The organism is Bdellovibrio sp. HAGR004, from assembly GCF_055397015.1.
Genome location: NZ_AP029176.1, coordinates 2779122 through 2835306, shown reverse-complemented (window position 1 = coordinate 2835306; position 56185 = coordinate 2779122). Strand labels below are relative to the sequence as shown.

The window sequence follows — 56185 nt, the reverse complement described above, 5'->3', positions numbered from 1 at the left end:
TCTTTCTGTAGGGTGGCCATTTAAGTGAACTCCTGGAATGGCTTCTTGAAGCTGCTGCCATAGGAAGTTGCGAAGTTCGGTCATGTGTTGAGTTTCAGCAGTCAGATTCTGCTGACAGATTTCACAAGCCACTCCGAAACCGACGACGGCGGGCACGTTGACGGTGCCAGAGCGCAAACCACGTTCCTGGCCGCCACCATAGATCAGCGGATTGAGTTGAACCTTCGGGTCTTTGCCGCGAATGTAAAGGGCACCGACCCCCTTAGGGCCGTAAATTTTGTGACCAGAGAAAGACATCAAATCAATGCCCATGTCAGTCACATTCACGGGGATTTTCCCCGCGGCTTGAGTTGCATCGGTGTGCAGATAAATCTGATGTTCCCGTGCGATGTGTGCAATTTCCGGAATCGGATTGATAGAGCCGATCTCGTTGTTGACCCAAATAAAGCTCATCAACTTCGTGTGTGGTTTGATGGCCTTTTTGATTGTTTCAAGTTCGACCTGTCCGTATTTGTTCACGGGAAGAAAATCTACCTCGACCCCTTGCTTTTGCACAGCCGCCATGGCCTTCATGATCGAGCTGTGCTCAATCTGGCTGGTGATAAAATGAATCGGAGCCGTGGGGTTTTCTTCGCGAAGTTTGGAAAGCAGACCGAAAATCACCCAGTTATTGGATTCTGTCGCGCCGCCCGTGAAGGTGATTTCCAGCGGACGGGCTCCGATCAGGCTGGCCACTTGTGTGCGCGCCTTACCGATGGCATTTTCCGCCACCCAACCCCAGTGATGACCTGCGCTGGCCGGATTACCGAAGAGATCTTTAAAATAGGGCTCCATGGCAGCAAAGACCCTTGGGTCCACCGGAGTCGTGGCGTTGTAATCCAGATAAATAGCGCTGTCTTGTTGCAAAGTAGTTCCCATCGGACGTTCGGAGCTCATTTCCATATGTCCTAAGAGCTAAACCTTGCGCGGGCGCGGGGTCAATAAAAAATCAGGAAAGTGCGCCTTGGCGTGCTTTAGGCGGGAACTTTTTCTTTCAGTTTTTCCTCAAAAAGCTGGATTTTTTCGTTCAGGAAGTTTTGGGCTCGGTATTTGTCCAAATCCTGAATTTCAGCTTTGAGAATATGCAAATTGGACACGCCCTGGCTTTGCAGTCGCTCTTTTTGGACGGCGAAGAACTTGCTGCCTCGGGGCGTGTAAAGGACGTATTTGTTATTCTTAGGCAGATAAATGTAAACGTTGAACTCGACGGCCACATCACCGGCAAGTTCATTCAGATGAATACTGGCCATTTCCTCATCAGCAGAGGCTCCGGTGCAGATTTTCACATCCGGGCAGGGGAAGAAGGCCATGGCCACTTCCTGTCCTTCATGCACTGATTTGCGCAGGAATTCTGCTTGAGCCAGGGCCCAATCCTCAAACGGGACCTCTTTGATTTTCAACTGCATCGGATCACTGTCTTCGATGTGTTCACCGTTTTCTTTCAGAAAGCGGAAAAGTCTTTCACGTATTTTGTTGATAAAACTGTCATCGATCTTGCGATCTTTCCCCATGGCGGTGATCAGGTAACCTGAAAAACGCGGGGATTCGACCACGATGCACGAAGTGTTGGTGGAGTCCTCAATGGCCTCCGCTTCAGCAAAAGAAGTTTTGATGCACGACTTGTCCAGGGCGTTTTTCGCTCCACGAAGAATGATCGAGTCCTGTTTGGAGGCCGCCGGATTTTCTTCAATCTGTTCCGGGGTGGTGCGATCCTTTTTCTTTTTGCGTCCCTCCATCGGGGCCCAGGAGGGGCCGTTATTTCGCAACGGGCCGCTGCCAGTAGGCGAGCCCAAAGAGGGGTCGTCCACCGGGGATTGTTGGCGGGCCCATTCCGGCCCCAGCCCGTTGTTTGTGGCAGATGGATGCGACGCCATCGTCGAAGCCGGACCCGTCATCATTCCATTCAAGGAGTTTTGGTCGGCACCATGGATCATGCCGCTCACAGAAGAACCGCTTGGGCCGTTGGCCATGGCGCTCATTTCGTCGCCACTGAGAAGTTGTTGCAGAATGCTGTGGGCACTGGTCATATCCCCAGCAGCGCCTTGGCCTTTGATGGAGATGACTCCGTCGGTGCCTTCTGTTGGACCAGCGCCACGATTAAAGCCGGCGGAGCTTTCGCGGATCTGTTGATCTTTATAGTATTTGTTGACCGTCCTCTCGACGGCGGGCCCGGTGACGGGAGGATAAAGAACGTATTCGGTGTTGCAGCTATTGAGCAAAGTGAAGGACGCTGCAGAGTTACTTTCTGCAAATGCGATCACACAAACTGGAAATGCTTGAGTCAAAATTTTGGGTAAATTACGAACTTTGCGGTTGGGATGGTCGATGCTGACCAGAACAAACTGTGGTTGTTCCTGAACAAGGAAGATCAGGGCTTCCTTAAGATTGGTTGTGGATTTCATGGTCCAATCGCGATTGCGAAGAAAACCCTCAACGGCCCCCAGGCTTGCCGGGTTTGATTTAATAATGAGGAGCTTCTTTTTTACCGGGTCTTGACTCATTCCCCACCCCTGTGTTGATTCTTTCTTAACGGTTTGCTGACAGCCCTGGACAAGCTTCAAGGATTAAAGGCAAGACATGTTGCAAAGGCTTAACCTAGCTCCGGCCTTTGGGCGGTGGGGATTTCGAACATGTGTGAGGGGCTTCTTGCTTGGCTGTCCCGAAAAGTCCCACTAGACTGTAATCATGAAAAATAAAACACTGCACTGTCCGTCTTACTTTGTCCCTGTTGGCAAGAATCCCGAAAACCTGTTTTCCTGGAAAAGAGTCCATTGTGAAATTCGCAATCGTAAAGGGGAAACGTTCTTTGAGATGAAGAATGTGGAGGCTCCGGAAGGCTGGTCGCAACTGGCAATTGATATTGCCGCCAGCAAGTACTTTAGGAAGGTGGGTGTGCCACGAACGAAGCATGAAACTTCGGTTCGTCAGATGGTGGATCGGGTGGTGAAAGCGATTGTAGCCTCGGCGTTAAAGCAAGGTGGCTATTTTAGCTCACGCAAAGAAGCGGACATCTTTGGGAAGGAATTGAAATACATCCTGCTGTCCCAGCGGGGCGCTTTCAACAGTCCGGTGTGGTTTAATGCCGGCCTGTGGGAGGCCTACAAGGCCGATTCCCCCAGCGAGCATTTTGCCTGGGATGAAAAGAAAAAGTCCATTCAACCGACGGCGAATGCTTACGAGCGTCCCCAGTGTTCTGCCTGCTTTATTCAAAGTGTGGACGACAGTATCGAAGGGATCTTTGATCTGGCCAAGACCGAAGCAAAGCTCTTTAAGTACGGCTCGGGGACGGGCACTAACTTTTCCAAAATTCGCAGCAAATATGAAACCACAGGGTCGGGTGGCAAAAGTTCTGGTCTGATTTCCTTTCTTGAGGTTTTGGATCGTGGCGCGGGGGCTATTAAGTCCGGTGGCACCACTCGGCGTGCGGCAAAGATGGTGGTGGTCGACATTGATCACCCCGAGGTTCTGGAATTTATTGACTGGAAAATGCGGGAAGAGCAAAAGGCGCATCTATTGATTGCCGCGGGCTTGAGTGCGGATTTTGAAGGCGAGGCCTATAGAACTGTTTCCGGTCAGAATGCCAACAACTCTGTGCGTGTCACGGATGCCTTTATGAAGGCGGTGAAGGAGGATCGTCCGTGGAAACTGAAAGCCCGAATGACGGGAAAATCTTTGCGTGAAATCCCGGCCACAGAAGTCTGGGGGCGTATCACCAAGGCGGCGTGGGTGTGTGCGGATCCGGGAATTCAGTTTCATAACACGATCAACAAGTGGCACACCTGTTCTGAAACAGATGTGATCAACTCCAGCAATCCTTGTTCTGAATATATGTTCCTGGATGATTCCGCGTGCAATCTGGCTTCAATCAATCTGGCAAAGTTCCTTGGTGACTCTGGAGACTTTGATTTCGAAGCTTTCATTCACACTGCACGCACGTTGTTTGTCGCTCAGGAAATACTGGTGGACTATTCCAGTTATCCGACGCTGAAGATTGCGCAGAATTCTCACAACTATCGACCTTTAGGGCTGGGGTTTGCCAACCTGGGAAGTTTGTTGATGAGAAAAGGCATTCCTTACGACAGCGAGGAAGGCCGAGCCTGGGCTGGAGCCTTGACCTCTTTGATGACGGGTGTCGCCTATTTGACCAGTTCGGAGATGGCGCGGGCCAAAGGGCCTTTTGACGGCTTCCGTCGCAACCGTTCCAGTATGCTGAAGGTGATGAAGATGCATGAGCGGGCCGTGGGGAAAGTTCCTTGGCGTTTGTTGCCGGCCGGAGTGGACAAGGCTGTTAAAAATCTTTGGAAGGGTGTCTTGTACAATGGCACAAAGCATGGCTATCGCAATGCTCAGGCGACGGTGATTGCACCGACGGGAACCATCGGCCTTTTGATGGATTGTGACACCACGGGGATCGAGCCGGATTTTTCGCTGATCAAATTTAAAAAACTTGTCGGCGGCGGTGAGATTCAAATCGTCAATCAATCTGTTGATACGGCCTTGCAAGCACTGGAATATCCACAGCCAGAGCGCCAGGCAATTTTGAAGTATATCGAGGAAAACAACTCAGTTGTGGGCGCACCTCACATACGCCCTGAGGATGTGGCGGTTTTCGATTGTGCAACAGCTCCGCCGGGTCATCGCGTCCTTTCTCCAGAAAGCCATGTCCTGATGATGGCGGCGGTGCAACCTTTTGTGAGTGGAGCTATTTCAAAAACGGTCAATATGCCCAGCACGGCCACCGAAGACGATATCAGTCGCATTTACTTCCTGGCCTGGGAGCTGGGCGTGAAGGCTGTGGCGGTCTATCGGGACGGCAGCAAGCAAAGCCAGCCATTGAATCTGAAGGAAAAACCGAAGGTGGTTGAAGAGGTGTCGGTGCCGAATTTCACCATGAAATGCCCAGAGTGTGGGAGTGACACGGTGCTAACTAGCGGATGTTATCGCTGCCCCAACTGCGGCAGCACTGTCGGTTGCTCTTAAAGCGGGGGTAAAGCCCAGGGGAAGGGGCTATGGCTTTGTGCGGCGGTGCTGGTCAAAGGGGTGGGCTGCCTTTATTCTCTATCCTCTCTTTAAACTTAAGGACTGCTTTATGTCTAAAAAAGATATTTTTGGTGATGATGTTCCTGAAACAAAGGACTTCGCTTCTTTTGAAGAACTTTTTGCTCAATCTGAAAAGGGTTTGAAAACTCGTTTGAATGTGGGGGACCAAGTTCATGGCGAGATTCTTTCTATCGGGAAAGAAGAAGCCTTTGTTTCCACCGGAACACCGACCGATGGTATGATCCTGACGAAGGATCTTTTGGATGAAAACAAGGAAGTAAAATACAAAGTCGGTGATTATATCGACTGTGTTGTGACGGCGATCAAGGGTGGTGAAGTCCGTCTGGCAAAAAAAGGTTCTTTGAATGCCTCCACAGATTCCTTGGAGGATGCATTCGATATGGAGCTTCCGGTGGAAGGCCGTGTGACTGAAACTTGCAACGGCGGTTTCCGTGTCAGCATCCAGGGTAAAACAGCTTTCTGCCCGATCAGTCAGATTGACAGTCGCTTTGTTCAGGATGCCAACGAATACGTGGGTAAGAAATTTGACTTCATGATCACGCAGTTGGATCCGAAAGGCCGCAACATCGTTGTGTCCCGTCGTAAGGTTCTGGATCTGCAAAAAGCCGAAAACGAAGGCACCTTCATGTTGAAGCACCAGCCGGGAGCTTTGTTGGAGGGTAAGATCGTGCGTCTTGAAAAATTCGGCGCGTTCGTGGAGCTGGAATCCGGTATCGAAGGGTTGATCCACGTTTCTGAGCTGTCCTGGTCTCGCGTTCATGATCCGAAAGAAGTTGTGATGCCTGGCCAACCGGTCACGGTGAAACTTTTGAAGATGGAAGAAATCGACGGAAAACTGAAGATTTCGCTTTCTTTGAAACAGGCTGACGGGGCGGGCAATCCTTGGATGACGGTTCCTCAGAAGTTCCCAGTGGGCACCGTGGTGCAGGGGAAAGTGGAAAAGAAAGAAACCTATGGTCTTTTTGTGAACATCGCTCCGGGTGTAACGGGTCTATTGCCACGTTCAAAATGGCGTGACTCTGTGGATGCCGCTCAATATGAAAACAAAAAGCGTGGTGATGATGTGACTGTTCAGGTGGATCAAATTCTTTTCGAAGAAAAGAAAATCTCCTTGGGGCTTCCTGGCGAAGTGGAAGACACCAGCTGGAAGTCTCATTCCACTGCAGCCTCTGGTTTGGGGGCTATGGCGGAAGCTCTGAAAGGGCTGAATCTAAAAAAGTAAAACGCTTAAAAAAACTTAAGATTTTCCCGCGAAAAAACCCCTGTATAGGAATATACAGGGGTTTTTCTCATATTTGGGCCCACCCCCTCAATAAAACTGCTCGGTGAGCCGATAAGTGTATCAGTCGGAGACCTCGCTTGAACGTACCACTGAGGGATTGATTATGAGCAACAAGATCACAGCCTATATCGAGGGCAAGCTGCTTGAGGCAGCCAAAGAAAAATGGGTTTTTCAACATTTTAAGTTTGAAGGTCATAAGCTGCGTCCGCTGGAGCGCAAGATGTACTTCGATTTTGGTGTGATCGAGGTCTTTCTGAATCCCAACGGCAGTATCGACATCGTCGGGGACTTTTATAAAAACAGCATCAAGGCCTCGGAATATGCCTCGGCTCAAGATGCCTGTGCCATGATCTATGATCATCTTCGTTATGCAGATCAGAACTATCTTCGTCTGATCGAGGCACCAGAAAACTGGACCAAGCAGGGATTTATCGAAAAGCTTTTCAGTGGCTTCCGCAGGGCGGGCTGATCCTCATAGGTTTTTCAGCCAGAAGATCACCGCCATTTCGGCAAAGTACTGGTGTCTTCGTTCTTTCATGTTCATGGTTTTATAGGGACTTGTGATGAAGTCTTTCACCTTTCGTCCGCGGTAATCCAGACTGACCTCGCAACTGTGTTCGTCCTTGGGAAGCAGGTGCAGATGCAGGTCCGCAGGGCTTTTGACTTCCCGGGATTTTGAAAAGCTCCACAGTTGATCTGTCATAAATCCGCGTAAGACCGGCATCAGACGGTTCATCAGAAACTGACCCGTGACCTCATCGATCACGCAAATGGATTTGATCTCTCGAAGTTTTTCGGCGAAAAGTTCGGCCACGTCGTCACCATCACGGGCGATCGTACAAAACTGCAGGGCTTCCGTCAGATGCTCCAGCGGTGCTTGCAGCTCCTGCTCTCGAGTGCGGTGAAACGAGGCCTTGATTTCGACATACGGCAGGTGAACGCGATAGCCCTTGTCCACCTTGATCCCGCGCAAAACTTCTTCCACGATCATAGCCACATCGGATTCGCCAATGCCGATCGTATCCCATTTGCGTGTGATGTAAGGATCCAGACCTTGGGTGTTCTGCTGCAGCCACTGGGTGATGCTCGCATTCCAGACAGCTTCGATTTCTCGGGGAGGTCCCGGCAGGACAAAGACTTTTTTGCTATGAGCCTCCAGGAAGAAACCATTGGCCGTGCCTTCTTTGTTGGGAAGCACCTGGGCCCCTTCGGGGAAGAAGCATTGCTGTTTCTGGATTTCTTTAACAACATACCCACGCGATGTCAGGCGGTCTTTCACATGCTGCCAGGAGCTTTCATCGAAGACGAGTTTCTTGTTAGCCCAGTCCGCCACCACATCCCGGGTGAAGTCATCTGAAGTTGGGCCCAGTCCCCCGGTGATAAAGATCAAATCTGCTTTTTGTGCGCAAAACTCAATCCCCTCTAGCATCAGATCGCGTTCGTCGGGCACCACTAAATGAGCTTGGGTCGTCAGCCCCAGGTCTTTGAGTTTTTTGGAGATCCAAGAAGCATTTTTGTTTACAATCTGCCCATCGGTCAGCTCTGTTCCAATACCCAAAACGACGGCTTTCATTTGTGATTCTCCTTAAGGCGCACCTAAAAAACTATTCCAAGGCATAATCAGCGTCTAGTACCTCTTGCTAAATGCTTGAAATGCGGCGCATTATTGTGGTCTAACCCTTGCCCCGAAGGCGGTCTCTTCATAGATTCGCCTGACAGTATGCATCTCGATTCAAGGAGTCGCTTTATGTCTTTCAATTGGAAAGAATTTGATCTTTACAATCCAACACCTGAACACGCTATGTTGCGTGAAACTTTGAAGGCTTTCACTGAAGCGGAAATTGAACCGCAGGCGCATGAATATGATCGCAGCGAAAAATTCAATCTGGCTTTGTTCAAAAAAGTGGGCGAGCTAGGACTTTTGGGCATCACAGTTCCCGAACAATTTGGTGGTGCGGGAATGGATGCCACTGCAGCAACCATCGTGCATGAGGAATTCTCTGCTGCTGACCCAGGTTTCTGTCTGGCTTATCTGGCGCACTCCATGCTGTGTGTGAACAACATCGCGGTGAACGGCAGTGATGAACAACGCTTGCGTATTTTGCCAAAGCTTTGCTCTGGTGAATGGGTGGGCGCTATGGCGATGTCTGAGCCCGCAGTCGGAACTGACGTTCTGGGCATGCAAACGACAGCCGTGAAAAAAGGCAACGAGTACGTGATCAACGGCCGCAAGATGTGGATCACCAACGGGACCATTGATGAAAACAACACTCCATGTGACCTGGTTCTGGTTTATGCGCGCACAGGTGAAAAACACGGTCGTGCTTTGATTTCCACTTTCTTGGTTGAAAAAGATCACAAGGGCTTCTCCGTGGGCCAGAAGATCAAAGACAAATTGGGTATGCGTGGTTCCAACACCGCAGAACTGGTTTTCCAGGATTGCCATGTGCCAGCCAGTGCGTTGATTGGTCACGAAGGTGATTCCATGCTGCACATGATGCGCAACCTGGAAATCGAGCGCCTGACTTTGGCGGCGATGAGCTTGGGTATTGCAAGACGTTCAATCGAGATTATGAACCGCTACGCACAAGAGCGTGAAGCATTCGGAAAATCCCTGAACCACTTCGGTCAAATGCAACGCTACATCGCTGATTCCTATGCGGAATACAAAGCGGCGCGTGCTTATGTTTACGAAACAGCACGTCGCATGGATTTGAACAAAGAAGGCAACCGTCTGGATTCTGATGGCGTTAAGCTGGTGGCGACAACCATGGCGAAAAACGTGGCTGACCGTGCAATCCAGGTTCTGGGTGGATACGGTTATGTGGGTGAGTACGTGGTGGAAAGACTTTGGAGAGACGCGAAGCTGCTTGAAATCGGTGGCGGTACTTTGGAAGCACACCAAAAGAACATCACTCGCGACTTGGCAAAAAATCCGGAAGCACTTTACAAATAGTCCTGCATCGACGAGGTCAGCATGTTCCCTTACGGGCCCGAACTTGAAATCAAATCCGATCTGCTTGTGAACTACAAAATCGTTCTTGATAAGATCGGGCCCCTGTTGACGGACGAGCGTCGCGAAAAAATCGAAAAAGTTGTGTCCTTGCGCAACTTCGACACCGCAGTCGTGCTTGAGGGGATTTATGACCGTGGGAATATTTCCGCGGTGATGAGAAGTGCGGAAGGCCTGGGTTTTGGTAACTTCCATGTGATTGAAACCCAGGAAAAATTCAAAGAAGCCAATCGTGTCACCCAAGGGGCTGATAAGTGGGTCGAGGTCAAAAAATGGAAGAAGACCGCCGACTGTGTGAAGGCTCTTAAAGACCAGGGCTGCAAGATCTATGTGACCCATCTGGATGCCAAATCCAAACCTCTGCATGAAATTGATTTCAGTGGCAAAACCGCTCTGGTGCTTGGCAATGAGCGCGACGGTGTGACTCCAGAAATGGTTGCGGCCGCTGATGAAACTGTGATTATTCCCATGACCGGTTTTGTACAGAGCTTTAATATCTCTGTCGCCGGTGCTTTGGCTTTATACCATATCTCTCAGGATCGTCTGAAGCGTCTGGGGGCCAATGCCTCTTTGACGGAAGAAGAGCAGGGAATCCTGCGTGCTCACTACTATATGCGCACACAAGACAGTGCGGCGAAGTATCTGGAAGAAATGTTCAGCCGGGGCATTTTGGCATAGCCTTTTAAAAGTCAGATAGTGGGTGGACATGAGCTGCCCCTTCCCCTAGAATTTTGGGTGAAGGGGGTCCTTATGAAGAAAGCAGCGTTGCTTCCCATTTTTTTGATGTTGGGTGCTTGTGCAGAAAAAGCGGTCACAACAGATTCCCAACCTTCTGCGAATACAAAAGTTCCATTTTTTATGACTCGTCCTCAGCCCACCACTCCGGTGCAGCTGGTGTTTGATCACAATCGCGAGGGCGCTCAGCCTGTGAACTACCGAAAAAGTGATGCGCTTCGAATGTCTGGCAGTGCGACGTTTTCGCCCAAGGCGATGAAGACGGTTGCGAAGCCGGTTAAAAAGAATAAGGCGGCATTATACGTTTTTGATCTTCGCCAGGAGTCCCACGGTCTGATCAACGATATTCCTGTCACATGGTACGCGGAACGCGACTGGGCCAATGCCGACTTGAATCACGATGAAGCCGTTCGTCGTGAACGTCGTTTGTTGGGGGATCTGCATGTGGGGGACAAGATCGGCGGCACCGTTATCAAAAGTCTGGAGACGGAAGAAAGCATGGTGCGCACCTCGGGGCATCAGTATGTGCGTCTGACGGTGACGGATCATGTGCGCCCGGTGGATTCGGAAGTGGATCGCTTTATTGAAAAAGTACGTGCGTTGCCACCTGATGCCTGGGTGCACTTTCATTGCCGCGCAGGGAAGGGGCGAACGACCACCTTTATGATCCTATTTGATATGCTTAAAAATGCCAAAGACACCTCGTTTGATGAAATCATCAAACGAAATACCGAACTGAGTAATGACTATGATGTTCTGGCGGTGGCTGAACCTGGGGACTGGAAGCATGTTTATCAAAAAGAACGTGCGGCCTTTGTTCAGGAGTTCTACAATTATGCTAAAGCCCATCCAAACGGAGAGGGCGCTCTTTGGGGTGAGTGGGTGTTGAAATGAAAAAGATCCTGGTGCTGTTTTCGTTGATGCTGATGATGGCCTCTTGCGCGCATAAGAGGACTCAGGATTTGGATTTTGATGATGCGCCGGCAACGAAAAAAACTTCTGCGGCGAAAAAGACAGATAAATCCGGAGCAAAGTCCGAGGCCTCCCCGGCGGAGCTGGCGCGCCATTCGGGAATCGTTGTGGACCCGCAGGATCTGGCGGCTTTGGAGCGCATGACAAAAGCGGTTGAGTTGTATGTCCATAAGGGTGACAAGAAAGAGTTCACAGCTCTATGCAAGGACAAGCGCTTTGACTGCTATGTGGCTGATAAGTTCTTCCCGGCAAAGAAAAAGAAAACCACTCGTGCGGTTCCCCCTTATGCCAGCGGATCCAAGATGGGTTTGCAAGGGGAAGAGCGAGTTCAGGTTCGTTACGAGTTTTATCCTTAGTTTTTACGCAGGATAATGGACTTCATCAAGGGCTCCTGATCCGGGAGCTCAAAGTCCAACCCTTGAGCTGGTGCCGGCAGAATCTTGAAGGAAAATTCGCGCTTCAGTTTGTTCAGGCGCAAATGCAGATCTCCAGTGTTCCATTTTTCATAGTTGGTACAGAACAGCAGCAAACCGTCTTTTTGCAGGCAGTAAAGGCAGTTGATCATCAGTTCATCAAACGTCTTGCTAATAGAAAAGACGCCGCTTTTGGAGCGCCCAAAGGAGGGGGGATCACAGATGATCAAACCAAATTTGCGCTTGCGGCGAATGGTGCCCTTAAGGAACAAAAGACAATCCTGAACCCAGAACTCGTGATTTTCAGCCTCAGGATCAAGGCCATTGAGTTTGAAATTGTTTTTGCTCCACTCAATAAAGTTCGCTGACACATCCACCGTACAGACTTCGCGGGCGCCACCCAGGGCGGCCACGGCACTGAATCCACTGGTATAAGAGAATAAATTCAAAACACTGCGGTCCTTGGCATGTTCTTTCACCCACAGGCGATTTTCACGTTGATCCAGGAACAAGCCTGGTGACAGGCCAGTGTCACTGCGAAGATCATAAATCACGCCATTTTCTTTGGCTTGCCAGCGGGGTGCGGTGTTTCCGATGCTCCACAAAAGCTGGGCATTGGGGTCCTCACCACGATTGAGCATTTTTCGAATCAAAATCTTTTTGTGATATTGCTTTGAGACCTTTTCAAAGCGCAAAAGATCCTGAACGGTTGGATCGGATTCTTTATACCAATAAACCCATAGATAGTCCCCGTACTGATCAATTCGATAGGTGTCCAGTTCACGATGGCTTAAGCGCAGGCACTCATCCTGAAGTTGAGTGAAGTTGAACATTCTTTCGCGACGCTGAAAGGCCTCGGCCAGAATCCGTTCTTCAGGATCGGTAGGGGCATTGTCCTGTGCCCAAATGGGAAGTTCTGTTTCGAAACGGATCTTCTGATCTTTAAGCTCAAAAGCCAAAAGCAGGGAATGCAGACACAGTCTGAAGTGACTGGAACCACCGTGTTCGCTGTCTCCCAGGATGGCGATGCCATTGGCTTCGGCATGCAGGCGGATCTGATGGGGTTTGCCGGTGTGGGGAACGGCCTCCCACAATTCATAGCCTCCCAAGGACTTCACCCACTTGAAGCTGGTCTTAGAGTTGGGCTCTGTCGTTTCGCGGCTGACAAAGATATTCTTTTCTTTATTGATATAAGATTCGTAAGTGAACTCGGTGCGCGTGATTTTTTTATCTGTCAGGAAGAGATACTTTTTTTCAACCTTGTGCTGCTCAAAAAGCTGAGTCAGCTCTGCCGCGATTTCGGAAGAGGTCGCGAAGACCAGGGCACCGGATGTAGCCTTGTCCAGGCGGTGCACGGTGTAGAGCTTGCGATCCAGCTCGTCTTCGTAAATTTCCACACAGCCCCGCTGCCCGTATTCGGGCGTATGGGTGTTAAGGCCGGCAATCTTGTCAACGAAAATGCAGCCGGCTATCTCGGTGTGGTGAAGCTTAATAATCCGTGTCATCCAACTACTATAATCCGGTTTTCATTGTGGGTCACCGGGAGATTCGTTAGAACTTATAGCTGGACCCCGCCGCTTTGGACAGTCCTCGCTCGTGTTTTTTGCGGGTGGCTCCGCTGGCTGGCTGTGGCTCACTGCGGAACTAGCGTCGGTGTCCAGCTATAAGTTCTAACGAATCTAACGGAGGCTTTTTGTGAAAAACCGTATTTTAGTTTTTGTGTTGATGCTGATGCCTTTTATGGTGGGCTGTGGAATTCAATCCTTGCCACAGGCTAAGAATGCGACTGAAGCGGCTTTGGCCGAAGTGAACAACCAATACAAACGTCGAGCTGACTTGATCCCGAATTTGGTAAATGTGGTTAAAGGTTATGCCAAACACGAAGAGGCGACTTTGACGGCTGTGACCGAGGCCCGCGCGAAAGCAACCGCGATGCAGATTGATCCGTCCAAGGTGACTCCAGAGCAGTTGGCGAAGTTCCAACAAGCTCAATCCGGTTTGTCCCAGGCTTTGGGGCGTTTGATGGTGGTGTCTGAACAGTATCCACAGTTGAAAGCGGACCAAAACTTCCGTGATCTTCAGGCCCAGTTGGAAGGCACAGAAAATCGCATTACGATTGCCCGTCAAAGATACATTGAATCCATCAATGGCTTTAATAATCTTGTCAGCGTTCCGCCTACAAGCTGGACGAACGCGATCATGTACCACTTTGAAAAAATGCCTCAGTGGGATATGGCTCCGGAAGAAAAAGCGGCAGCGGAAAAAGCTCCGGACGTGAAGTTCTAATTCGCTCATGCGTTTTTTGACTCTTTCCCTTTTTGCTGTCTTCTTCAGTCTGAGTCTTACCGCTCAGGCTGAATTCAAAGTTCCGACTTTGACCGGTCCGGTCATGGACGAGGCTGGATATCTGACCCGCGATGATCGCCAGGAGCTGATGCAGCTTCTGTATGATTTCAACAAGCGCGGTGTGGCGCAGGTGCAGGTTTTGATTGTTCAGTCTTTGGACGGCACTCCCATTGAAATGGCGTCCATCGCAGTCACCGACAAGTGGAAGCTGGGCGATGCCAAAAAAGACAATGGTGTTTTGTTCTTAATCTCTGCGAACGATCGAAAACTGCGCATTGAAGTGGGGCAGGGCCTTGAAGGCGCTATTCCCGATGTTATTGCCAGTCGGATCATTCGAGATCAAGTGGTGCCTCTTTTCAGATCCCGTCAATTTTCTGCCGGTGTGGTCCTAGGCACCCATGAAATTCTGCGTCTGGCCGATAAAGAATTCGCGGAACAACACGGGCTTCAGGAAAATGCCCCGGCCAAAGACGACAACGGCGGCGGGGAAATTCCGATCGGGGTTATCGTTCTTCTGTTCATTATCATTTCAATCCTGGGACGCTTTGGTGGCGGTCGCGGACGTTACTACCGTGGTGGTGGCGGCTGGGGCGGCGGTCTTGGTGGCGGCGGCGGAGGATGGTCTTCCGGCGGTGGTGGCGGCGGCTGGTCCGGAGGCGGTGGCGGCTTCTCGGGCGGTGGATCGTCTGGTAGCTGGTAACGGGAATTTGAGGGATTATGGCTTGGATTAATAAATATCTTTCTGAAAATGATCTTGCTCAAATTGAAGCGGCGATTTCCCGTGTGGAAGAGTCTACGTCCGGAGAAATTGTTCCCGTAATTGTTCGTCGATCTTCAGCGGTGGGACACGTGCCTTTGTCGCTGACCCTTGTTCTGACCTTGCTTTTGGTGATTGTCGAGTTTCCGTTCAGTGACTGGTTGTGGGTGACGCCTTGGGTGTGGCTGTGGCCGGTGCTGCTGGTGGTGATCTACGGGATTTCCCACGTTTTAGCCAAGAGCAAATGGATTCAGAAGGTCTTCGTGCCTGAACGTGACGAGGTGGATTCGGTTCATCAGCGTGCGCATCTGGAGTTTTACCTTAACCGCATTCATCGTACAGAGAACGCGACAGGTGTTTTGATCTTTGTTTCTGTGATGGAGAAAAAGGCTGTCATTTTAGCCGATGAAGGTATTTCCAAAAAACTTCCCAAAGAACATTGGGACGAAATTTTGGCAGTCTTGGGTGAAAAGCTGCATCAGGGACAATGGGCTCAAGGTTTTATCGCAGCGATTGAGGCTTGCGGACAGGATTTAAAAACTCACTTTCCGGCAAGCGCCCCTGGGCAGAACCAGCTTAAAAATCATCTTATCGTGAAGGGTTAAAGTTTTCACAAGGGTGCGCCACGGCGCACCAGCTCATTTCTTGCGTTTTAAAGGTCTTCATTGGTAGTCTGAGAACCTCTGTGCAGTCGTAGTTCAATGGATAGAGCACTTGGCTTCGAACCAAGGGGTTGCAGGTTCGAGTCCTGCCGACTGCACCATCCTTTTTTCTTTTTCCTTTTAATTCTGCTTCGATCTTGGTTGCTTGCTCCGGCGGGACGCGGAGAAGAACATAACTGCCGACGGCTCGATCCTTTTTATTTTATGGGTTCAAGAACTATGGCAGTTCGTCGGACAAACCTCATTTGGGCGTTGGTGGGAATTCTGGACATTACCCGAGGGAAGGACTAGGCTTTCTCTGAAATGATCTGGCTATTAATTCTGATCGTATTGCGCATATTTTTTCCTTGGATGTCGTCGCATGAGGGTGCATCGGTCATTCTGGATTTGGGTGTTCTGGGCTCCTTGTTGTATCTGATTAGAACAAACAAGGTTTCAGAAGCCTGGCAAGCCTGGCAATTTCTTCGTTACCGTCGTCATAAAAGAATCAAAATTCAGTTAAGCCTAGCGCTGGCCTCCGATCTTTTGCGTTTGCTGGCTCTGCCATTCATTGGTCTCTGGTTTTTTCGTTGGGTAGGGGCGTGGCCCGATATTCTGGGGCATTTGCCGTCGGCCCAGGAAATGACTTATCTGGATGCCTGCATCGGAGCTCTGGGAATATCGTCAGCTCTCGATGCGAGGTGGTTGGGGAAGCTGCTGGCTAGGGTTCATATGACATCGGGGCGCCAGGTGTTGCTTCACTACGGGGCTGCCATCGTTCTGGGCACTGTCTTTATGCTGATGCCCTTTTCTTTGAATGAGGGGCAGAACTTGAAGGTCATAGATGCTGTTTTCGTCGTCATATCTGCTTTGTCTGTGACGGGTTTGTCGCCCATTGATGTCGGGGCGGTACTGTCTTTTCCCGGGCAGGTCATTCTCTTAATTTTGATTCAGTTGGGAGGACTGGGTATCGTTTTGATCACGGCCGGATTTTCAATTGCCACTTTTGAACGTCTCTCGCTGAACTCAGTTTTGCTGGGACGTGAGATGTACAGTTCCTGCCGTGTTGGTGATGTGCCGCAGTTTCTGGCCAGAGTCGTGGGATTGACCGTGGCATTAGAGGCATTCGGTGCCCTATTGATTTACTTTTCTCTTCCTCCGGATATGAGCGGGCGCTGGTTCTATGCTGTGTTTCATGCGATCTCTGCATTTTGTAATGCGGGCTTTGCTCTTGATGCCGCAAGCCTGAGTGGATCTGCCTTCGGATTTTTCAGCATCTCGGTCCTCTGTTGTCTTATTGTGCTTGGAGGCTTCGGCTTTCCGCTTCTTCTTGATCTGGGAAGCGCATTTCAGGAGAAGCGTTCCCGCGGTGTCGTCACACCTCACATGCGACTGACGTTGACGGTCATGGTAGTGCTGCTTGTTGTCGGGACTTTGTTTTTCTTTCTGCTGGAGTCCCTGCGTCCCTCGGCGGATCTGGGGCACTGGGAGCGCCTTGGGCAGTCTGTTTTTTATTCCATTTCAAGTCGTACGGCAGGCTTTGGCATGGTGCCGGTAGAGACCTTCCATTTTTCCGCTCTATTTGGGCTAATTCTTTTGATGGCTGTTGGTGCCAATCCTTCATCGACGGGCGGAGGGATGAAGACCACCACCATCGGTGTTTTGTTGATGTCGGTCTGGCACACTTTACGTGGCAGTCATCAGACGGTTTTTAGCAAACGTGCCATTCCTAGCGAAACTGTGGCTCGGGCACTGACCATTGTTGTTCTTTATCTTGCGACCTCGGGTTTGGCGCTGACGCTTCTTGTGATTTCTGAAGAGGCTTCACCCTTCGCACTGGGCTTTGAGGTGATCTCGGCACTTTCCACTGTTGGCTTATCCATGGGTATCACTGCGGGTCTGTCGTCTTTTGGCAAAATCATCATCATGTTTTTAATGTTGTTCGGAAGAATTGGAATCCTCTCCATTGTTCTGGCAGGACTGGGACATGTATCGCCTTCGCGGGTGCGCTATCCCGAGGATGATTTCTTCGTCGGATAAAAAAAGGAAAATGAAATGAAACAATTGCGAATTCTTGTGATCGGTATTGGCAGACTAGGTGATTCTTTGGTTCGGCACCTGCATGAAGATGAGACCGAAGTCATCGCTTTGGACAACAATCCCGAAAATATCGATCGGGTGAAGGATTTTTCCAGTTTGGCGCTGGTGGGTGATGCAACGGATATGGAGGTCTTGAAAGAGATTGGCGCGGCCAGCGTGGATCAGGCGATCATCAGCATAGGTGATTCCTTCGAGTCGAGTGTCATGACCTTGACCAATCTCCTGGATCTGAAAGTTCGTAATATAGCAGTCCGGGCTTCCACTTCCCGTCAGGCTAAGATTTTTGAAAGTATCGGTGCGCATAAAGTGTTCTATGTGGAAGAGGACATGGGCAGAATTCTGGCACATCGATTCAGCAGACCCTCAATCCTGCACACCATGGAGCTGGGATACGGCATTAAGATCGCTGAGTGGAGTCCGGCAAAATGGGCCGAAGGAAAGTCTTTGCTGGAGCTGCAGCTTCCACAAAAACATAGAGTTCAGGTCATGGCTCTGAGGGACCCCAGCCGTCCCAAGGACATCATATTCCCGGCCCCGCAGACTGTATTAGAGCAGGGGATTTCGGTCCTGCTTTTAGGGAGTGATCAGGATTTGCAGCGGTTATTAGAGAAGGAGTGAGTTCTTTCGGACCTCATTCCCAGCCCGTCATCTTCCCGTTGAAAGGGGGCAGGCTGTTTTGCTGTTCCATCTTTTATGATCAGTCGGAAGGTCGATTTACCCTGCAGATAGTGGCTGGCGTGGCCATTGGACTCTAAGATCGTGGCGCACGCCTTTCAAAGAGGCCCTCTTAAGGGCGAGGAGCCGGTGGGCGAGGTTCCGGAGTGTTGATGCGATTGCAGACTCCGGACAGATGCACTTCATAGTCTTTATCGGACGTGAAGATAGCCAGAGTCCCGGACTGGTATCCTTCGCGATAGCATGAGAAGGTGATACGATAGCGGCAGGACAACCCAGAGCGAAGTTGTTCAGGGCAATCGCTTTGAACCGAGAAGCTGTCACCGGAAATTGTATGTGAAATGCCACGAAGTACGGTGGAGTTGTAATTAGTCAAAAGCATGTCACGGGTGCGTGTTGCAGACACGGGAAGCATCCCAAAATCCATGCGCGATTCGACCTGGGCGGCCGCGCCCAGTGGAGCAAGTAAAGTTAAGAACACGAGAGTTTTCAAGCATTTCACGGAAGACCTCCTTGGTGGTAAATCAATTGGGCCTTTGGCAGGAGGGCCAGTCAAACCTTAGGCCGGAACTGCGCTTTTTATCTGTTCGACGTATTTCTCAGAAACATCTTAAGGTCTTGGCTCGTTGACCGCTTGGGTGACACTTGTAATCTGAAAGTCACCGATTGCAGGAGGTCTTGATGAAAGTGGTACTTTTCGCGACAGCACTGTTCCTTAAAGCGATGGCCCAAGCCGCCCCGGCCCCAGAAAGTTGTCAGCCCATGGCAGAAACCAAAGGGGGCACCTTGCTTCAACGAGCCTGGTTGGATCAGGCTGAAATCTGCATGCTGTCAGTGTCACCGACCGATGCTTACAAGGATATGGTTTACCGTGATTATGTTTTAACTGCCGACGGTATGTTCATGGTGTTTAACGCTTACGGCACGGACGGGCAGTTCGGGGCGCGTGATTTCTACATGTTCCCGCGCAAGCAAACTAAAATGAACTATCAATGGAACGAGGAAACCCAAGAGCTGATCATTGAGCACGTCACCGGCGATCGCTTTGTCTTTGATATGAACAAAGCAGTGTTGAAGTCGATTTCAGGTGCGAGCAAGGTGACGGTGGATAAGGTCTCAAAGAAAAATGGCGGAGGCGTTACCATCACCGGCTACAGAGGGCAGATTCTGGATGTGGGGTTTGCGCTGAATCAGGATCCGTCGCAGAACAGTGCTGGAAGCTCTGTCCTGCGTGATGGGCAAAGATCCTGTTCCTTGCGTAACAAGGATCTTTTCCGTTATATGAGTGACGGGGATGTGATCTTCCGCTTTAAGACAGACGCGGAATTTCAGAAGCTGGTTTCCGCCAGCTGCCGATAATTAAAAGGAATTGATCAAATCTGTGAAAGCTCGGCGATCACGGAACTGGAAGTCCAGCGAGTGAATTCGCGTGTTGATATGACGAACCCAGCTTGAATTGGAGTCTGGGTTTTCTTCCAGAATGTCACGATAGATGAACTCGTGCATGACCAAAGCCGCTTTTTGATCTTCGTCTAAAGACTGCCACAGCAGAGAATCAATCGCATACTCCTGGAAACCAAAACGACTTTCGTTGGTCTGAACAATCGCAATACGCATACGACAGCCGGGCTTTAATTGGATGGCCCCCTGATCGTTCGGGCCTGTCATCTCAATGCGAGCATGCCAGCGAACTTGTTTTGGCCACTGTTGCAGCCAGCGGGTGTACTTCGCAGCTTTTTCCTGATTCACAGGGCGCATGCGACCAATCAGATCACTGACTTTTGCCTGGAAAGAGCGAGCGGGAGAGTAGTCCATGGTCAGACCCTGCGCCTGAGCCTCAGCGACTTCCAAGGCCAAAGGGACCTGGTTGCGGCAGCTGACGACGTAACCGCCGTTACGAACCACGTATTGTGCAAAGGCAGTGGGTGCTGCCAAAAGGAAAGCAAAAACGATCAGATATCTCATGCCATCTCCTTGGAGGTTGCGGGAAGCAGCTGCATTCCCAGAGTATAAACTTCGGTGCACTCACCTTGGGAAAGTTTGCTGTAAACCTTCTTCCAGCACTTCTCAAGTTCTTTCTTGGCAGCAGGCAGGTTCTTTGGATTTACCGCCATGGTCACATAAACCATATCACGCTGGTCGGTAGGAACCTTATGGAAGATGTCAGAACTTCTTCGCATGGCTTCCATATGGAATTTTTGCACATCGAAGTTCGGGATGTCGCTTTCAGAGGACAGGCTGCGCACGGCTTTGGAGAAAGTTTCATCGCTGTGGCGCTCAATCAATCCCAGTTGTTCCAGCTTGTCCATGATCAGAACTGTTTTTTCTATGCTGACGCCGGTTTCGTTTGAAATACTTTCAATGTCACACAGGTCTGCATGCAGATCCATTGCCGCAAGCACCAAAAAGAAATCCACGCCAGACACTTCCGAAAACTCGGTCTTTGTCAGAACGCGCTCAATCGAATAGGTGGCTTTCTTACGGTTCTTCTCAGCCTCAAACAGCTGCAGGGCCGCATCGTGATCTTCCTGACTTAAGCGCAATCCTGTGATCAGCTTCTCAAAGTTCGCAGAAGATACGGGACGCTTGTTATTGAAGATTTCAGAGAGATGTCCGGGGGATATGTCCACCCGTTGGGCGAGGGCGCGTAGGGAAAAACGTGGGTTGGCAGCTCGACGTTCTTCAAACTTTTTGTGAAAAAATTTATTCAAAGTCTTCATGGGCATCTGACCTCTTATCAACTCGTGATTCACAAGTACACGGTAAATGTGAGGGATTGCAAAGATGTCAGCACACATGTTCGGATATTTGTTCGTACTTTAAAATCGAACACCAGAGCCGCTCTGGGAGCGGTCGTGACGACATGCGCTATGTCTTAGAGAACCAGATCAATCACCGCGCGAAAGCCATGAGTGCCTGCGACGGCAGCCAGAAGCACACGAAGAGCGTTGATGGTTTTTCCGTTAGCGCCAATCAGACGACCACGCAGATCCTCGGGGACTTCGATGCGATAGACAGTGGTTTTGTCACCCTCGACGTAGCTGACCTGAATGTTGTTTTGGTTGTTACATAGATTCTGTGCGATGGTCTGAAGCAGGCTGCGGATCTCTTCTCGGGCTAAAGGGGAGGTCGTGATCGGTAACGGACGCATCTTAAATACGGGAATAGCAGAATCATTCATTGGTCAAATACTCCTTAAGTTCATTTTCTGGATCAAGAAAATGAAACTCAAGGAGCTTGTGAAAACCAGTACCGTATTCTGTTTGAAGCGAAAGTTCAAACAGGGCTCAGAAGTTTAGATGTCGTAGATGCCAAAGCCAGTGTCTGGCACATCCATGACATCAAGAGCTTGGAAGATTTCTTCATTGTCTTCAAACTCGCTGCGCTTCTTGGCGTTCAAGCGTTTCTCATCGTGGCAAGGAGTGTAAGCTGAAATTGATTTAGCGATCTTCTTGGATTTTCCACTTTTGGCTTGAGGGCGCAGGACATCCCAATAGGATTTGCGGCTAAACAGGGCATCGTCGCGACGAAGCTGGCCATCCAACATACTGAAGGTGCAAGAGAACGTATCCGAAGGATATTTGCTGTCGCCGTTGCTACAGTCCTTGGCGTAAGCACCCTCCTTGCCAACGTGAAGCTGCATCAGACCATACAGACTGCCATTGGGACCCTTGGCGGGTGCGTTTTTGTTGCAGGTACTTTCATAGTTGGCCATGGCATTAAAGACCAACACCCAGAAGTTGGCTTTGTCAGTCGGTTTCATTTTGGAATAAGTCGGGCAGACGCGGTGAATGTCCGGTGAACCCTTTTCAAGGTTCGGGTAAGAACCCTTTAGATAGTCCTCGCGGATATAGTGCCCCCACTGACCCAACTCAGTTCCACTGGCGAAGTTGTTGCACTTCGGGCCCCATTTTAGGTTCTTATTGATGTCGGTGATAACTGTCGCGACAAACTGCATGTTGTCTTTCATGCGAGGGCCTGCTGGTGTGTTCACAAAACAATCCGTGCAGATGCCAGCCTCGGTATTGCCACGCGTGGCCGGGGCGGTCGGTGAATAAAGCACAGTGATTGCAACCAGTGCGGCGATTCTAGATGAAAACTTCATGTCCAGTCTCCGAGTTAAGTTGTCCTCTAAAGGTGTGGTTGATGAGTCTCTCTTCGGCTCATGCTTGGACTTTCTGTACCAAAAGAGAGTTTTTTTGTTCCCTCCAAGGTTGGAGGGACGTTCGAACAACAGGGTGTTCTATTTTGAGTCAAACACGGTACTGAAAACCAATTAAGACTCACGATTCCTTTTTATTGACCAAAGTTCAGGGATGGGGGAACAGTGGACCTTTTCCACCGGAGTGGTGCTAAAGTCTCTATCCAGAGGTCGAAATTTATGAGCACAAATATCATTGAAGTCCGCAACCTGGCCGTCGAATTTAAGACCGAAGAAGGTCTGGTTAAAGCCGTGAAAGACATCTCTTTTGCCATTCCCAAAGGTAAAACAGTGGGACTGGTAGGGGAATCCGGCTCGGGTAAAAGTATCACTTCGCTGGCCATCATGCAGCTGATTGGAAATCCCGGCAAAATCACACAAGGCGAGATCCTGTTTGAAGGTCAGGATCTGTTGAAGTGTTCGGAAAAGAAAATGCGCAGCATCCGTGGCGCGCGTATTTCCATGATCTTCCAGGAGCCAATGACCAGTTTGAATCCGGTCCTGACCGTGGCTGACCAGATCACAGAAACCCTGATGTTGCATCAAGGGCTGAGCAAGCCTCAGGCTCTGGAAAAAGCACTGGACCTGCTTAAGCAGGTGGGCATTCCACGTCCTGACGAAAGACTTTATTTCTATCCTCACAAGTTCAGCGGCGGGCAGCGCCAAAGAATCATGATCGCCATGGCCATTGCCTGCAATCCGGATGTTTTAATCTGTGATGAACCGACGACGGCGTTGGATGTGACGATTCAAAAACAGATCCTGGATCTTTTAGCAGAGATTCAGCAAAGAACCGGCATGAGTTTATTGTTTATCACCCACGATCTGGGGGTGGTGGCGGACATCGCCGACGAAGTGATCGTCATGAATAAGGGTGAAATCGTGGAGCGCGGGCGTTCGAAGGACATCTTCGAAAAGCCCCAACATCCCTACACCAAGGGTCTTTTAGCTTGCCGTCCGTCCCTGGAAAAGAACCCGGAACGTCTGCCGACATTAAGTGATTTTATGACGGCCGAGGGTGAGGAGATCAAAGCTCCGGTTCAGGCGCAAGTGAGGGCTCCGGCAGTGGCTCGAGAAGACAAGGTTCTTTTGGAGGTCAAGGATCTGCAAACTCATTTCCCACACACTGGTGGTTTGCTGGGGCGTGTGCAGTCTTGGACCAGAGCCGTGGACGGTGTCAGTTTCCAGGTAAAAAAAGGCCGAACGCTGGGACTGGTGGGTGAATCTGGTTGCGGCAAGACGACACTGGGTCGCACAATCCTGCGGCTGATTGAACCCACGGGGGGACAGATTATCTATGATGGCCAGGACATCTCGGCGATGGATGCTCGTCAATTGATGCCTGTCCGTAAGAAAATGCAGATCATCTTTCAGGATCCATATGCTTCGTTGAATCCACGCATGACAATTGGGGCCATTCTGATGGAACCGATGCAGATTCATAACATTGGGGACAACAATAATCAGCGCCGTGAAATCGCCGCTGAGATGTTGAAAAAAGTCGGCATGAACCCTTCGATGATGAATCGTTATCCTCATGAGTTTTCCGGCGGACAAAGACAGCGCATCAGTATTGCGCGTGCCTTGATGGTGCGCCCGGATTTCATCGTCTGTGACGAGTCGGTTTCGGCTTTGGATGTCTCCATTCAGGCGCAGATTCTGAATCTTCTGCTGGATTTGCAGGATGAGATGAATCTGACTTATATCTTTATTTCGCACGATCTGTCGGTGGTGAAATTTATTTCCGATGAGGTGGCGGTGATGTTCGGAGGCAGGATTGTAGAGCACAACACGGCTCAAAGCATCTATGAAAATCCGCAGCATGAATACACCAAGAAGTTATTGGGAGCGATACCCAAGGGCATTCCCAAAGAGCTGGTGTTATAAGAAAAAGGCCGGTTGAGAAACCGGCCTTTTTTAGTGGCGTCGCTGGTACCAGCTCCACAGATCCTGACTGAATTGAGCGGGACTGGAAGAGCCCTCATACAGGGAGCGGATCTGGCGAAGAGCCGAGGCCTGTTGGGCCCCTGTAATTTTCAGAATCCTGAAGAGCTCATTCAAATATTTTCCCTGACCCGCCTTTAGTTCTTTTCCCAGTTTGGCAAAATGAATGGTGGCAAATTGCTGGGTTTCCAAAGCTTGTTCGCTGACCTGGTTCTGGGGGCTGCTGAGCGAAGAATCTGAAGTGGGCTCCGGCCCTTTGCCAGACATCACTTCAGCGTCGCGCGCATGAGTTTCCCAGTTGGGCACAAAGGTCTCTTCATTTGGTGCAGAGGAGTCCTTGGGGGTTGAGGAACAGCCTGCCAAAGCCAGAAGGGTGATGGAAATAAAAACGTATTTAAGCAAGTGGCTCTCCTTCATCTTAAGAGCCGGCAGGCTCGGGAGGAAGTGGTATAATGTCAGCTTCCCCGGGAACCTGGGGGAAGGTCAACTCTCGCCATTGCTTTTTGGCTTCTTCGATTTTTTCACGCGAGGATGAAACATAGTTCCAATAGATATAACGCGGTTCCGGGAAGGGTTTTCCTCCCAGAACGATGAATTGTGTGTCCTCGGTGGCTGTGACCTTCAAGGACGAGCCCTGCTCCAGGACGACAAAGTCATCAGGTGGGATCTCTTTGCCGTCGATGTCCAGTCGGCCTTTGATGATATAGAACGCCAGTTCCTGATCGCCCGGATCAAAGGTGAAGGTGTCAGACTGCCCAAGCTTTACATCCATGAAGAACAGCGGGGAATAGACATCGACGGGGGATTTTTTGCCGAAGGCCTCGCCCGCAATCAGGGTGACGTTGGCACCATCGACCTGGAAGTTGGGAATAAGGGACTTTTCATGATGGGTGAAGCTGGGCTGGCGATCTTCTTCCGACAGTGGCAAGGCCACCCAGAACTGCAGCAGGTGCAGACGGTGGGCTTTACCCTGGACGGACTCAGGAAGGCGCTCGGAATGGGAAATGCCGCGTCCTGCAGTCATCCAGTTGACATCGCCAGGCAGTAAAACTTGTTTGTTGCCCAGGCTGTCATGGTGAAGCACCTGACCTTCCAGCAGATAGCTCAGGGTGGAAAGGCCGATATGGGGATGAGGGCGGACATTGAGTCCGTCACCTGCGGCAAAGTCCGTGGCCGGGAAATAATCAAAAAAGATGAAAGGGCCTACCATTCTTTTCTTGGCATAGGGAATCAGTCGGTGAACCTGCGGGCCGCCCACGGACACCAGGCGGGGAGGAATCTCCATCAGAATGTGATTTTGCGAAGAACTCATAATCGGACCCCTTTTCTTCTGTGGATTATCATGTTAGCTTAAACCAATTTACCAATTGAAGAAAAATAATGGGAGTAGCATGAAAACAAAAAAAGAAATCGTTGATAACTGGTTGCCTCGCTACACAGGCGTGCCACTGAATGAATTTGGCCAGTATATTTTGCTTACGAACTTCGGCAACTACGTCAAAATGTTCGCTGAACAGTTTAATGTCCCTGTGCGTGGTTTGGACAAACCAATGCAGAGTGCTACGGCTGAAAACATCACTATTCTGAATTTCGGCATGGGCAGCGCCCTGGCCGCGACTTGCATGGACTTGTTGTCTGCAATCAATCCCAAGGCCGTTTTGTTCCTGGGTAAATGCGGTGGTATCAAGAAAAAGAACCAACTGGGTGATTTTATTCTTCCGATCGCGGCAATCCGTGGCGAAGGAACCAGTAATGAATACCTACCGGCAGAAATCCCGGCATTGCCGTCCTTCCGTCTGCAAAAGGCCGTTTCCACCATGATTGCAAAACACAGCTGTGATTATTGGACGGGTACGGTTTATACAACCAATCGTCGTGTGTGGGAACATGACGAAAACTTCAAGGACTATTTGACCAAGACACGTGCTATGGCCGTGGACATGGAAACTGCCACGATCTTTGTGACAGGCTTTGTGAATGAGATCCCACGCGGGGCTTTGTTGCTAGTGTCTGACAACCCGATGATTCCAGACGGAGTTAAGACCGAAGAAAGTGACAGGAAAGTGACCGCCAACTTTGTAGAGAAGCATTTGGCTATCGGCATTGATTCTTTGCGTGAGCTGCGTGATTCCGGCGAATCCGTGAAACACATGCGCTGGGATTGATTTCAGACAGTTTCACCCATCTTCCATTCCAAACCCCGTTGCGCTCGACTAGGTTCAAAGGCTTAAGGAGGCCGCGATGGGGAAACGGATTCTGGTTTTGTTTACAGTCATAAGTCTTTTTGCCACTCTGGGGGCGCAGGCGCAGCAGGATCTGCCTCTGCCGTTGCCGGATGAACCCTATCCTGGGGAGCCCAGTCCGAATCCCAATCCTCCACCGAAACCTCCACCTCGACAGGAGATTCCTTATTCATTAGGTGGTGGGGACACGGGGCGGTTTCGGACTCGCACCTTCGACTTTTTTCCTCGCGTTGATTTGAATCGTATTGTTCGTATCCGTTTGGTGGGAACGCGAAATAATATCGATATCAAAGACGTTGTCATTCAGTATGCGGATGGAACCGGAGAGTGGCCGGAGCAGCGACTGCCCGGAGAATTAAAGTCCGGTGGTGCGCGCGAAACATGGCTGAATGGACGGCCTGTTTATCGAATTCAGATTAAAGCGTCGAACTCACATTTTTGGAAAAAGCCCGGAGGCTTTCGCGTGGATGTGATTGCGGTGAGATAAAGAAGATGCCCAAAGTTTCAGCATGAAAATTGGATATGAAAATGCAAAAAGCTCTCGATTTCGAGTCCGTATTTCTGCAAAATTCACCTTTTTTCATGCAATTAACATATTGTGTCATTTCAAAAGTTGCGATATAACTGGGCCACTTTAAATCACCTAGACGTTTAAAAGCACTATTGGGGAGGCTCGTTTTGATCAATCCAGGCACTAACATGCACGCCGACGAAATCGACACAGATTTGGACTCTGACCTAGACAACGAAAAAGAGGTGAAAAAATCGGCCTTCGACGTAGATGTCGATGAAGAACAGGAAACCGCTCTACTGGCGAGCCTGTCTGACAACCTTCTGATGGAAGGTGAAGAAGATGACCTGAATCTGGATGAAGTGGAAAACATCCTGGAACTTCCAGACACAGGTTTCCCGAAGTTCACATTGGCTAAGAATAAAGCTCGCTTTTTGAGAATGGTCAGCTGGTACCGTGGAAAAGAAGAGTGGATCGAAGTAGCTCCTCTTTCTGGCGTGACGAAGCTTTTCAAAACTCAGACGAAAGAGCTCGAAGGCATCCGTTCTTCCAAGTTGGATTATGAGATGGAACTTGAGACAGGAACTTTGACTCCTTCTCAAAGATCTTACCGCCGCGACGAACTTAAAATGTGTAAAGTTCAGGAAAAAATGGCGGTTCACTTGATCTCCAAGCTTCAAGTGAAGATCAAATCCGGCCGTCGCTAGTATTCTTCTTAAAATTTGAACCACTAAAAAACCCGTCTCTTGAACAAGACGGGTTTTTTTGTTTACAGCGGCAGGCTGAGGCCGACAAAACCAAAAGGTACCTGCTCACTTTTGCAGAAGTGTCATGTCGTAAATTCCCTTCCTAGCTAATATTTCATTATAGGAGTCTTGTTGTCCGCAAGTCGGGGATTGATGCTTTGTTGCTCTAAAAGTGACCAGGAACCTTCTGTTTCTATGAATTTTGGTTTAGAGTTTAGGTCGTAGCTCTCATAGAAAGGTTTTGATCATGAAAAAGAAACATAAGTCCGAAAAGCACGCCAAACCATCCATTAACATTGGTATTCAGGAAAAAGACCGTCAGAAAATCGCTGATGGCTTGTCCCGTTTGCTGGCGGATTCCTACACTCTTTATCTTAAAACCCATAACTTTCACTGGAACGTTACGGGACCTCACTTCCAAACACTTCACGTGATGTTCGAAGGCCAATACACAGAATTGGCAACCGCCGTGGATTTGATCGCTGAGCGTATCCGCTCTTTGGGTGTCGCGGCTCCGGGTACTTATAAAGAATTTGCGAAACTGACCAGCATCGAAGAACCCGTTGGTGTTCCCTCTGCGACGGAGATGATTGAACAGCTCGTGCAAGGACAGGAAGCTGTCGTGCGTACGGCGCGCTCCATCTTCCCACTGGTTGAAAAGGCCGGGGATGAAGTCAGTGCGGATCTGTTGACCCAAAGAATGCAGCTTCACGAAAAAACGGCTTGGATGCTTCGCAGTTTGCTGGAGTAGTTCTTTAAAATCACCATACTTGGTCAAAAGCCTCCGCAAGCGGAGGCTTTTTTATTTTCCCAGTTGCAGATCCAGGATCTTGGGGTAAGCGGTCTGATTCTTTTTCAGGGCCTTTTCAATTCTTTGAAAAGTCTGCTCATCGATGTTCTTGCGAAAAGCGATATGCAGATTCAGTTTTGAGTTCGGCACCACAAAGATCTGGAATTCTTTTTCCGCCTTAAGTTTATGCAGAATGTATTCTCCATTGGAGGCGGTGGGGATAAAAATTCCATCCAGTCGATGAGAACGCAACTTTTGAATGTTCCGTTCGATAACATCTTCGCCACTAAGGGATTCCACCTTGATTCCCTGTTCAATCAATTCATGGGGGGTAATGGAGTCTTTTGAGTGCCCCAGCGTCAGACCTTGGAAGTCCGCCAAGGACCGGACCCGGGCCAGAGGGGAGTCTCGACGAACGATGATGGCCGAGGAGGTTGTGAAGAGGGCGACGCTTGAAAAGCGCAGGAATTTTTCACGCTCCGGGGTGCGTGCCAAAAACAGGGCGGCATCGGTTTTGTTGTTTTGCAGATCCTGCAGAACCCTTGCAAACGGAGTTGGGATCCATTGGATTGTCACCCCCGGTGGGGGATTTAAATACTTCTGAAAAAAGATGATGCCCGGTCCCCGAGGGGTGCCCTTTTCCACAAAGATGTGGGGTGGGAAATCATAGACATTCACGCGCAGAGTGTCTGCAAAGGCTCCAGGGCCGATCAGGGCCATTGTAAGAAAAACTAGAAGTACTTTGTTCAAGGTGTATCCCGGTCTGGTGCCGGACACTATATCAAAGCCCCGACAGATGTAAATCAGGACTTCGATAACACCCTTTAAATAGAAATAGCGGTCAAGAGGCATTTTGAAGACCGACAAAAGTCCAGTGTTTTGGACTGTTTAAAGTGTCTCAAAAAATATTTGCAACTGGCCCTTAATTCTCAGCGTGATACGCCGATAGGTACAAAGTGAGTCAATTAAGCTTTGATAATGTTTCAAAAGGGGAGGACTAAATGTCACGTACAGTTATGATCGTGGTGAGCGATAACCAGGAAACCATCGAGAACACAAAGAAGTACTGGGAGAATCACGATGTGACAGTTCAAGCATATTCTTCTGCACAGTTCAGAGAAGGGCTTGATAATGCATTTTTCAGACAACAACTGGTAGCGGGTGTTCCGGCTTTGGCTTCTGGCACAAGCCCGATCAACTCTGACGTGGGTGGCGGCAACGTTATTCAGTTCCCAACACCGACTGCAACAGCAACTAGCGTACAAAAAATGGAAGAGCTTGAAGCTCAAGCCATCGAAAACGCGATTGTTCAATACAAAGGCAACCTGACTGAAGCTGCTAAAGCTTTGGGCATTGGTCGAGCAACCTTGTATCGTAAAGTAAAGCAATACCACATTGATCCTTCTGCGGCTCGCAAGAAGAAAGTGGCGGCTTAGTCTCCTTTTGAATTGAAAAACGAAGACCGGGTGATAAAACACTCGGTCTTTGCTTTTACAGGACTAAGATGACCCGTACTTTCTTCGCTATTCTACTTGCACTTGGCTGTGCCTATGCGGCCTACCACTTCACTCTAAAAAAGAGTTTTGTAAACCCGTACCCGGTGCTTTGCGATCTGGTGTCGCAAAAAATATTCCTGGATGATGCCAAAATAAAAAACTGGAAAAAGACCTGCCATCGTCGCAGTCGTCTGGTCACGCCTTATTCTCAAAAAAAGCTGATCATCAAAGACATGAACAATGTGCTGGCCCTTTTAAAAGTGTCCCATCTGGAAGTTTATGATTCCAAAGAGGTCGCCAGTATCTGGCGGGGGGAAAGTCTGGAAACGGGCATTGAAAGCCAGTTTGTGGATGGAGAGCTTGTGATCTTCAAGGTGCATCCCAACTCTCCAGCCGAGGCTTTGGGGCTGCGCCGTGGGGATATTATTCAGACGATCAACGCGGAACAACCCAATCCCTGGGACGCTCAGACTGAGCCGGGCTCTTACCTGATTCTTCGCAAAGACAAAGAGTTTTCCGTGAAAATGAAACCTCGGTCGATTATCCGTTCTGAAGAAATGACTCTGGAAGCAAGGGCTCCAGGGCAGGCGGTCTTGAAAGTGCCGTCATTCCGTGCCGCCTTCTTCGCAGATGAAAAAATGCAAAAGCTTGAAGCAGACCTTCGCTCTTTCAAGCGAGTGGTTGTGGACTTGCGCGGAAATGCCGGAGGAAACTTTGTTGCGGGCCTTCGATTTTTATCCCTGTTTTTGTGCAGACCCGAGTTGGTGGGAAGTCTGGAACGTCCGCGTGTGACGGTGAAAAGTTCTGCGGAACTGCCCAATGAACTGGATGATCAGGCGCAGTTGGCGGTTTTGGATGCGCACAGCGAAGTTCTTTTAAAAACATTCGCTCGGACAAACTGCTATGAAGGGGATGTGCGGGTTTTGGTGGATGGAAAGAGTTCCTCCGTGGCGGAAATGGTTGCACAGGCATTAAAAGAATTCAGAAAAGCGCCGTTGTTGGGAAGCCCCAGTCGCGGGCAGCTTCTGGTGGGAGTTTGGTATCCACTGGATGAAGTGGCTCCAGGGGTGCAAGTCTCCATTCCTGAAGCCGTTTACCTGAGCCAGAAGAAGCATCGCATTGAAGGTCAGGGCGTGGAGTTGGACCGGGTCCTGTATTATCATTTGCCGGAAATGCAGGCGGGGATTGATTCCTGGGAAAAAAAGGCCCTCGACTAGACCCTCGGAATTTGGATTTTTATGTGTCAGGATGAGATGATCAGAATGATACGTCTAACATCTTTTGTACGTCTGTTCAGGCCTTGTTCAGCTAGAATGAATAAGTGCGGTTTTTAAACGGCATGCCCTTCGCAATGAAAGTCATCAGGACTCGAACTGTCGTGACTTCTGAGGGGTGAAATAATGAGGAACGCAAACGTGATCGAATTTCCCAAAGCACAATCTGTAAGAAAAAGATTGCAGGACAAAGCGCAAGAACAAAAAGCGGTCCTGGTTCTGTCCATTGCCTCTGTTTTGATTATGACAGTTTTCCTGAATCAATGGCTGGTGCGCAGTCCGGATCAGGGTGTGGCGACGGCGGGAAATCGTGGCGTTGCAAGCTTCGCACCTTCCACTTTCGCCAAAGACGTTAAGTGGGAGCATGATCTTGCCAAGCGCATGGCGCGGGAAAAGTCCACCGTGGCGGCAAGCCTGGCGGAAGCGCCGACCTTGCGTGATGAGCTGGTATTTGGTTTCCTGGAAGGCAAGTACGGCATGAAAACCGTCGAAGGCCGTATTGAAAGTCTTGAATTCATCGATGCGCAAGCCGGCGAACAGCCCATGCAGATCCAGGATAAAGCGGAATTCCTGAAGAAGTATTCCGAGGCCTTTGGTGTGCAGTTTGCGGAAGTCAGCTTGGCGCAGAACTCGGCCGGGGAGCAAGTCTATAGTCTGATTGACTCTTCCAAAGAGATCGTCGGCAAAGCTCAGTTCGTGACTGACGATCAGGGCCGGGTCCAGGCGATCCATTTCGCGCACTAATCTCTTTAGTGTTTCCTGTTTCAAGCCGATACGATCCTTATGGTGTTTCCAGATCTATCGGCTCCTGAAGTGAAGCCTCATTATCCGAAATCCAGTTCCGTGCCTGTCGCTTTCGTGGCGGACAGGTTTGTGGCGTTGATACTGGATTTTTTAATTTTTTCCCCCATCATCAGTCTGTTGATTGCCGGTTTGGTTCGTCAGACAAAAACATTCTTTTTGCTGGATATGCAGTCCGCGGAAGGTGTGATTGCGGCGTCACTGGTTATCAGTTGCATTGTTGTGCTGGTCACCATCCTGCAGTCAGTGTTTTTGTACTTCTGGCAAGCGACACCAGGACAGTTGTTCATGCAGATCAGGGTGATTTCTTATCCGATCTATCAGTCTCGTTTGACTTACGCACAGTGTTTGATCCGTTCCGTGTGCTGGAGCTTTGGATTCTTGCTTCTGGCCTTGCCGTTTTTGGAAATCCTTAGTCATCCGTTCCGCCGGGCCTTTCCGGACCGCGCAGCAGACACGCTGGTCATCACGCTTAAGAAAGAACATGATGACGGGCCGATGCCTATCGAGTCTCGTTTTATATCCTCCTGGATGCGCATGAGCTTTTTGTTTTTGGCTTTGTTTGGAGTTCTGGGCTTCATGAAGGCCTATCATGGTCTGCAAACTGGAGCCTTTAAATCCACCGTTGAAAAATCAACGGTGACCGCCTGTCGGGAAGTCAAAGGGACTGAGGGCTTAGAGGGGGCGGCGCGATTGGATACCGCCTTGTCGTTATTCCTGCTCAATGAAATTTCGGGCGAGTGTCTGGAAAAAGAAGCCGACGTGGCCCTGTGGGGAGACCCGGTGAATTCTCAGCCCCTGGCTTATCTGGCGAAATATTTACTGGCAGACGGTAAAGCCCAGGAGGCCTACTTTGCCAAGGTTTGTGAAGACTCTTCTTCTGCAACCTGCGCTTTGGCTCGTTATATGGCAGAAGATGGTGATCTTGAGGATCTTGAAATGGCGGATTCCAGTTTGCTGGTGACGCAGTTCCTGAAGTCAGAGGATCTTTTTGCTGCCCAGGACTATGTGGGAAGCTTAAAAGCTATTGCACAAATGCAGAAAAATCCAGTCATGAAATCCGCACTGGAAAAGCGCTATGTGCGCTCGGTCTGGGCTTTGCGCGACACTGAATTCACACCTCAAAAGGGCCGGGCTCCGGCCAGTGTTGATCCGGGAACCTGGATCGATGACTTTAAAGAGCGCTATGAGGTTCCATGATCATTCCATGTCCAGAAGATTTTAAGGACTATTCCCGCTATCCGCTGACTATCACACTGGCGGTGCTGAACGTTTTCATTTTTATTTTGATTTTCAGCGGAGTGGGTTCAAGTCTGAGTTCTTCACCCGTGTTGCAGAAAGACGGGCTGATTTTGACGGGACGCCTTTATTATCAGTATTTGCAAACTCTGCCGGCCCAAGAGCTTTATGACAAACCTGAATGGGTCTTGCAGATGGGCTCATCGAACACGGATCACATGGGGCTTCTTGGAGCCTATGCGCTTCGGGATTCCCGTTTTCTGCAAAAGGCTGAGGCATTGACCTATCGCGGGGACGAGGTGCAAGTGACTTCGTGGCGTAAAGATATCTCTGAGTTTCGTAAGAAGTATCAAGAGCAGCTGTTGTATCGCTTTGGCTTAAGCTCCGGTGCCAAAGGGCCGCTGTCCTGGTTCACCTATCAGTTTTCTCATTCCAACTGGATACACCTGCTTTCCAACCTCGGTTTCCTGGTGCTGATTGGCGCGGCGGTGGAAGTGATGGCTGGCAGTGGGATTTTACTTATTGTCTATATGTTGGGTGGCTTTGCCGGAGGCATGGGCTTTTTGCTTTCAGATCTGCATGGAACTGTGCCGATGGTGGGGGCGAGTGCTTCTATCAGTGCGCTGTTGGCATTTTATTGTCTGGCTGAAATGCGAGCGCGAGTTCGTTTTCTATACTTTGCCTCGCCCATGCCCGGGCACTATGGCGCGATTTTTTTACCGACCTTGTTGATTATCCCTTTATTCCTGGTGGTCGATGTGGCGAATCTTTGGGCGACCCCTGAGGGGATTGGCGGGGGCGTGGCCTACGCCGCTCATATCGGCGGCAGTGTTTTAGGAGCTGTTCTTGGTTGGGCCTATCGTGGGCGCTCGATTCAACCTGCATCTCAAAATTGATATTGTAATTTCTATATACCCGTTGACAGGATCGTTACGGTTAGGACATCTTACTTCGCAGAGGCTGTAGATCACCCCCAAACCGAATGGTGGACCTGAATGAAGCAAATGCTGCTCATTAAGTCAGTGATTGTTTTTACATTGTTATCTTTTGTTGGTGTTGCGAATGCGGCGCCGTCTTCTCAACTGGTCCCATATTACGGGGAAGAGTTCTATCGCGATCTAAAAGCGGGGGCTTCCGGTGTGACCCTTCAAAATCGAATCAAAACTGTGATGCGCAACTATCATATGCTGGTGAAAGGTTCTTACGATCAAATCGTGAAGGCCTGCCCACAGGGACAAGGTCGTTGCTATGCTCACACGGCGATCGGGTACAATGCCGCAAGAGTGTTTTTAATGGGGAACTACTACTTGGTGAAAGAAGGCAATCAGTACGCGGTTCGCGATGTTTATTGCAACACCGAACGTGGCCCTGAGGATTTCAAGAGCTCTCAACCCTCTCCTGGCAAGATTCCGAATAACACGGTGATCAATGTTGAGCACACCTGGCCTCAAAGTAAATTCACACGCCGTTTCCCGGATGATGTTCAAAAGTCTGACTTGCATCACTTGTTCCCGACAGATTCCCAGCTCAATGCGATTCGCGGCAATCATCCTTTTGGTGAAGTGACGAAAGATCTGATGGATTTGAAATGCCCGGAATCTCGCTTCGGTATCGGAACTTCGGGTTCTGATGAGGTGTTTGAACCACCACAAAACCACCGTGGGAACGTGGCCCGTGCCTTGTTCTACTTCTCTTTGCGCTATGATCTTCCGATCGACCCTCAGCAGGAGCAAGTTCTGCGTAAATGGAATCAGGAAGACCCTGTTGATGAAGACGAGATGAAACGTAATATCGAAATCTACAAAGTTCAGGGCAACAGAAATCCGTTCGTGGACTTCCCAGAATTGGCCGACCGATTAAATGATTTCTAAGACTCATTAAAGTTGATGAGCTTCAAAAGCCAGCGTTGAGCTGGCTTTTTTCGTTTTCGGGGCAGGCTTGGGGCCGTTTGCTTAAGTTCTTTGCAAAATAGGGTGGATTTTTTGGCGCAGGGGCGAAATTCTTAAAAAATCTGTAATAAGACTCTTGCAATCGTGTTTTTGTTATGCTGCAATCATTTTTACGGGAGGGGTGATACCACGGAAGGTCTCGGGGAGCATGATGTTCTCACCTCTATTTTAATTAGATTAAGAAAGGCCACTGGAAACAGTGGCCTTTTTCTTTTTCTAGAACCGGGAAGCGCGAACCTGGTGCAGCATATTGATCGAGGTGCCCGCACCCATTGGAGTTCGGCAATAAAGTTTGTCTGCCGTTGTGAGCGCACAGAACATCGACCTGGTGGTGCCGGAATAATTCGTGGCTTTGAGTTTTGCAAAGGTCACACCGCCAGAAATCACAGTCGGTGGATTCAAGTAGTCACCCAGTTGCCAGAAGTGCACGGCGCCATCCGTTGTCAGAGCGATCAGTTCTCCATTGCCAACAGCGACTTCTTTATAGCTGGTCGGACTGTTCACCACCACAGGGACATTGCTAAAGCCACCGCCCCAACATTCCAGATTGGTTCCACTAATCCCGCAGGCAATCGAGTTGCCCAGCACCAGTTGGCTGTAAGTGCGACCGCCATCGGTCAGGGTGCCTGTGGAGTTGGCAGTGCTGTTGTGTCCCAGTTTCCCGGCTGAACCCGTACCCCAGCACCGCACTTGAGCGTTTTCCAGAATACCGCAGAAGCGGTCGTCGCTCAGTTTAATGTCAGTGTATTTATAGCCTGGATCCACGCTGATGGGGGTTGAGCTTGCGCCTGTGCGCATGATCGAGCCAGATCCCCAACAATACACCTCATTGTCCAAACTCAGGGCGCACGCGGCGTAGGTCGTACTTTGAATGAGGGGTTTGAACTTCACGCTGGTGGCCACCAATGTCGGGATCTGACTGGAGACGGAGGCACATACAGGCGCGGAACTAGAGCCCCATCGGTACAAGCTGCCAGCGCTGTTGATGGCATGCACACAGTAGTTTTCCGCCGTGGCCAGGGCTTGAATTGCCAGGCCTCCCGTGTGTACCAGATCCAATTTAGTATTCGTCGTGTCGTTGTCACCCAAAAGTCCATTGGTATTCACCCCTGTGCAGTAGGAAGAATCCGCAAGACTCAGGCAGATCACACCTCGAGAGGATATGACTTTGCCGCTGCTGAAGTCCACATTGGGCTGAGCTCGCAAGAGGGGATGACCCAGCATAGAGCAGTAGCCTCCTCCATCATTGCGGATGGCGCAGACGCGGCCATAGGCCGTGGCAAAGTCGCGATAGGATGAATAAAGATCGACAGCCTCAAGGACTGGAGTTGCCGTTTTAGGGATATCCCCATAGTTCGTGCCATCGCCGAAACAGTAAGGCATATCATCGTCCGACAAGCCGCAGATGGAGCCATCGTTGGTCTGAATGGTCTTCCAGACGATGTTCGTATTCAGCAGAGTCGGTGTCATATAGGTCCGGTCTGTCTGTGCGCTGTTATAACCGCCCTTGATTCCGGAACCCCAGCATTTCAGTTCATTGTTTTCAGTGATTGCACACACGTGATTGTCAGATCCGCTGATTTGCAGGTATTTCGTGGTTGAATTCACAACCGTCGGCGTTGGATTGTTGATCGTCGAGCCGTTGCCCAGCTGGTAAAGATTGTTGCGCCCCCAGCATTTGATTTGCTGAGTGTCGCGGGTGATGCCGCAGACATAGGTATAAGAAGTCACATCACTGTATTTGACCCCAGGGTCGACCTGGGTCAGGACGCTATAGGAGGCCGTACCATTGTTGGCGATTTGTTTATAGGTGTTATTGCCATAACAGTACAAATCATCAGCCAGAGAAATCGCACAGATCGTGGAAGATTGAGCAGCCACGACTTTTTTAAACTTCACCACACCGTCATCGATATAGTAAGGCGTGATAGGGGACGCCGAAACGTCCCAGCAGCGAACCCTGTCGTCGGAGGTGATGCCACAGGCTGTGTAGTATTTCAGACTGATGGACTTGTAAGTCACACCGGAGTCGACAATGGTGCCACTGAGGCCGCCCACGCCACCGCAGTACACTTGATTAGCCTCACTCAGGGCGCAGAAATTCATTCGCGTTCCAGTGACTTGTTTAAAGTTTGTACCCGCCTGGGTGATTGTGATTCCGGCGGTGGTCGCATTGGCCTCGCCCCAGACACGGATTTTACCGTCATCAGCCAGGGCCAGGAAAGAAGGCTGGGTGTAGTCCGAACCATGGGCGAAGCTGAGGATCTTTTTGTAACTGTTGGTTGTATTTTTAATGACGAATCTTTGTCGTGAGTTAATGCCAACAACAATGTCTGGCTGGTCTGTGTGCGTGATATAGACATCCAGATCCTTGTCGTTGGAATCCATTGTGTTGTTCAGAGTATCAAAGGTGATTTGCGCTGAAAGCTGACCTGCAGGAACCTCGATGTAACCCAGTCCCAGATTGTGATCGACCATGTAGATCGCATCCCCGGAAAGATTGTAGTAAACACGGACTGGAACCGTGGATACGGCATCCAGAGTCACGCTCACTGCGATGGCGGTCTGACCTTCCGTAAACTTTTTACTGGAGGCACTGAAGTTCACGGATTTTGGTAAAGCTTTTTTCCAAGTGCGGGTGGTGGCGACGGAATAGTCCTGCCAGAGGCCATTGAGTCCGTTAAGTCCCACCACACAGAGCACCATATTGTCGCCGTCGGCGTTGGTACTTTGACTGACGAAGATGCCAGTGGAGGAGCTGATTTCGGCGCTATAACCCGAGGAATTCGAGCAGACGGCATCTTTACCGAATTTATATTTAAAGGCACTGATTCCAGCTCCGCTGACCGTGAAGGCATGGCTGGCCTCTGAGGATTTCCCAACAGGTGCCCCAAAGATGGTGGCAAGCGTTGCTTGGGTGGAAAGTTTGGCAGTGAAGGCAAAGGAATCCTGCTGGGTCGAATTGAAAACAAGATTTCCGGCGATGTTAATGACGTCTTCGTTGTTTCCGGTCACGGTTTGAACGGACTGCCATTCCCCGTTGGTACAAGTGACAGTCGCAGGATTTGGAGCCGTGATGTTAATCGTGGCACTGTTCGGGTAGCAGGTTCCGCGCATGGTGAAGGTCGGGCCCACATAGCCATTGGCCACGGGGAATGTCGGTGTGACGTGGCGATTGATGGTGTAAGATCTTGTTGCCGAAGCTTGAGCGGTGCCTGCCAGCATCAGCTCAGCCGTGACGGTGATGGTTGTGTTGTTTGGGACATTTCCCAGCGCGAAGGACTTGGACCAGGTGCTTTGTGTCGTACAAGTGGTTTCACCGGAATAGGATCCAGAAATTTTAACTGTAGCGCCACCATCGCTGCAGGTTCCGCTTAGGTCCACGGAGTTGGTGATGTCCGCCACGGTGACTGGAGCTATAATTGAGATTTCCGGCGGAACATAGGCAATGGATGCCGAAGCACATTCAGACTCGTTGCCGAAAACGTCGCGGAAACGGGCTTTTAAGGACAGAGTCGAGTTGTTGGTCAACGCCGTAAACTGGTTCTGAGCCGCGATGGCCTTCCACGTCCCCCCGGCGGTGCACGAAGAGTCTTCAGTCAGATAGTATTCTTTCATGTAAGAGGGGACATCAAAGGACACACGCAAAGTTTTTGAACTGGTCTGTGTTGCGCCATCATTGATAATGATTTCCTGGCGGATGGCGTCCTTGGGCATCCAGTACAGAAGAAAGCCGCCTTGTGCGTTTTGGGCATCCGAGTTGAAATTGAATGTGAAAGGCCCAGGCTCTGTGCTGGTGAAAGCCTGCAGTCCAACAGGGGTAAACATGCCTGAAAAGGAATACAGTGTCAGACCATTTTGTCGGATGGATAAAATATCTTTATCGGTCTCGGTGGATAGAGTTGTTGCCGGCATGATATCCATGGCGGCTGTCGTGTTCACGGTAAAGGAGCAGTTTTCGTTGTTATTGTATCCGGGATTCTGCGAGTAAAGACTGCTTCGTACCACACCAAAGACGGCATTGGAAGAACCGCTCGAGCAAATATCATGAGAAGTGATCGGGTCGATGATGGGAATGCTGTCAGTGAAACACTGACTGACGATTCCAGTGGATGTTCGGAGCTTAGCTGAAACGAAATAGTTGGCGGGGGTTGAAGACGGCAAATTCCAAGGATGGTCACCAGTCGTGCGTGTCAGCCAATTATCGGAGCCCGTGCAGCTGTCGTTATTAAATAGAGTGTATTCGCTGAACACCTGGGGAATATAGAATCGCAGAGTCACTGATTGATCCATCGCAAGTTTCATCTGCATCGGATTGAGCAAAATGCCCATGGTACCGGAATAGACTTCAATCTTTTTCACAGAAGAAACATTTCCTGCGGCATCTTTAGCCTGCAGGAACAAATAGCTTTTCCCTTCGGGGAAAGTCATGTTGCTTTTCAGATTTGTGTAAGGTTCAGCAGCAAAAGTAAACAGATCCGTTACGGAAACAAAGGATCGGAAGGTGCATCTGTCATTCAGATTCTGGCACTCCCAACTAATGAATCCTTTATCATTCAGAATAATATCTGGCATGCTTAACAACTGTGGTGGAGTCGTGTCCTTGTTCAGTGTGACCGTTTCTGATTTCACCTTTTTGGAGGTGTCAGCCAACTCCACCTGTTCAACAATCAGTGAGGCTTCACCTTCTCCCAGTTCATGAACGTCCAGTGAGTATTGCCAGACGCCGGTGGAGGGGCAGTTCATCTTGCTGCGCTCGACCGAGTTGAGTTTGAAAGTGATTGGTCCCTCGGCTTTGTCACACTGACCCTCCAGGGTCAGTGTGGAGCCACTCAGATCCACATAGTTGTCTTCGATGTTGGTGATAAGTTTGAATTCTTCTTTTGTCAGGGTTTCAATGACGGAGTCCAAAGTACAGCCGCTTATCAGCAGTGCTGATAATACTACCGGGGTGTATGAAGAAATGATTCTTCGAAAACTGCTAATGAACGCTCCGTGGTGGCCCATGTTCATACTTATCGGAATCCAAAAGGTTTTTTGTGAAATTTCTAACAAAGATCTGTTCGGTTTTGTTCTAGGAAATTTCACTTAAATACAGACCGGAGTCCTGAATTTAATTTCTGTAAGGTTCGTGTCTCAATGTGGGAATCGAATTTCTGCAAAAAAAAAGCCCTCAGTTTTTGACTGAGGGCTTTGGGAATTTTAGTTTGGTGAAGGTCTATTCTTCCGCAGGAGCAAAACCACGGCGCAGAGTGTTCTCTGTCACGCACGCAGGCTCCATGTACTGTTTCAAATAATCCGGGCCCCCGGTTTTGGAACCGATACCAGACATTTTGAAGCCACCAAATGGATGACGATCCACCATCGCGCCCGTGATACCACGGTTCACGTACAAGTTACCCACTTCCAGTTCTTCTTTCACGCGAGCGATGTTCGCCGGACTTCTGGAGAACACACCGCCAGTCAGAGCGTACTCTGTGCTGTTGGCAATATCCAGGGCCTGATCCAAGTTCTTCGCGCGAATCACGGCCACAACCGGACCGAAGATTTCAGCTTGAGCCAGTTTTGCATCACCTGGAACATCGCCGAAGATTGTTGGAGGAACGAAGTAACCGCCACCAGGGACAGAGCCCTTGAAGAGCAGTTTGTGATTCTTTTCCGCCTCTGCGATTGTGCCCAAAATGCGGTCATAGGCTTCTTTGTCCACGACAGGACCCATGTACGCTTTTGGATTTTCAGCCGGGTGGATTTCGATGGATTTTGCTGTTTCAACCAAACGGTCTACAAAACGTTCGTAAACCTCATCCAGCACGATCACACGGCTGGCAGCAGAACATTTCTGACCACTGAAACCAAATGCAGAATAAATCACGCCGTCAACGGCTTCATCCAGATCCGCATCGTTGTCGATGATCACGGCATTCTTACCGCCCATTTCGATAATGCATCTCTTAACGTGCTGCTGGCCTGGCTGAACCACAGCCGCGCGGTTCATGATATGCAGACCCACGGCTTTGGATCCTGTGAAGGCGATGGTTGTCGTGTACTTGTGGTTCACGATGTATTCACCAACTTCTTCACCGAAGCCTGGAAGGAAGTTGATCACACCTTGTGGGAATCCAGCTTCCTGAATCATCTTCATCAAGCCCCAGGCAACCACAGAGGATTGCTCTGCAGGTTTCATGACCACGGTGTTTCCGGCAACAGCGGCCGCCGTCACCATGCCAGCCAGGATCGCCAGAGGGAAGTTCCAAGGAGCGATCACCGCAGTGACCCCACGGGATTTATAGATGTACTGGGACACTTCACCAGGCAAGCCACCCACGCGAAGTGGTTTTTGCAGCTCACGCATGTGACGGGCATAGTAGCGGCAGAAGTCGATCGCTTCACCGATATCACCATCAGCTTCCGCCCATGGTTTACCGACTTCCAGAACTTGTGTTGCGATCAACTTGAAGCGATCACGGGTCATGATGTCAGCCAGCTTGTCGACCAAAGCCGCGCGCTGTTCAGCAGGAACATTCTTCCATGTTTTGTAGGCCGTTTGCGCGGCTTGCATGGCTTGTTCAGCTTGCTCCGTCGTTGCCATCTGGATCTTGCCAACGATTTGGTCAGACTGGGATGGGTTCACTCGGTCAAAGACTTTGCCGGACTGAAGTTCCTTGTTGTTGATCACGATGTTCACGTTCACTGGCAAAGAGGCTTTCGCATCCGTCAGGGCTTTTTGCATTTTTTCGCGATCCGCTTTCACGGCAAAATCCAAAAGCGGTTCGTTGTAGAACTTGCCTGGTTTCTTTTGGATGGTTGCAGAAGTTGGAGTCAATCCTTGTGCTGGATCTTTCAAAAGCTCCGCCATGGATTTGTTGTCAGCAAATTTGCCACGCAACCAGGACTCATTGGACGTGTTTTCCAAAAGACGGCGAACCAGGTAAGCCATGCCCGGGATCAGTTCACCCACTGGAGCGTACTCACGCATGCGGTAGCCCATGTCCACGATGGTCTTTTTGATGGGTTCTGCCATTCCGTAAAGCATCTGGAATTCCAAAGCCTCTTTCGGGATGTTCAGTTTTTCTGCGTAAAGCATGCACGCCGCCAAAGTTCTGACGTTGTGAGAGGCAAAAGCAGGGCGGATGGATTTGATATTTTCCAGCAGGTATTTCGCGCAATGTTCGTAGTTTGCGTCGGATTCAGCTTTGTTGGTGTAAACCGGAATCGGCCAGCCACGCTGTTCGGCTTCGATGGTTTCGTAATCCCAGTAGGCTCCCTTAACAAGTCGAACCCAGAACGGAGTGCCACGTTTTTGCGCGAACTCTGTCAGGGATTTGACGTCTTCGAAGGAATCGCGCAGATAAGCCTGAATCACAATACCGAAGAACTTATAATTTTTGAATTCAGGCTCGTTGATCAGCTCTGTGAACACTTCCAGTGTCAGGTGTTTGACAGAGTACTGCTCCATATCCAGATTCACGAACACGCCTTTTTCCATGCCCAGACGGAACACCGGGCGCAGACGGTCCTTCAGAATTTTTTTGGATTCATCCCAGGCCGCATCTTTGATCTGGGAATAAAGTGCCGTCATTTTCACGGACACGTTCACTTTCGGCAAAGCACCTTCGTGATCGCGGTCGATCTGGGGAACTTCGTCCCACTTCTCGGCGTCTTTCGCCAGCCAAGTGATCAGCTCCATGTACTTGCTGCTGTAATCTTGCGCTTCTTTTTCAGACAAAGTCGCTTCACCCAAAATATCGACGGTGAAGGTCATTTTGTTTTTACGTGCCTTTTTTAGAACAGGCAGAGCTTCATCCGGGCTTTCACCAGTGATGAACATTTTTGCCATGCCCATGACATTCTTTTTGATCGCGCCCGCCATCAGGCCCGGTGCCAAAGAGCCCAAACCCAAGCCGACGTTGAATACTGGTGGCAGGGTGCCGCCGTCTTCAGAGAAGTATTCTTTCAGGTGGCGCGCCACTTCATCCCCGGAGTTGATGGAAGGAAGCACATCCACGAAACGGAACATGTTGGTTTTGAATTTTTCGTTTTTCATACTCCATTCCATGATGGAGCCATACCAGAAATCTTTGGAGAAGATGGAAGCCTTGGACTGGCTCTCCATGCGTTTAAGGATTTCTTCGCCACGGGAGACAATTTGCGACTGAATGTCGTTCATATGCATTTACCTCTATAGAGGGCCGCATATTCGCTCTGCAAATTCAAAAATTCAAGCTTTAGTGTTCCACAAAAGCGCCCGGAAACAGGCGCTTGACGCAAATGGCTAGCGGACGTTCCAGGTGTGTTTTATTTTGCCCACGATCTCGGCTTCCAAAACGTCGCCACGACGAATAGGACCGACTCCGGCAGGGGTGCCGGTCAGAAGCAGGTCACCGGGGACCACAGGGAAGTGCTGACGGACGAAATCCAGCAGCTTTTCATAGCCAAAAATCATCTGGGAGGTGTTGCCCTTTTGGCGGACCTCGCCGTTGATTTTTAGAATAATTTCAAGGTTTTTCAACTCCTCCAGATCCGTCACGGCAAAGAAGCCAGAAAGCGGGCAGGATTCCTTAAAACTCTTCGCCAAAGTCCAGGGGTGGCCTTTGGATTTAAGCTGGTTTTGTTTGTTTCTTTCAGTCAGATCCAAAGCGATGCAGGCCTCATCAATCTGCAGATTTTCATCAAATTGCAATGCCAGCTCCACCTCGTGATGAATTTCCGTGGCCCATTCAGGAAGGTGAATTTCTTTCGCAGCCAGGGAGGCAGAACTTCCGGCCTTCAAAAACAGCATCGGCACTGTCGGAACTTCGTTCCCCAGTTCCTTGGCGTGATCGGCATAGTTGCGGCCTACGGCCCAGATGTTCTGAATCATGGTTGAATCCTTTTGAGTTCGATAAATTCAAAAATTCCGTCGGCATTGACGTGAAAACCCACGTGCTGTGCCGGGCTCCAGTGGGAAAACTCAGAATCGGACAAGTCTTTGTCAGAAGGCGCCACCGCCATGGCTTCCACCACCCAGTCATAATGGGAACACATGAAGATCACAGCTTCTTTTTGAGTCGCGGCGTTTTCCAGGGTTTTACTGATGCGCAAGCGAAACTCAGTCACGGTTTCATCGGACTTTTGTTCCAGCAGGGCATCTTGAATCACGAGGGGAAGTCCGAAATGCTGGGACAGGGGACGAAAGGTGCTGTGCGTGCGTTTCTTCGGGGACACCCAAAGTTCGGTCGGCCGGGGCAGCTCCTCTTTAAGCACCTTGTCGAGTAATTTGGAAGCTTGAGCATGTCCCTCCGGCGTCAGATCCGGATCTCCGGAAAAATCCATGGCTTTTTGGGCGTGTCTAAAGACGTAGATCTTCATGGGAATAAGCTCTCTTCACTTGAAATTAGGGACTTGCTTTGTTAGGTTTCATTTTTCCACAAAGTCCGGGAGTTTGTCATGAGTAAAGAACGGGTTCATCGCTTCGTATCCAAAGATCTGACTTTGCGTATTGCCGCAGTCAATGCCACAGAAGTCGTTCGACATATGCAAAACCTGCAAAACACGTATCCTCTGGCCACGGTGGCTGTGGGGCGTAGCATGGTGGGTGCGCTTTTGATGGCGGCCCAACTGAAAGATGATCAAATGGTGGGCTTGTTGTTCCGTGGTAATGGTCCTTTGGGAAGTGTCTATGCGGAAGCTTCCTATAACGGCCATGTGCGCGGCTATACCGCCAATCCGCAATATCAACCTGAAAATTATGACAACGGTTTAAGTCTTAAGGAAGCCATCGGCATCGGACTTCTCAGTGTTGCCCGACATCAGCCATTCCAAAAGCAGCCGTTCCAGGGAACTGTGGAATTGGTCAGTGGTGAAATCGGGCAGGACATTGCTCACTATCTTCACCAGTCTCACCAGATCCGTTCACTGGTGTCTTTGGGTGTTTATCTGGATACTTACGGGAAAGTTCAATCTGCGGGCGGCGTATTGATCGAAGTCATGCCGGGTGTGGATGAAACGATGGTGGAAAGAATCCAGAAAAACTACGACGACAAAAAACCGAATATTTCGAAAATGCTTTTGGATGGGGCATCGGCGGAAGATCTGATCAAGCCGTTCTTGGATGGCATTGCGTATGAAGAACTGGAACATGAACACCCAGTGGAATACTACTGTCCTTGCACGAAAGATCGTGTGATGCGCGCGTTGGAACTTCTGTCCAATGAGGATCTGGAAGACATGATCCAAAAACAAGAACCCGTGCACGTGACCTGTCAGGTGTGCGGTCGCCCTTACGATATCTCAATTCCTGAGGTTCAGGCGTTGAAAGAAAAACTGTACAAGGACTCCCTTCACTAGAAGTAAGAGTCCCCCCAGTCGATCAAAGTGGAGTTGATCCAGCCCACTTTTTCCGCAGCGGTGATACGACGGCCCTTGCTGATATAGTCGAGGGCTTCTTTGCGCATTTCCATGGCGGTTGGTCCATGCAGAATCAGAACCCCACTTTCGGTGTCGTGGATGAAGCTGCGACGATTCATATTCACGCTGCTGATGAAGCTTAATTTTTTGTCAATCACCAGAATTTTGGCATGCATGATGGAATTGTCCTGAGTCCACTCATAGATCTCGACATCTTTTAAGTGTCGATTGATGCCCTGTTTGTTGACGTCTTCCGCGATTTTCGGAGTGCCATCGCCAGCCAGATGAATACGGGTGATGATTTTAGCTTTCACCCCTCGTTGCACGGCACGGTCCAGCGCCGCACTGATAGCCACAGACGGGCGGAAGTAAGGCGTGGTCAGCAGCAGCTCACTTTGTGCTGAATCGAACATGTCGATATAGAATTTTTCCAACTGATAGCCGTCAAAGTAAGGCATGGACGTGATATGGCGGACCACAGGAGTTGATTCGGGCAGGGCTCGCAGCCTTGCGACTTGATCCAACGAAGCCTCTTTCGGGACGTTCACGTTGGTTGAGCGATAGCGCTGTGATTCCGGATCACGCATCCAGAAAGCCAACATCTGCGCCATGACGGATTTGACGAAGTTATAACCGCGAATTTCGATTTCAAAGTCGTCATAGTAAATGTAGTCCTCTTCTCCGTCGCCATAATTTTTCAGGAACTTATAGGCTTTATAGAAAGGTCTATCACTGAAAATGTAGGAATCACGGATATTGCGTCCCCCGGTGATCAGGAAGCTTGCTTTAGGATCCGTTGATGAATGTCCGATCATCAGTTTTGTGTGGTTCACGCGGTGGAACTTATCCAGCCAGCCACCGTTGTTCTGGTCAGACACTGTGTATCGGTAATACTGTACTTTGATGTTTGGAAGGCCCTGCTGCAGACGACTTAAAATCGCCTTGTCCTTGCGGGTCATGGTCACTTCCGGAACCAGGATGCGAATCTGGGTGCCTTGCTGGCCATGATAGCGAAGAGCACTGGACATGACCATGCCATAGAAGTCAGCTGAAAAGTTCAGTGAAGAGACCCAGATGACATCAAACTTCGGGGCTTTTGAAAAATCCAGCTCAGCCATCGGATTCTTCCGGTCAAAGTCTTTGCGCTTCAGCGGAGAGCCCGTCAACGCCAGAATCTTTTGGTTCATGGACTTATAAGGGTCACGCAGATTCACCAGCTTATCGAAAGTCTGAGGACAAGTGGTGTAGTTAAAGTCCTGAGTCCAGAAGAACGCCGAAGGGTCTTTACCGAAGTTGCCTTCGGGGCGTGCACAGATGTCGATGTGATTGGTCAGTTTGATCCACTCATTGGTGGCGCGACCAATATCGACCAGTTGCAGGCCATTGGACCACGTTTTGGATCTTTCGGGATCGCGGAAATAGAACTTGCAGTAATTCACGGCCGGGGAGAACTTCACGCGCACACGCTGACCGTTTTCCTGATTATAGTACCAGTTGAATTCATAGACCCGGCTGCGTGTTTCGCCTGAAAAGATCCATTTCCCCGGATGAATGATGTCGGCATCACATTCCAGACGGGCTTTAAGATATTTTTTCTGATTATCCTGCCGATCATGGGGAAAATGCGTGCTAACAGGCAGATCATTTTCAAAACGCAGGGTGTAGCTATTATAGAAGTTGTGTTCAATAGGGAAGGCGCCCTGAGGCATGCCAAGTTTAAAGTCATCCATGGACTTGATGGTGATGACTTCCTCTTTGTCAAACAGGCGAGGGCGGAAAGAGGCTGCAAACCAAGGCCCGATACCGGACCATTCCCGCAGGAATAGTTTTGAAGACAGCTGGCGGATCTCCTGACTTCTTTCTGTCAGTAAAGACTCAACTCGACCCCAGTCTTTGTCATTGGGATTCAGCTTGCGATCAAACGTGGCGTTCGGCAGGCCTTTTTGGAAGAGCTCCTGGTTGTATTCCCAGTCTTTGTTCCAATAATGGGAAAGCTCAATATCAATTTCCTGAATTCGATTGGCACGTTCATCGTCGTACATGATGGAGCTTGGGGCCCGCTGAGGACCCGTACAAGCGGAAAATAGACTGACGGCAGCGACAAGGCCACCCAACCACATCAATTTCATATTTACTAAAACGGTTCAGGACGCTGAAAAGTTAACGATTTTCCCCAAGATAATTCAAAAAAGTAATGTGGACCACGCACGTCTCTTGTCAACTTCCTAGACACCTCGAAACCTCACAGTGGCCCGGGCAAGCTGGTTCACGGTTTGCTGGATGTGATGATATGGAAAATACAAAAGTATTGTCTCAAAATGGGATGCCGGGAAAATGGCTTACGGTCTTTGTGCTGGTAAGCATCGCCGTGGCTGTTTTGAGTTTTACTTTTGAAGTGCAAAGGGCCCGCAGTTCGGTGGAGCAATACGTCGGCATTTGGGAAGATGACATTGCCCGTGCGAAGCTGTTTCAGGGCGATCCTAGTTTGCAGAATAAAATTCTGAGCCAGTTGAAGGAAGTTCACCCGGCTGTGGTGAAAAGTGAAGTGCAAAAGCCCGAGTCCTTGCAGTGCCTGTTTTCAACTCAGGTTCCGATCACCCTGAACTCGTTGCCTGCAGGAAATATTGCGGTCTGTTTCGGGACATCCGAACTGGCGATCAAAGCCATGACCTCGCCCCTGTTTATGTTGGGGTTGGTGCTGGGTCTGATGTTTTTGGGCTGGTCTTACCGCCGTGACTTTATGGCGCGGCTGCATGAACAAAAGTTGGAAGCGGAACTGGCTCTGTCCCGGGAAATTTCTCAGATTTCACGTCAGGTGGCTCACGATATTCGTGGTCCATTGATGGCGTTGACCACTTTAAGTCAGCTTTCTCACGAAATGAGCTCAGAGAAAAAAGAACTTTTTGATCATGCGGTTTCCCGGATTAAAGGCATTGCCGAAGATCTGTTAAGTCGCAGTCGCAAATCCTCTGTGACTGGCAGTGCTGTGGTGGTCACTGCGAATCAGCAGGATTTAACCTCTTTGCTGGAATCTTTGCTGAAGGAATACCGCTTCTCAAATCCGCAGGTCAACTTCACCTGGCACAAACATATTCATTCGCCTGAAGTCAAAGTGACTTTGGATTCCATCAAGCTTCAGCGTGTTGTGAGCAATCTGCTGAATAACTCATTGGAAGCCCTTCCCGAAAAAGAGGCATCGATCAATCTGACTTTGATGGAACGTCAGGATCATTGGCTGTTGCAGATCATGGACAACGGATGTGGGATCCCCGAAGAGATCCTGCCACAGTTGACTCAGGAAGGGGTCAGCTACGGAAAAGAGAAAGGCAACGGGCTGGGTTTGTATGATGCCAAAAAAGCTTTGCAGTCCGTGGGTGGTGATTTGCAGATTCGCTCCCGTGTGGGGGTCGGCACTCAGGTGGTGCTCAGCATTCCCAAACCGGCTCATTCCGAACTTGACCCTGATCTGGGAGCTGCTCATTCTTAATCCATGCACAAGACGTGGAAGTATCTGGCTGTAAAAAACGAACAGGAACTTAAAGATTACCTGCGACTGCAGAAGCTGGCGCTTCATCGTGGCACCCCCGGATGGATCATGATCTGGCTTTTCTCGGTCTGTGCCTTAATCTGTGTTGTTGGCAGTGCTTTTTTTGTTTCTTTGGTTCAAGAAGGCGGGCTGCATTGGTGGTCGGGTTACGGTTCGGCGTTGATGATGTTGCTTTTGACTGCGGTGTTTGTTTTTGCGGCCCGGGTTTTTCATCGCGCGCGCAAGTCTGATATTCTGCGTGGATACCTGCTGCATCCGAACGACTATGCGTTCGTAAAAGGGACACTAAAAGAATTTTCTTATATGACCGGTGACAACCGAAGCATGTCCCGCTATCACGTTCAAGGCGAAGCTGAAGGGCCTGGCAGAGAGACTTTGTTCGTGAGTGAATTCTTTGAGTCCTCTATTTGGCCTTTCACCACGCCCGAACAGGATCGGCAGATTCTGGAAGGAGACGACTGGTATGATCTCAAGGGGAAGCGGGCCACACTTCCGGTATCAGCATACTTTTTGTGTCCCAAGAACAACCCCAAGGTGGCCATTTTAGTGGGTGTTGATCATGACGTTATTGTCGAGGCACTTAAACGCAGCAAAATGAGACTGTAACGTCTACTGATCCAGCTCGATCCCCAGAACGTTCTCGATGGTTTTTTCGTAGATGTCCTTCTTATGAGTTTTGCTGGGGGCGATCTCTTTTCTTCGGACAGACCCAGCAGATTCCGGAAAAGCCACGAACAGATCCTTTTCCTTTCCTTCCGTGGTCAAATCAAACTTGAACTCCAGACCTTTGCATGAGGCCAGCAAAGACACCGGGCCTTTGAATGTTTTGGCAGGTGTGATTTGCAGCTCGCTGATATTCAGGGTCGTGATTTTGATTTTCAGCTCGGACTCTTGCGGGTTTTCAATATTTTCAATGGCGCAGGGGAACGTGAGCAGAACCGGGCTTTGTGAGCCGATATGCACCAGAGGTTTGAAATCAGGCGCGGTGGGGGCGGACGTCAGCTGCATGCTGCTGACCACCAGACCCCAGGGGTTTTCCAGGGTTCGTTCGGTGTTGTTCAGGCGGATCTGTGTTTGTATGTACAGGTCATTTTTTTGGGAATTTTCGGTGATACGCAGATGCACCTGGGTTTGATAGGAGCCATCAGGCAGCTGCTTCAGGCCCAGCAGACGACCGGCTTGGGACATGTTTTTTTGCTGAATTTTTTCCCGCAGGCGACTGACTTCGCGAATGCGTTCTTCGCTTAATTTAGGGGACATCAAAAAAGCCAAGGAAGTTTGCGACTGCCAGAAGTTGTTGGAGTCGTAGTTGAAATAGCGCTCCAGATACTGGCGCAGAAAAGTCATTTTTTCCATTTCGCCCAGTTGCATGTTTTGCAGGGATTCCTTGCCGGCATCCATGGTGACGGCGACAACCCGGGGATTGTTCTTCAGCTGCCAGTACAGGTAAGTCACAGTGCTGGCCCAGATAAGACTGGCGCCAAGAAGAAGAAGCAAAATACGCGTCTTCATTATTCAGCCTTGTCCAAAGGAAGGATTTCAATCATCTGATCGCGGTGGTACTTTTTGTTCGGGCCTTCATCGACCCACTGGTCGATTTTATAAAGTTTGATCTTGGCTTTACCGCTTTGGAAATACTTCTTGTCAGCCTTGCCGGTCGTTTCCTTTAGCAGGGTGGCAGGTCCATTCTGGAAAAAGTCCAGCTGTGCCTTCATTTTCTCTGTTTCCAGGCGCATGACTTCCATATCTTTTTCGTCGCTATAGTAGAAGTTTGCAGCCAATGCTGAAATCACACCGATAATGCCACCCCAGTACATCGCGTGAAGTTCGGGGCGTTCATCTGCCGGGGCCGTGGCCGCGCCGATAACGGCTCCGACGCCGATTCCGATCCCCGTGGTCGCAAGGCGACTTTTTTGGTTGGTGGCACAAGACGAAAGCAAGAAGCAAAATCCAAGAAGCAAAGACATTGATTTCATATAATCAATGCTAAGTTTAAAACCTGTTTCAGGCAAATGCTACTTCATGAGATGTTGGTAAAGGGGCAGGTACATGTCCTCGGCCGGCGGGATTTCCAGATCCGAACGCAATGGTCGGGGATTGAATGTGACAGGGGCATTGTGAATCACAGCTAATGGGCATCTTTCCGCCGCTTCACCCATCATCAGCACGGCGGCTGTGGCCAGACTGTCTGCCAGATTGATTTTAGTCATCTTTAGTTCGCGACCAAAGATGTCTTTTTCTCCGATCATATTGCGAACGGGATCAAATCCCGCAAAAGACAGGGCGGCCCCAACCACACCATGGCGCAGGGGACTGGTGTGAGAGTCCGTAACAAGAATTCCCAGATTCTTTAAGCCCAGTTTCGCACAAAGATCCAGGCGCAGTTTTTCTGCAGAGGCATAGGGATCCTGCGGGTAAAGAATATAGTCACCACTTTCAGAGTTGGATTCATCGATACCAGCTGCGGGCAGCAGCAGGCCGTGTTTGATGGTCAGGCTGACGCCGTGGCCAATCTCGCCCAGATAATGATCCGCCTCACGACGGATCAGAGTTTTTTTATCAATGCTGTCATGGGCCTGCAGACGATTTTCCGCCAGGCTCACGATCTTGGAAGTGATGGCAAGAAGGGCTCCTTCCTGCCACAGGGACTTTGGAACCTGGGCCACGACGAACTCGGCCAGATCATCACCTTGATGGAAGATCGCAGTCTGAATCGGCGAGATCGTCAGGGCTTGTGCCATATTACTGGGCACCCAGGCGCTGGATGATCGCATCAGTGAAGGACACCGTGGTGCCACGACCGCCCAGATCGCCGGTGCGGGCATTGACGTCAGACAAGGCGGCAATCAAGGCTTTCATGATCGCGTCGGCTTTGCCGTTTTCGCCCACGTGTTGAAGCATCATGACTGCAGATTGCAACAGCGCGGTTGGATTGGCTTTGTTTTGTCCTGCAATGTCCGGAGCAGAGCCGTGAACAGCTTCAAAGATCGCGTGGTTGGCGCCGATGTTAGCACCCGGAACAATACCCAGGCCTCCGACAAGTCCCGCGCAGATATCAGAAAGAATATCGCCATACAGGTTTTCGGTGACAATCACATCGAACTGCTGAGGCTTCATCACTAGTTGCATGCAGGCATTATCCACGATCACATCCTTGGTGGTGATCTCCGGGTACTGCCAGCCGACTTCCTGTGCAACCTTCAAGAACAGGCCGTCGGACAACTTCATGATGTTGGCCTTATGGACAATCGCCACGCGCTGTTTGCCGGTTTTTTGTGCCAGGTCGTAAGCATAACGGGCAATACGTTCTGAACCTTTGCGTGTGATACGTTTGATGCTTTCAGCGGTGTTTTCATCAACCATGCGCTCGATACCGGCGTACAGGTCCTCGGTGTTTTCGCGCACGATGGTCAGATCCACATCCGAGCACACGCACTGAACGCCAGGCAAGGAGCGAACAGGGCGAACGTTGGCATACAAATCAAACTTCTGTCGCATCGTCACGTTGATAGACTTGTGACCGCCGCCCACTGGAGTCGTGGTGGGGCCTTTGATTGCCAGTTTGTTTTTATTGATGGAGTCGAGAGTGGTTTGTGGCAGAAGTTCGCCAACAGAATTTAAGGCGATTTCACCGGCCTGATGCTCTTCATATTCAAACGGAGCATGCACATGTTTAAGAACGCGCACCACCTGAGTCATAATTTCAGGACCGATGCCATCACCGGGGATCACAGTCAGTTTCATCATTATTTCGGCCTTTCGTTGAAGGTCCCTGTTTTATCAAAAACGCGGCCTGTTTCCAAGGGCCACAGCATCGCGCGCGAGCTGGTAGGTGGAGCTTTTTTAGGCTCCCTACCAGGAAAGGCAGGATGTGGGGTGGGTTGTGTGGGCCACGAAGGAATCCCCGGTTGGGGTGGGGCCCGATGGTCTCATTTCGAGACTTGTCTTAGGACTAAAGCAAGGCGCGGGCCACACCTGTTGGAGCCCTTTTGCACCACACTTTGCGGCGAGGGGGTGTGCAAAGCTTGGACAGGTGAAAGGTCATATAAAATCAATAACTTACGAGTTTTTCGGGGGGCTGTCTGTAAAACAGACGGGTTTTTCTGGCCAATGCTCATTTTACGGGCCTTGATGGTCGGGTGGTGAAAACAGTCGTGAATACAGCATCTTAGGGGCTGGCTCGGACCTCGGCGCCAGTGGCCCTTTCCTTGTATTGGTATGAAGGCAAAGGAGGTCGCTCCATGTTGAAGTGGCTTGGGATCAGTTTGATCCTTACTGTAGCTTTATCCATTCAAGCCTGTGCACCGAAGTCTCAAGAAGACTGCGGATTCGTGCAAAACGTGTATGGCGAGCGTATCTCCTGGAAAAGTGATGTTCCAGTGACTATGCATCTGCATGAGTCTGTTCCTGACTCGATGGTTCCGGCTATTCGCAGTGCCGCTGCAACCTGGGCTCGCACTGCCGGGCGCGACATCATTAAAATCGTGGAATACCCTCGAGAGACCGGTCCTCTGAACCCCCACAAAGATGGCCGTAATGTGATCTATTTCATGAATACGTGGGAAGCGAACCGCTCCTCTGAGCAAGGGCGCACCAGTGTTTACTGGATTGGGGACCTGATCAAGGAAGCCGATATCCGCCTGAATGCCGCAGACTTTAGTTTCTATTGGAATGGCAGTGGATTGACGACAGCGGCAAAACCAGAGCGAAAAAGCTCGTCTCCAGTCAATATTGAGGCTTTGGTTCTTCACGAGATGGGCCATGTCCTGGGCTTAAAACACAAAGACAATAATGGGTCTGTGATGGCGACGTATCTTTCCAGCGGGGATGATCGTGTGAATCTGGCCGGCACGGACACAGCGTCCTTGCAGTGTGAATACTAGCAAGCCGTGTAAAATGTCCATGTAAGTTTATTTAAGTTGTTGGAATAGAAAAAAGCTAACTAGACTTTGATTTCGCGCCTGAGAAAACGGGTGAAGGAGACTAAAATGAGAGTGATCAATCTTGAAAATGCACAAGTGGAAACAACCGCTGCAGAATCTTTTGAGCCCTCTATTTCTCCTGTGACCCACAAGTCTTATCATGAGCTGGCAGATACTCCGGTAGTGGAGAGCGATGCTCTGGCGCAGTTGCACACGAATCTTGAAATGCTTCAAGATCTTCAGTCCCGTCTTGCTTTTGTAATGCGCGAAGTACGCTATTTGATGAAAGCATAGTGATTCCCAGTCGTTTCGGCCGGAACAGCGATGTCTCCAGCCTAGGTGGAAAAAAGATGTCGAGCATACTTGTGTATGATGACAGATAGTTTGCATTCCGATGTAATCTCACATATGAAACGGCAACTCTCGGAATTTCAGACTTACTTCCAATCTCATTTTGACCAATGGGGCCTTACAAAAACCGAATGCGAAGTTGGAAGTCTGATTCTGTCAGGCATGAGCCTTCGTGAAATTGCCGATCTGCGTGGCACGTCGGAGACCACGACCAGACAACAAGCTCTCAGTCTATACAAAAAAGCCAGTGTGGAGGGTCGTCATGAGTTGGCGGCGTACTTCCTGGAGCACCTGCTTGTGCGGTTTCAGGAGTATACTAAGCTTTGCGTTCAAAGCGGTTCGTAAGACCTTTTGGAATACGGTAGGTGACCCAATCGCCGTCGCGTTCGCGGGTCATGCCTTCGGTGATCACGGGCTTATCAAAAGTAAATTCTTCGCGGAAGGTCTGGAAGTTCGAACTGCTGACCGTTTTACCATCGTCTTCCACTTTGTCTTTGAATGAACGCTGACCGGAAATCGTTGCACGGTCTTTTTGGATCGTGACTTTCACGGCGTCTTTTTCATGCTCAGGAACAAATGCCCTCAGAATATAGAAGTCCGGATTTTCGCGCAGGTAGCTGCCGCGATCTTCAATTTTATAGAAGGGATCTGATTCTTTATCAGAGTATTTGGAAGCAGCTTTGACAAAGTCTTTGCGTGTTTCAGCAAGTTCCCGGACGTAGCGCTTTTTTTGAATACTGGCGGCCTCGCGCTGGGCCTCCTCGGTCTTTTGATAGTTGCTTTGGAAACGCTCGTGTTGGTTGCTCAACTCGTTTTCATAGGCTTTTTTGTGATGAGTCAGCCGGTCACTGTACTGGGTGTTGAGCCGTTCTTCACGGGATTCCCAGTGCTTCTGCTGCTGTTCATAGCGCTTGGTAAAGTCGTTGCTCTGACGTTCCAGTTTTTTATCCTGCTGTTCGTGTTCGTGGGCGATTTCATTTTCACCCCGGGCGCGCAGTTCGTTGTATTCTTTTTCGTTGCGTGTACGCAGCCGTTCCTGATTGACCTGACCACGTTCGACCTCGCCTTGCAGGCGGGTGTCGTTCAGCTGGCGTTGTTGCTCCAGGCGTTTGCCGCTGAATTCATTGATCTGTGCCATGTCTTTGTTGTACTTGGCTTTGGCACCGCGAAGGTCCTCTTCGGTTTTGGCGCGAACATAGTCAATGCGATCGCTGGCGTTCTGCTCGATACGGGCCACCTGAGCCTTAGCATCTTGTTTTGCCTGCGCCAGTTGTTCGGCTCTTTTGTCGCGGGTGGTGGACAGTTTTTGATCGTAGTCTTCCTGCAGGGCACGGGTTTTGGCATTGTACTTTTCAGTCAGTTGCTGACGTTCCAGATGAGCGTCTTGTGAAGTCTCCTGCTGGCGCTTGCGGATATGATTGATGGCAGCTTCGTTCTGCTCTTGAAGGCCGCTTTTTTTGTCGCTGTAGTATTCTTTCAGATCGGCGAGCTCGTTTTCATTTTCTTTAACGAGCTGCTTTTTTTTGCGTGCGTGATCGGCTTGAACCTCGTTCAAATCCGCTTGCATGGCTTTTCTCGTGGAACTGTCTATGGACGACATATTCCTTAAGTGTATCAAAAAGACACAGGACTATTAAGATGCCGGAGACTCCTCGGCAGGAATCTGGCCTTTGGGGTTGGGGCAGTGGTGTTTGAAATCCCCCGTGCGTCCGTAGCAGCGCCAAGTATCGATGTAGGTGACATCTTCATCC

General features: G+C 50.0%; 53 protein-coding genes and 1 tRNA gene (2 of these 54 only partly in view). 31 read left to right on the top strand and 23 right to left on the bottom strand.

The window, feature by feature from the left end; genetic code table 11:
- Together ACZ5ZV_RS14175 and ACZ5ZV_RS14170 are read right to left on the bottom strand one after the other, a co-directional pair.
- Positions 1-936, bottom strand: the 5' portion of a protein-coding gene (locus ACZ5ZV_RS14175; RefSeq protein WP_464117797.1) for a cysteine desulfurase family protein. 252 nt of this gene lie to the left of the window's left edge; only the first 936 of its 1188 coding nucleotides appear in the window; the start codon lies at positions 934-936; its stop codon lies beyond the left edge, outside the window.
- A 77-nt stretch (positions 937-1013) separates the two neighbouring features.
- Complete coding sequence (locus ACZ5ZV_RS14170) at positions 1014-2540, bottom strand: hypothetical protein (RefSeq protein WP_464117795.1); 1527 nt, start codon at positions 2538-2540, stop codon at positions 1014-1016.
- 184 nt (positions 2541-2724) lie between these two features.
- Here ACZ5ZV_RS14170 and ACZ5ZV_RS14165 point away from each other — a divergent pair, with 184 nt between their 5' ends.
- The 3 genes from ACZ5ZV_RS14165 to ACZ5ZV_RS14155 all read left to right on the top strand — a co-directional run bounded on the left by ACZ5ZV_RS14165 (position 2725) and on the right by ACZ5ZV_RS14155 (position 6851).
- Complete coding sequence (locus ACZ5ZV_RS14165) at positions 2725-5019, top strand: vitamin B12-dependent ribonucleotide reductase (protein WP_464117793.1); 2295 nt, start codon at positions 2725-2727, stop codon at positions 5017-5019.
- A gap of 109 nt (positions 5020-5128) precedes the next feature.
- Entirely contained in the window at positions 5129-6322 is a 1194-nt protein-coding gene (locus tag ACZ5ZV_RS14160) for a S1 RNA-binding domain-containing protein (RefSeq protein WP_464117791.1), read from the top strand.
- Between the two features lie 163 nt (positions 6323-6485).
- The gene (locus ACZ5ZV_RS14155) at positions 6486-6851 is read left to right on the top strand and encodes a hypothetical protein (protein WP_464117790.1); all 366 of its coding nucleotides are present in this window, start codon (positions 6486-6488) and stop codon (positions 6849-6851) included.
- 3 nt (positions 6852-6854) lie between these two features.
- Here ACZ5ZV_RS14155 and ACZ5ZV_RS14150 read toward each other — a convergent pair whose 3' ends face one another.
- A complete protein-coding gene (locus tag ACZ5ZV_RS14150) occupies positions 6855-7955 on the bottom strand; it encodes a competence/damage-inducible protein A (protein ID WP_464117788.1) in 1101 nt (366 codons plus the stop codon).
- A 174-nt stretch (positions 7956-8129) separates the two neighbouring features.
- On the opposite strand from ACZ5ZV_RS14150, the gene ACZ5ZV_RS14145 reads away from it, so the two are divergent.
- The 4 genes from ACZ5ZV_RS14145 (at position 8130) to ACZ5ZV_RS14130 (ending at position 11458) form a co-directional block, all read left to right on the top strand.
- Positions 8130-9338, top strand: a complete 1209-nt coding sequence (locus ACZ5ZV_RS14145) for an acyl-CoA dehydrogenase family protein (protein WP_464117786.1) — start codon at positions 8130-8132, stop codon at positions 9336-9338.
- Between the two features lie 21 nt (positions 9339-9359).
- Positions 9360-10073 carry a TrmH family RNA methyltransferase gene (locus ACZ5ZV_RS14140; protein WP_464117784.1) on the top strand — a complete coding sequence of 238 codons (714 nt, stop codon included), beginning with the start codon at positions 9360-9362 and terminating at the stop codon, positions 10071-10073.
- Between the two features lie 72 nt (positions 10074-10145).
- Complete coding sequence (locus ACZ5ZV_RS14135) at positions 10146-11024, top strand: phosphatase domain-containing protein (protein WP_464117782.1); 879 nt, start codon at positions 10146-10148, stop codon at positions 11022-11024.
- Positions 11021-11458 carry a hypothetical protein gene (locus tag ACZ5ZV_RS14130; RefSeq protein ID WP_464117780.1) on the top strand — a complete coding sequence of 146 codons (438 nt, stop codon included), beginning with the start codon at positions 11021-11023 and terminating at the stop codon, positions 11456-11458. Before ACZ5ZV_RS14135 ends, ACZ5ZV_RS14130 begins: the two co-directional genes overlap by 4 nt.
- Here ACZ5ZV_RS14130 and ACZ5ZV_RS14125 read toward each other — a convergent pair.
- Entirely contained in the window at positions 11455-13020 is a 1566-nt protein-coding gene (locus ACZ5ZV_RS14125) for a pseudouridine synthase (RefSeq protein WP_464117778.1), read from the bottom strand. The genes ACZ5ZV_RS14130 and ACZ5ZV_RS14125 overlap by 4 nt on opposite strands.
- 220 nt (positions 13021-13240) lie before the next feature.
- Between ACZ5ZV_RS14125 and ACZ5ZV_RS14120 the strand changes: the two genes are divergently transcribed.
- The 6 genes from ACZ5ZV_RS14120 to ACZ5ZV_RS14095 all read left to right on the top strand — a co-directional run bounded on the left by ACZ5ZV_RS14120 (position 13241) and on the right by ACZ5ZV_RS14095 (position 17977).
- Complete coding sequence (locus ACZ5ZV_RS14120) at positions 13241-13801, top strand: LemA family protein (protein WP_464121423.1); 561 nt, start codon at positions 13241-13243, stop codon at positions 13799-13801.
- A 7-nt stretch (positions 13802-13808) separates the two neighbouring features.
- Positions 13809-14561, top strand: a complete 753-nt coding sequence (locus tag ACZ5ZV_RS14115; protein ID WP_464117776.1) for a TPM domain-containing protein — start codon at positions 13809-13811, stop codon at positions 14559-14561.
- 17 nt (positions 14562-14578) lie between these two features.
- Positions 14579-15223 carry a TPM domain-containing protein gene (locus tag ACZ5ZV_RS14110; protein ID WP_464117774.1) on the top strand — a complete coding sequence of 215 codons (645 nt, stop codon included), beginning with the start codon at positions 14579-14581 and terminating at the stop codon, positions 15221-15223.
- A gap of 82 nt (positions 15224-15305) precedes the next feature.
- Positions 15306-15381: transfer RNA gene (locus tag ACZ5ZV_RS14105), tRNA-Arg, on the top strand.
- A 202-nt stretch (positions 15382-15583) separates the two neighbouring features.
- Positions 15584-17299: a TrkH family potassium uptake protein gene (locus tag ACZ5ZV_RS14100; RefSeq protein WP_464117772.1), complete on the top strand. Its 1716-nt coding sequence runs from the start codon at positions 15584-15586 to the stop codon at positions 17297-17299.
- Between the two features lie 15 nt (positions 17300-17314).
- Positions 17315-17977, top strand: a complete 663-nt coding sequence (locus ACZ5ZV_RS14095; RefSeq protein ID WP_464117770.1) for a potassium channel family protein — start codon at positions 17315-17317, stop codon at positions 17975-17977.
- A 169-nt stretch (positions 17978-18146) separates the two neighbouring features.
- On the opposite strand, the gene ACZ5ZV_RS14090 is transcribed toward ACZ5ZV_RS14095, so the two are convergent.
- Positions 18147-18536: a hypothetical protein gene (locus ACZ5ZV_RS14090; RefSeq protein ID WP_464117768.1), complete on the bottom strand. Its 390-nt coding sequence runs from the start codon at positions 18534-18536 to the stop codon at positions 18147-18149.
- 179 nt (positions 18537-18715) lie between these two features.
- Between ACZ5ZV_RS14090 and ACZ5ZV_RS14085 the strand changes: the two genes are divergently transcribed.
- Entirely contained in the window at positions 18716-19393 is a 678-nt protein-coding gene (locus ACZ5ZV_RS14085; RefSeq protein WP_464117766.1) for a hypothetical protein, read from the top strand.
- On the opposite strand, the gene ACZ5ZV_RS14080 is transcribed toward ACZ5ZV_RS14085, so the two are convergent.
- The 4 genes from ACZ5ZV_RS14080 to ACZ5ZV_RS14065 all read right to left on the bottom strand — a co-directional run bounded on the left by ACZ5ZV_RS14080 (position 19394) and on the right by ACZ5ZV_RS14065 (position 22139).
- The gene (locus ACZ5ZV_RS14080; RefSeq protein ID WP_464117764.1) at positions 19394-19999 is read right to left on the bottom strand and encodes a hypothetical protein; all 606 of its coding nucleotides are present in this window, start codon (positions 19997-19999) and stop codon (positions 19394-19396) included.
- Entirely contained in the window at positions 19996-20760 is a 765-nt protein-coding gene (locus ACZ5ZV_RS14075; protein ID WP_464117761.1) for a TIGR02147 family protein, read from the bottom strand. The genes ACZ5ZV_RS14080 and ACZ5ZV_RS14075 overlap by 4 nt, the downstream gene beginning before the upstream one ends.
- A gap of 149 nt (positions 20761-20909) precedes the next feature.
- Positions 20910-21215: a KH domain-containing protein gene (locus ACZ5ZV_RS14070; RefSeq protein ID WP_464117759.1), complete on the bottom strand. Its 306-nt coding sequence runs from the start codon at positions 21213-21215 to the stop codon at positions 20910-20912.
- Positions 21216-21329: 114 nt separating this feature from the next.
- Positions 21330-22139, bottom strand: a complete 810-nt coding sequence (locus ACZ5ZV_RS14065) for a hypothetical protein (RefSeq protein ID WP_464117757.1) — start codon at positions 22137-22139, stop codon at positions 21330-21332.
- 276 nt (positions 22140-22415) lie between these two features.
- On the opposite strand from ACZ5ZV_RS14065, the gene ACZ5ZV_RS14060 reads away from it, so the two are divergent.
- Positions 22416-24122: an ABC transporter ATP-binding protein gene (locus tag ACZ5ZV_RS14060; protein ID WP_464117755.1), complete on the top strand. Its 1707-nt coding sequence runs from the start codon at positions 22416-22418 to the stop codon at positions 24120-24122.
- A 30-nt stretch (positions 24123-24152) separates the two neighbouring features.
- On the opposite strand, the gene ACZ5ZV_RS14055 is transcribed toward ACZ5ZV_RS14060, so the two are convergent.
- Together ACZ5ZV_RS14055 and ACZ5ZV_RS14050 are read right to left on the bottom strand one after the other, a co-directional pair.
- Entirely contained in the window at positions 24153-24581 is a 429-nt protein-coding gene (locus ACZ5ZV_RS14055) for a hypothetical protein (RefSeq protein ID WP_464117753.1), read from the bottom strand.
- A gap of 16 nt (positions 24582-24597) precedes the next feature.
- Positions 24598-25491, bottom strand: a complete 894-nt coding sequence (locus tag ACZ5ZV_RS14050) for a pirin family protein (RefSeq protein ID WP_464117751.1) — start codon at positions 25489-25491, stop codon at positions 24598-24600.
- Between the two features lie 79 nt (positions 25492-25570).
- Here ACZ5ZV_RS14050 and ACZ5ZV_RS14045 point away from each other — a divergent pair, with 79 nt between their 5' ends.
- The 4 genes from ACZ5ZV_RS14045 (at position 25571) to ACZ5ZV_RS14030 (ending at position 28430) form a co-directional block, all read left to right on the top strand.
- Entirely contained in the window at positions 25571-26344 is a 774-nt protein-coding gene (locus tag ACZ5ZV_RS14045) for an AMP nucleosidase (RefSeq protein WP_464117749.1), read from the top strand.
- 76 nt (positions 26345-26420) lie between these two features.
- Entirely contained in the window at positions 26421-26909 is a 489-nt protein-coding gene (locus ACZ5ZV_RS14040) for a hypothetical protein (protein ID WP_464117747.1), read from the top strand.
- A 191-nt stretch (positions 26910-27100) separates the two neighbouring features.
- Positions 27101-27640, top strand: coding sequence for a hypothetical protein (locus ACZ5ZV_RS14035; protein ID WP_464117745.1), 540 nt, complete (start codon positions 27101-27103; stop codon positions 27638-27640).
- Between the two features lie 286 nt (positions 27641-27926).
- The gene (locus ACZ5ZV_RS14030; protein ID WP_464117743.1) at positions 27927-28430 is read left to right on the top strand and encodes a Dps family protein; all 504 of its coding nucleotides are present in this window, start codon (positions 27927-27929) and stop codon (positions 28428-28430) included.
- 51 nt (positions 28431-28481) lie between these two features.
- On the opposite strand, the gene ACZ5ZV_RS14025 is transcribed toward ACZ5ZV_RS14030, so the two are convergent.
- Positions 28482-29321 (bottom strand): substrate-binding periplasmic protein, encoded by an 840-nt coding sequence (locus ACZ5ZV_RS14025; RefSeq protein WP_464117741.1) that lies wholly within the window; start codon positions 29319-29321, stop codon positions 28482-28484.
- A gap of 149 nt (positions 29322-29470) precedes the next feature.
- Here ACZ5ZV_RS14025 and ACZ5ZV_RS14020 point away from each other — a divergent pair, with 149 nt between their 5' ends.
- From ACZ5ZV_RS14020 to ACZ5ZV_RS13995, 6 genes are all read left to right on the top strand, one after another.
- Positions 29471-29905 (top strand): helix-turn-helix domain-containing protein, encoded by a 435-nt coding sequence (locus ACZ5ZV_RS14020; protein ID WP_262553912.1) that lies wholly within the window; start codon positions 29471-29473, stop codon positions 29903-29905.
- A gap of 68 nt (positions 29906-29973) precedes the next feature.
- The gene (locus ACZ5ZV_RS14015) at positions 29974-31182 is read left to right on the top strand and encodes a S41 family peptidase (RefSeq protein WP_464117739.1); all 1209 of its coding nucleotides are present in this window, start codon (positions 29974-29976) and stop codon (positions 31180-31182) included.
- 183 nt (positions 31183-31365) lie between these two features.
- Entirely contained in the window at positions 31366-31983 is a 618-nt protein-coding gene (locus ACZ5ZV_RS14010) for a hypothetical protein (RefSeq protein ID WP_464117737.1), read from the top strand.
- A 39-nt stretch (positions 31984-32022) separates the two neighbouring features.
- Positions 32023-33240, top strand: a complete 1218-nt coding sequence (locus ACZ5ZV_RS14005) for an RDD family protein (RefSeq protein WP_464117734.1) — start codon at positions 32023-32025, stop codon at positions 33238-33240.
- Positions 33237-34175, top strand: coding sequence for a rhomboid family intramembrane serine protease (locus ACZ5ZV_RS14000; protein ID WP_464117732.1), 939 nt, complete (start codon positions 33237-33239; stop codon positions 34173-34175). Before ACZ5ZV_RS14005 ends, ACZ5ZV_RS14000 begins: the two co-directional genes overlap by 4 nt.
- Positions 34176-34274: 99 nt before the next feature.
- The gene (locus tag ACZ5ZV_RS13995) at positions 34275-35150 is read left to right on the top strand and encodes an endonuclease I family protein (protein ID WP_464117731.1); all 876 of its coding nucleotides are present in this window, start codon (positions 34275-34277) and stop codon (positions 35148-35150) included.
- Between the two features lie 294 nt (positions 35151-35444).
- Here the strand turns inward: ACZ5ZV_RS13995 and ACZ5ZV_RS13990 are convergent, their stop codons facing one another.
- The 4 genes from ACZ5ZV_RS13990 to ACZ5ZV_RS13975 form a co-directional block, all read right to left on the bottom strand.
- Positions 35445-40139: a hypothetical protein gene (locus ACZ5ZV_RS13990; RefSeq protein ID WP_464117730.1), complete on the bottom strand. Its 4695-nt coding sequence runs from the start codon at positions 40137-40139 to the stop codon at positions 35445-35447.
- Positions 40140-40446: 307 nt separating this feature from the next.
- Positions 40447-43395 (bottom strand): L-glutamate gamma-semialdehyde dehydrogenase, encoded by a 2949-nt coding sequence (pruA, locus tag ACZ5ZV_RS13985; RefSeq protein WP_464117729.1) that lies wholly within the window; start codon positions 43393-43395, stop codon positions 40447-40449.
- Between the two features lie 105 nt (positions 43396-43500).
- Positions 43501-44088 (bottom strand): fumarylacetoacetate hydrolase family protein, encoded by a 588-nt coding sequence (locus ACZ5ZV_RS13980; RefSeq protein WP_464117727.1) that lies wholly within the window; start codon positions 44086-44088, stop codon positions 43501-43503.
- The gene (locus ACZ5ZV_RS13975) at positions 44085-44576 is read right to left on the bottom strand and encodes a phosphoglycerate mutase family protein (protein WP_464117726.1); all 492 of its coding nucleotides are present in this window, start codon (positions 44574-44576) and stop codon (positions 44085-44087) included. The genes ACZ5ZV_RS13980 and ACZ5ZV_RS13975 overlap by 4 nt, the downstream gene beginning before the upstream one ends.
- A 78-nt stretch (positions 44577-44654) precedes the next feature.
- Between ACZ5ZV_RS13975 and ACZ5ZV_RS13970 the strand changes: the two genes are divergently transcribed.
- Positions 44655-45554, top strand: coding sequence for an Hsp33 family molecular chaperone HslO (locus ACZ5ZV_RS13970; protein WP_464117725.1), 900 nt, complete (start codon positions 44655-44657; stop codon positions 45552-45554).
- On the opposite strand, the gene ACZ5ZV_RS13965 is transcribed toward ACZ5ZV_RS13970, so the two are convergent.
- On the bottom strand, positions 45551-47743 hold the full coding sequence (locus ACZ5ZV_RS13965) for a phospholipase D-like domain-containing protein (RefSeq protein ID WP_464117724.1): 2193 nt from the start codon (positions 47741-47743) through the stop codon (positions 45551-45553). The genes ACZ5ZV_RS13970 and ACZ5ZV_RS13965 overlap by 4 nt on opposite strands.
- A gap of 161 nt (positions 47744-47904) precedes the next feature.
- Here ACZ5ZV_RS13965 and ACZ5ZV_RS13960 point away from each other — a divergent pair, with 161 nt between their 5' ends.
- On the top strand, positions 47905-49101 hold the full coding sequence (locus ACZ5ZV_RS13960; protein WP_464117723.1) for a sensor histidine kinase: 1197 nt from the start codon (positions 47905-47907) through the stop codon (positions 49099-49101).
- Positions 49102-49104: 3 nt separating this feature from the next.
- Positions 49105-49767 (top strand): hypothetical protein, encoded by a 663-nt coding sequence (locus ACZ5ZV_RS13955; protein ID WP_464117722.1) that lies wholly within the window; start codon positions 49105-49107, stop codon positions 49765-49767.
- A 3-nt stretch (positions 49768-49770) separates the two neighbouring features.
- Here the strand turns inward: ACZ5ZV_RS13955 and ACZ5ZV_RS13950 are convergent, their stop codons facing one another.
- Genes ACZ5ZV_RS13950 through ACZ5ZV_RS13935 form a run of 4 tightly spaced genes read right to left on the bottom strand, consistent with a single transcriptional unit; the run spans position 49771 to position 52911 of the window.
- A complete protein-coding gene (locus tag ACZ5ZV_RS13950) occupies positions 49771-50673 on the bottom strand; it encodes a hypothetical protein (protein WP_464117720.1) in 903 nt (300 codons plus the stop codon).
- Positions 50673-51137, bottom strand: coding sequence for a hypothetical protein (locus ACZ5ZV_RS13945; protein WP_464117718.1), 465 nt, complete (start codon positions 51135-51137; stop codon positions 50673-50675). Before ACZ5ZV_RS13945 ends, ACZ5ZV_RS13950 begins: the two co-directional genes overlap by 1 nt.
- 39 nt (positions 51138-51176) lie before the next feature.
- Positions 51177-51902, bottom strand: a complete 726-nt coding sequence (locus ACZ5ZV_RS13940; RefSeq protein ID WP_464117716.1) for a coenzyme F420-0:L-glutamate ligase — start codon at positions 51900-51902, stop codon at positions 51177-51179.
- Between the two features lies 1 nt (position 51903).
- Entirely contained in the window at positions 51904-52911 is a 1008-nt protein-coding gene (locus tag ACZ5ZV_RS13935; RefSeq protein ID WP_464121422.1) for an isocitrate/isopropylmalate dehydrogenase family protein, read from the bottom strand.
- Between the two features lie 491 nt (positions 52912-53402).
- Here ACZ5ZV_RS13935 and ACZ5ZV_RS13930 point away from each other — a divergent pair, with 491 nt between their 5' ends.
- The 3 genes from ACZ5ZV_RS13930 to ACZ5ZV_RS13920 all read left to right on the top strand — a co-directional run bounded on the left by ACZ5ZV_RS13930 (position 53403) and on the right by ACZ5ZV_RS13920 (position 54779).
- Positions 53403-54044 carry a matrixin family metalloprotease gene (locus tag ACZ5ZV_RS13930; protein ID WP_464117715.1) on the top strand — a complete coding sequence of 214 codons (642 nt, stop codon included), beginning with the start codon at positions 53403-53405 and terminating at the stop codon, positions 54042-54044.
- Positions 54045-54149: 105 nt separating this feature from the next.
- Positions 54150-54377 carry a hypothetical protein gene (locus ACZ5ZV_RS13925; protein WP_464117713.1) on the top strand — a complete coding sequence of 76 codons (228 nt, stop codon included), beginning with the start codon at positions 54150-54152 and terminating at the stop codon, positions 54375-54377.
- A gap of 114 nt (positions 54378-54491) precedes the next feature.
- A complete protein-coding gene (locus tag ACZ5ZV_RS13920; RefSeq protein WP_464117712.1) occupies positions 54492-54779 on the top strand; it encodes a helix-turn-helix transcriptional regulator in 288 nt (95 codons plus the stop codon).
- Here the strand turns inward: ACZ5ZV_RS13920 and ACZ5ZV_RS13915 are convergent.
- Together ACZ5ZV_RS13915 and ACZ5ZV_RS13910 are read right to left on the bottom strand one after the other, a co-directional pair.
- A complete protein-coding gene (locus ACZ5ZV_RS13915; RefSeq protein WP_464117710.1) occupies positions 54751-56001 on the bottom strand; it encodes an Hsp20/alpha crystallin family protein in 1251 nt (416 codons plus the stop codon). The two genes, ACZ5ZV_RS13920 and ACZ5ZV_RS13915, sit on opposite strands and share 29 nt — an antisense overlap.
- 66 nt (positions 56002-56067) lie before the next feature.
- A protein-coding gene (locus ACZ5ZV_RS13910; RefSeq protein WP_464117708.1) for a hypothetical protein crosses the window boundary here: on the bottom strand, positions 56068-56185 show its final stretch. 215 nt of this gene lie beyond the right edge of the window; 118 of the gene's 333 nt are visible here — the last part of the coding sequence; its start codon lies beyond the right edge, outside the window; it ends in the stop codon at positions 56068-56070.

Coding starts and splice junctions, on each gene's coding strand:
- ACZ5ZV_RS14170 (WP_464117795.1), bottom strand. CDS start 2,540: ATGAGTCAAGACCCGGTAAAAAAGAAGCTCCTCATTATTAAATCAAAC.
- ACZ5ZV_RS14165 (WP_464117793.1), top strand. CDS start 2,725: ATGAAAAATAAAACACTGCACTGTCCGTCTTACTTTGTCCCTGTTGGC.
- ACZ5ZV_RS14160 (WP_464117791.1), top strand. CDS start 5,129: ATGTCTAAAAAAGATATTTTTGGTGATGATGTTCCTGAAACAAAGGAC.
- ACZ5ZV_RS14155 (WP_464117790.1), top strand. CDS start 6,486: ATGAGCAACAAGATCACAGCCTATATCGAGGGCAAGCTGCTTGAGGCA.
- ACZ5ZV_RS14150 (WP_464117788.1), bottom strand. CDS start 7,955: ATGAAAGCCGTCGTTTTGGGTATTGGAACAGAGCTGACCGATGGGCAG.
- ACZ5ZV_RS14145 (WP_464117786.1), top strand. CDS start 8,130: ATGTCTTTCAATTGGAAAGAATTTGATCTTTACAATCCAACACCTGAA.
- ACZ5ZV_RS14140 (WP_464117784.1), top strand. CDS start 9,360: ATGTTCCCTTACGGGCCCGAACTTGAAATCAAATCCGATCTGCTTGTG.
- ACZ5ZV_RS14135 (WP_464117782.1), top strand. CDS start 10,146: ATGAAGAAAGCAGCGTTGCTTCCCATTTTTTTGATGTTGGGTGCTTGT.
- ACZ5ZV_RS14130 (WP_464117780.1), top strand. CDS start 11,021: ATGAAAAAGATCCTGGTGCTGTTTTCGTTGATGCTGATGATGGCCTCT.
- ACZ5ZV_RS14125 (WP_464117778.1), bottom strand. CDS start 13,020: ATGACACGGATTATTAAGCTTCACCACACCGAGATAGCCGGCTGCATT.
- ACZ5ZV_RS14120 (WP_464121423.1), top strand. CDS start 13,241: ATGCTGATGCCTTTTATGGTGGGCTGTGGAATTCAATCCTTGCCACAG.
- ACZ5ZV_RS14115 (WP_464117776.1), top strand. CDS start 13,809: ATGCGTTTTTTGACTCTTTCCCTTTTTGCTGTCTTCTTCAGTCTGAGT.
- ACZ5ZV_RS14110 (WP_464117774.1), top strand. CDS start 14,579: ATGGCTTGGATTAATAAATATCTTTCTGAAAATGATCTTGCTCAAATT.
- ACZ5ZV_RS14100 (WP_464117772.1), top strand. CDS start 15,584: ATGATCTGGCTATTAATTCTGATCGTATTGCGCATATTTTTTCCTTGG.
- ACZ5ZV_RS14095 (WP_464117770.1), top strand. CDS start 17,315: ATGAAACAATTGCGAATTCTTGTGATCGGTATTGGCAGACTAGGTGAT.
- ACZ5ZV_RS14085 (WP_464117766.1), top strand. CDS start 18,716: ATGAAAGTGGTACTTTTCGCGACAGCACTGTTCCTTAAAGCGATGGCC.
- ACZ5ZV_RS14080 (WP_464117764.1), bottom strand. CDS start 19,999: ATGAGATATCTGATCGTTTTTGCTTTCCTTTTGGCAGCACCCACTGCC.
- ACZ5ZV_RS14075 (WP_464117761.1), bottom strand. CDS start 20,760: ATGCCCATGAAGACTTTGAATAAATTTTTTCACAAAAAGTTTGAAGAA.
- ACZ5ZV_RS14070 (WP_464117759.1), bottom strand. CDS start 21,215: ATGAATGATTCTGCTATTCCCGTATTTAAGATGCGTCCGTTACCGATC.
- ACZ5ZV_RS14065 (WP_464117757.1), bottom strand. CDS start 22,139: ATGAAGTTTTCATCTAGAATCGCCGCACTGGTTGCAATCACTGTGCTT.
- ACZ5ZV_RS14060 (WP_464117755.1), top strand. CDS start 22,416: ATGAGCACAAATATCATTGAAGTCCGCAACCTGGCCGTCGAATTTAAG.
- ACZ5ZV_RS14050 (WP_464117751.1), bottom strand. CDS start 25,491: ATGAGTTCTTCGCAAAATCACATTCTGATGGAGATTCCTCCCCGCCTG.
- ACZ5ZV_RS14045 (WP_464117749.1), top strand. CDS start 25,571: ATGAAAACAAAAAAAGAAATCGTTGATAACTGGTTGCCTCGCTACACA.
- ACZ5ZV_RS14040 (WP_464117747.1), top strand. CDS start 26,421: ATGGGGAAACGGATTCTGGTTTTGTTTACAGTCATAAGTCTTTTTGCC.
- ACZ5ZV_RS14030 (WP_464117743.1), top strand. CDS start 27,927: ATGAAAAAGAAACATAAGTCCGAAAAGCACGCCAAACCATCCATTAAC.
- ACZ5ZV_RS14025 (WP_464117741.1), bottom strand. CDS start 29,321: ATGCCTCTTGACCGCTATTTCTATTTAAAGGGTGTTATCGAAGTCCTG.
- ACZ5ZV_RS14020 (WP_262553912.1), top strand. CDS start 29,471: ATGTCACGTACAGTTATGATCGTGGTGAGCGATAACCAGGAAACCATC.
- ACZ5ZV_RS14015 (WP_464117739.1), top strand. CDS start 29,974: ATGACCCGTACTTTCTTCGCTATTCTACTTGCACTTGGCTGTGCCTAT.
- ACZ5ZV_RS14010 (WP_464117737.1), top strand. CDS start 31,366: ATGAGGAACGCAAACGTGATCGAATTTCCCAAAGCACAATCTGTAAGA.
- ACZ5ZV_RS14005 (WP_464117734.1), top strand. CDS start 32,023: ATGGTGTTTCCAGATCTATCGGCTCCTGAAGTGAAGCCTCATTATCCG.
- ACZ5ZV_RS14000 (WP_464117732.1), top strand. CDS start 33,237: ATGATCATTCCATGTCCAGAAGATTTTAAGGACTATTCCCGCTATCCG.
- ACZ5ZV_RS13995 (WP_464117731.1), top strand. CDS start 34,275: ATGAAGCAAATGCTGCTCATTAAGTCAGTGATTGTTTTTACATTGTTA.
- pruA (WP_464117729.1), bottom strand. CDS start 43,395: ATGAACGACATTCAGTCGCAAATTGTCTCCCGTGGCGAAGAAATCCTT.
- ACZ5ZV_RS13980 (WP_464117727.1), bottom strand. CDS start 44,088: ATGATTCAGAACATCTGGGCCGTAGGCCGCAACTATGCCGATCACGCC.
- ACZ5ZV_RS13975 (WP_464117726.1), bottom strand. CDS start 44,576: ATGAAGATCTACGTCTTTAGACACGCCCAAAAAGCCATGGATTTTTCC.
- ACZ5ZV_RS13970 (WP_464117725.1), top strand. CDS start 44,655: ATGAGTAAAGAACGGGTTCATCGCTTCGTATCCAAAGATCTGACTTTG.
- ACZ5ZV_RS13965 (WP_464117724.1), bottom strand. CDS start 47,743: ATGAAATTGATGTGGTTGGGTGGCCTTGTCGCTGCCGTCAGTCTATTT.
- ACZ5ZV_RS13960 (WP_464117723.1), top strand. CDS start 47,905: ATGGAAAATACAAAAGTATTGTCTCAAAATGGGATGCCGGGAAAATGG.
- ACZ5ZV_RS13955 (WP_464117722.1), top strand. CDS start 49,105: ATGCACAAGACGTGGAAGTATCTGGCTGTAAAAAACGAACAGGAACTT.
- ACZ5ZV_RS13950 (WP_464117720.1), bottom strand. CDS start 50,673: ATGAAGACGCGTATTTTGCTTCTTCTTCTTGGCGCCAGTCTTATCTGG.
- ACZ5ZV_RS13945 (WP_464117718.1), bottom strand. CDS start 51,137: ATGAAATCAATGTCTTTGCTTCTTGGATTTTGCTTCTTGCTTTCGTCT.
- ACZ5ZV_RS13940 (WP_464117716.1), bottom strand. CDS start 51,902: ATGGCACAAGCCCTGACGATCTCGCCGATTCAGACTGCGATCTTCCAT.
- ACZ5ZV_RS13930 (WP_464117715.1), top strand. CDS start 53,403: ATGTTGAAGTGGCTTGGGATCAGTTTGATCCTTACTGTAGCTTTATCC.
- ACZ5ZV_RS13925 (WP_464117713.1), top strand. CDS start 54,150: ATGAGAGTGATCAATCTTGAAAATGCACAAGTGGAAACAACCGCTGCA.
- ACZ5ZV_RS13920 (WP_464117712.1), top strand. CDS start 54,492: ATGAAACGGCAACTCTCGGAATTTCAGACTTACTTCCAATCTCATTTT.
- ACZ5ZV_RS13915 (WP_464117710.1), bottom strand. CDS start 56,001: ATGCAAGCGGATTTGAACGAGGTTCAAGCCGATCACGCACGCAAAAAA.